Source organism: Bradyrhizobium sp. 18BD (assembly GCF_054185225.1).
Window position 1 is genome coordinate 1 of the sequence record NZ_JAVAYL010000015.1, and the last position, 56,550, is coordinate 56,550.

The window sequence follows — 56,550 nt, forward strand, 5'->3', positions numbered from 1 at the left end:
CCGGCATCGGCGGCGGCGGCTCGGCCGGACCCGGCTGGCGCGGCGCATCAAAACGCGGCGCGCGCGGCGGACGCTGGGCATCGCCACCCTGGTCATCGACATTGAAGGATGGGCGGTCGGCGCGCGGTGGCGTCGGCGCCGGACGGGTGCGCGGCGGACCGGCCGGAGCAGCCGCAGCCGGGCTGCCCTCGGCAGCACGGGTGCTGGCCCTGCGGAACGCATCGCCGCTGCCACCGCGCCCACTGCCGCCACCACCACCGGGGCGGGAGGCTTCGCGGGCGCGCTGGGCGGCCTCCGATTCAACCTTGCGGACGGCCTCTTCAAGCGACAGCCGTTCGCGGGTGATCTCGGATTCGGAGAGCGGCGGCTGAACGCTGCGGAGCTGCGCGATCAGGGCCGTGCGCGCCCGCTCATAGAGCGCGCGACGGCTTTCGCCGGGAGCATTGGGGTCCAGGGCGGCAATAGCGCGGGCGATCAGCGGATAGTAATCAGCCATTTCTACTCAACTATACGCGCGTCCCGGTAAGAGAGCGTTAAGCCTCAAACGGATTTTGAACGAGGATAGTATCTTCGCGTTCGGGGCTGGTGGAAAGCAGGGCCACCGGGCACCCCACCAATTCCTCGATCCGGCGGACATATTTGATGGCCTGGGCCGGAAGTTGCGCCCACGACCGGGCATTGGCGGTTGGCTCCTTCCAACCCTCGATGGTCTCGTAGATCGGCTCGACCCGGGCCTGGGCGCCCTCGCCGGCCGGGAAATGGTCGATCTCCTTGCCGTCCAGCTTGTAGCCGGTGCAGACCTCGATCGTGTCGAAGCCGTCGAGAATGTCGAGCTTGGTCAGCGCGAGGCCGTTGATGCCGCAGGTGCGGACCGCTTGGCGGACCAGCACGGCGTCGAACCAGCCGCAGCGGCGCGGGCGGCCGGTGTTGGTGCCGAACTCGCGGCCGCGCTCGCCGATCTTGCGGCCGATCTCGTTGTCCTGCTCGGTCGGGAACGGGCCTTGGCCGACGCGGGTCGTGTAGGCCTTGCACAGGCCGAGCACGTAGCCGACCGCACCCGGTCCGAGGCCGGCGCCGGTCGCGGCCTGCGCCGCCACCGTGTTGGACGAGGTGACGTAGGGATAGGTGCCGTGATCGACGTCGAGCAGCGCGCCCTGTGCGCCCTCGAACAGCATGCGCTTGCCGGCGCGCCGCTCGATGTCGAGCAGCCGCCACACCGTCTCGGCGTAAGGCAGCAGTTGCGGCGCCAGCGCGCTCAGTTCCTTCAGGATCTCCTTGCCGTCGAACTCCGGCAGATTGAGACCGCGGCGCAAGGCGTTGTGGTGCGCCAGCATCCGGTCGATCTTGTGCGGCAGGGTGTCGAGGTCGGCGAGGTCCATCAGGCGGATGGCGCGGCGGCCGACCTTGTCCTCATACGCGGGTCCGATGCCGCGGCGGGTGGTGCCGATCGCGGTCGCCGCATTGGAGGACTCACGCAGGGCGTCGAGCTCGCGGTGCAGGGGCAGGATCAGGGTGACGTTCTCGGCGACGCGCAGATTCTCCGGCGAGACCGCGACGCCCTGCGAGCGCAGCTTGGTGACCTCGTCGAGGAAGGCGGCGGGATCGAACACGACGCCATTGCCGATCACCGACAGCTTCTGGTCGCGCAGCACGCCGGAGGGCAGCAGCGCCAGCTTGTAGGTCGCGCCGTTGATCACCAGCGTGTGGCCGGCGTTATGGCCGCCCTGGAAGCGGACGACGATGTCCGCCTGCTCCGACAACCAGTCGACGATCTTGCCCTTCCCTTCGTCGCCCCACTGGGCGCCGACGACGACAACGTTGGCCATTCGCGGGTAATCCCTATTCAATCTGTCTCTAAGAGACATGATCCTCGCGGAAAACCGGTGCCCACTTTTCCGGGATCATGCCTGCGCCCAGCCCAATCCGCGGCCCAGGGCCGCTCGCATGCAAGGCAGCCAACCGGATAAAGGAAGCAGCCCCTCTAGGCAAGCAAGAACGGGGCTTTTTCGAGGTCATGGAGACTATTTAACCCTTTGATATCCCCGGAAAATCCAGAAACCTTCCAGGGCCGTTCGGCAGGCTTCGACCAAAGCGTGAGGCCCATCTCGGCCACTGCATGGTCGCGATGCGTCCGCCCCCCGTTGATGCAACCGCGATTTCCGTGTCTTTGGGCTACGCCGGGCTATGAGCCGGCCCGGACAGCTCCGGGCCGGGGCCTTGGCGTATACGCGGGGCCATAACAATCGCAATGTCCGCCACCGGCCAGACCACCGCCACCGACACATCCGGTCACAACTGGATCGCCAACCAGCCTTATCTGCTGCTCAGCATCACCGCGCTGTGCTGGGCCGGCAACGCCATCGTCGGGCGGCTCGCCGCCGGCCATATCCCGCCGGTCACGCTGTCGTTCCTGCGCTGGACCTTTGCCTTCCTGCTGGTGCTGCCGTTCGCCTGGAAACATCTGGTGCAGGACTGGCCCGCGATCCGTAGCAAGCTCGGCCTGATGATCACGCTCTCGATCACCGGCATCGGCGCCTTCAACACGCTGCAATATTGGGCGCTGGAGCATACCCAGGCGCTCAACACGCTGCTGCTGCAGTCGGCCGCGCCGCTGTTGGTGGCGCTGTGGTCGCTGGTGATCCTCGGCATCCGTCTCACCGCGGCGCAGGCCTTCGGCGTGCTGCTGTCGATGTGTGGCGTGCTGACCATCCTGCTGCATGGCGACTTCACCACCCTGTCCAACATCGAGTTCAACAAGGGCGACCTCATCTTCATCGTCGCGCTGTTGATCTTCGCGCTCTATTCGGTGCTGAGCCTGAAGCGGCCGCCGATCCACGGCCTGTCGTTCCTCGCCTTCACCTTCGGCGCCGGCGCCGCCTGCCTGATCCCGCTGGAAATCTGGGAATTGTCGGCGCGCCCCGTCATGAAGCTCGACGCGCCGAACCTGCTCACCCTGTTCTATGTCGCCGTGTTTCCGTCCACGCTCGCCTATCTCTGCTTCAATCGCGGCGTGCGCCTGATCGGCGCCAACCGCGCCGCGCCGTTCTTCCACGTCGTGCCGGTATTCGGCTCGATCATGGCGATGGTTTTCCTGGGCGAACACCCGCAAGCCTTCCATTTCATCGGCTTCGCACTGGTGCTGTCCGGCGTGTTCGCGGCGTCAAGGAAGCAGGCGAGCTGAAAAGCATAAAGCGCCATCTCATCCACCGCGGCGTTGCAATCCGCCGCAGGTGGACGCTCGGGTTCCTTGCAATTTGTCCGCGATCAAGGTTCAATACGCGCATTGCTACCGATCCAATTCCCCAACCTTGATTGTCAGGGAGAGACGCATGGGCGCGTTGATGGCCGAGGACGATATCTATATCGGCCCGTTGTTTGATCTATTCAATTTGAGGTTCGGTCCGGAGCAAAGAGATCTCGAGCTCACGGCCGGGGGCACGTCGGAGATCAAGGCCCTCCAGGAAGAATTCAAGATCTTCCGGAAAGGGCGGACGTTCGCCGAAAGCGCCAAACTGCTTGGCCTCGGGGGCCTGCACAACAATCGCGCCAAGAACCGGTGGTTCAGCCTGCTGAAGTGGCTGGCCAAGGTGCCGTCGGATCAGGCCGGAGAGACCGGCGACCAGCGCGTCGTGAATGCCCTGATCAAGAATTTTGCGGGCAAGTCGCCGCTGCCCTGCTTCATGAAGGCGCATGACTCCCGCGGCCCCGACGGCCTGCGGGTCATCGTCAGCGAGGACAAGCCGATCTTCTACATCGATCGCACCTACCTCACGATCTCGCTGCCGATGGCGCCCCACGTCCCGCCCGCACTCAAGGGTAAGGGCAAGAAAAAGAAGAAATAGGCGGATCGATGCGCGCCGCCGTCGCCGCAAGGGAGCTTGCTCCGCCGGGCGACGGAGGGCTGGCCGGAATCTATTCCGGTATCGCAGCCTATTATTCGGCCAAGATCGCACGCTTCGGCACGACGCCGGCCGGCGTGGACTGGACCTGCCAGGCCACGCAGGAGATGCGCTTCGTCCAGCTCCTGAAATTGTGCGATTTCTCGTCGCCCTTCTCGCTGAACGATGTCGGCTGCGGCTATGGCGCGCTGATCGCCTATCTCGACCGCCGGCATGGCGACCGCGCCGTCAACTATCTCGGCATCGACGTCTCGGCCGCGATGGTCCGGCGGGCGCGGAAGCTGTGGCGGGACCGCGACAACACGGCCTTCGCCCTTGGCCATGCCAGTCCCCGGATCGCCGACTACGCGATCGCCAGCGGCATATTCAATGTCGCGCAGGACCAGCCGCACCAGGACTGGGAGCGCTTCATCGCGGCGAACCTCGACGACCTCCATCGCACCACACGGCGCGGCTTTGCCGTCAATTTCATGAAGCGGCCGTCGGAGACGACGGCCCGCCGGGGCCTCTACACCACCGACGCCGCATCCTGGGCCCGCTATTGCGCCACCCGGTTCAACGCCATCACCGAGGTGCGTGACGGTTATGGATTGATGGAGTTCACGCTCATCGTGCGGAAGATCTAAAGCGCGATGAGATCAGGATGAAGCGTCATCGCGCTTTAGGTTATTGTTTGAGCATGATCTTTGCGGAAAACCGCCTCACACTTTTCCGGATCATGCTCTAGCTCTCACGCACCGACCGACAGCCGCCGCCGTGCTTCCTCCAGCAGGCGCCGATAGATGCCCGCTCCGGTCTGCGCGATCAGGACCTCGGCGCGGTCGACCAGGCGAGCCACCTCCTCGTATCCATGCAGATCGTTGCTTACCGCCGCATGCGCCGCGGCGAGCGTGATCGTCGCCCGGCATTCCGGCAAGCGGGCGTGGCGCTCGTGGGCGACCGCGATGGCTTCGCGCGCCTTGTCGATCGCTGCGGCATGGGCGCCCGAACGGAGATGGTAGTCGGCGATGCTCGCCAGCATCTCCGGCTCGATCTCCATGGCGACGCGCGCACCGCGCACGAATTCGACGCCTTCCATCAGCGACGGGATCGCGGCCTGGTAGTTGCAGGCAATGCCCTGCGCCGTGCCGATGCAGAACAGCGAGTAGGCGCGCAGATAGGGGCTGGCCTGGCGCGTCGCGAGCTCGATCACGCGCTGGGCGTGGGTCAAGGCCATCGTGGCATCACCGAGACACCAGGCGAGGTCGACATGACCGAGATTGGCGATGAACTGCACGGTCGGATCGATCAGCGTCGGATCGATTGCGAGGATGCGGTGGAAGCACTGCTGCGCCTCGTCGAAACGCCCGAGCCGAACCAGGATCCGGCCGCGAAGGCTCAGGATCCAGTGCTCGACATTGTAGCCGAGGAACTGCTGCTCGAAGTCGGTAATCCCGGGCACGCCCGCGACCGCCGCATCGCTGGCGGCGAGCGCCTCGCGCAAGAGGCCCGCCCAGCCATAGGCCTGGCTGAGCGAGGCATTGAGCGTCGCAGCGCGGCTGTTGAGCCGGCGCGATTCCGTCAGCGCCAGCGCCTCCTTGACGATGTCGACATAGGCATCGGCCTGCCCGCCGCTCGCACCCGCGATCCGTCCCTCGACGAACAGCAGCAGCGGGATCACGGAGTCATCGGTCTCCTGCGCCCATTCCAGCGCTTCCTGGATGAAGGGCTTCGCCTCCTCCGACGTCATGCCCTCGCGCCAGCCGAGCCAGGCGATCTGGCTGCTGGCCGCGATCCTGAGCGCATCGCCGCCGGCGCTGCGTTGCTGTCCCGCCTTGAGCGCCCGCACCTTGTGCCAGTGCCGGATCGCCTCGGCCGGATTGGTCGAGCCGATCCAACGGGCGGCGCGCGCGGCATATTCGGCGGCGGAATCAACCTCGCCGGCCTGCTCGAAATGGTGCGACAGCAGCGCTGCGAACTCCTCCAAGCGCTCCGGATAGAATTGCTCGATCGCCCGCGCAACGCGCGCATGCAGGAGGCTGCGCCGCGCGCGCAGCTGGGTCGAATAGGCGATCTCCTGGATCAGGGGATGACGGAAGCTGTAGCCCTGACCGTCCTTGCCGCTGCGGGCCTGCAGCATCTCGCTGGCGCAGAGCCGGACCAGCGTCGCGTCGAGCTCGGCCGCTGGAAGGCCGGCAACGCTGTGCAGGACCGTGAGCTGAAACTCCTTGCCGATGATCGCAGCGGTGTGCAGCAGGTCGCGATCGCCGGGCGCCAGCCGATCGATCCGCGCGCCGATCACGGCCTGCACGGTCGGCGGCAACACGTCGGACGAGCCCGAGATGCCGCGGCGATAGCCGCCCTGCTCGCCGACGAGGGCCAGGTGCTCGACCAGGGAGCGGATCAGCTCTTCGGCGAAGAACGGATTGCCGCCACTGCGCTCGGCGACGCGACGCCGCACGTCGGCAAGCTCGCCCTTCGGCCCGAGCAGCTCGTCGACCAGATCGTCGGTATCCGCCGGCGAGAGCTCGGCGAGCTCGATCTGCTGGTACTGCGGCCCGCGCATCCAGGGGGCGAAATAGGCCGGACGAAAATTCACGATCAGGACGGTCTTGGTTGAGATCACCGCGTCGACGAGCGTTGCGACGAACTCCTCGCTCGCCTGATCGAGCCAATGCAGATCCTCGATGATGATCACCGACGCCGACGCGCCACGCTGGCGAATCATGTGCCGCATGATGTCGAGCAGACGGACGTTGCGCGCGCGCGGACCGAGCCAGGACGGCGGACCCTGGCCGTGCCTGATGCCGAGGAAATCGCAGACCAGCCAGAGATCCGCCTCGAAGGTCGAGCCGAGCTCGGCGAGGCGCGTGGCGATCTGCTTCACCGCGAGGTCAGGCTCGTCATCCGGCGAGACGTTGAAATAGGTCGAGCGCAGGAACTCCAGCACCGGCTGCAACGGCGTCGCCGCGCCATAGGGTTGCGCGCGCGCCTCGAACACCGGGATGAGACGCACGCGACACCACTCCGCGAACTCGTAGCACAGCCGGCTCTTGCCGGTCCCGGGCGGCCCGACGATGCCGGTGACACGCGAGCCTCCGGTCTCCACCGCAGCCAGCGTCCGTTGCAGCAGCGTCATCTCGCGCTCGCGCCCACGGAAGGTTGCCAGAGTGACGCCGCGGAATTGCTGACTGGCAACCGCCGGCTTGAGGTTCTTCAGCAGATAAAGCTCGATCGGCTCCGGCACGCCGCGCAGGCGATGACGGCCAAGCGGGCCGACATCGCAAAAGGCGCGCACCAGACGGTAGGTCTCGTCGGTCAGGCAGATCTCGCCCGGCTCCGCCTTGGCCGGCAGTCGGCTGGCGAGATGAATGGCGAGGCCATAGGCGCCGTGCTCGGTGACGGTCTCGACCAGCGGGACATCCGCGACGATCTCGCCGGAATGCAGGCCGATGCGCACCGACATGGCGTCGTCGCGCGCGCGAAACGCATCCCGGATCGCCAGCGCCGCCTCGCACGCCAGCAGGGCGTGGCCCTCCTGCGCGCGCGGTGCGCCGAAGAAGGCCAGGATGCCGTCGCCGAGCGTTCGCACCACCGTGCCTTCGAACCGCTCCACGGCATCGCACATCGCATCGAGCGCGGGCTTGAGACGCTGCATGGCATCTTCGGCGGTGAGGCCGGCAACGATCTCGGTCGAGCTGACGAGATCGGCGAACAGCACCGTCACCTGCTTCAGCTCGCCCCGGACCGGCCTTGCGGAATGCACCGCCGGGACCGGCCTGCGCGCGGAATTCAGCGCCGTGCCGCAGGCCCCGCAAAACCCGGAGCCGGGCGGACTGAGATGATGACAGGAAGGACAGACCATCGGCAGAGCCGAGCCGCAGCCGTGACAGAAGCGATTCGCCGCCGGGTTGTCGCCGCCGCAGCTCTCACAGAGCATCTGATCCCCTAACGAAGCCATGGTCGACGCAGAGAAAACAGCACCAAACGCCTCATCCCAGCCTGCGATGGCCGACACGCGCGCACCCAAGGGCACCATCTTTGGCACCCCCACGCAACCGATTAGTTCACATTTGGCGCACATCTGCGCCCCGGCCGCACAGGAAAGGTTGCAAAATCCGGTCCAAACACGTGCCCCGGCTCGCAGGGCCGACAGGTGTCAGGCGCCGCCGAACTTGCTGTAGGCCTGCGCGGTCGCGATGATCACATGTTCGGCACAGGCGTTGCGGCGATGCGGGTCGGCTTCTTGCTCGTAGGACTGCGACGTCATCATGTCGAGAAAAGCCGCGACTGACGGGTAATGGACCAGCGCGACGAAATCCCATTCCTTGCCGTCGTGCGGGCCGAGCGCGACCGCCTTGGCCTCGCCGGTCCAGAGCAGCGTGCCGCCGCGCGCCTTGATCATCGGCACGGTGATGGCGCTGTAGCGAAGATAGGCGTCCCAGCCCGAGCCATCGCCGTCGCGCGAGCGATCGTGGAAGCGCATCAGGTTCAGCATCACCACGGGCGTGTGCCGGTCGAGCCGCTCCAGGCCTTCGATGTTCAACATATTGACCGCCAATGGCACCTCCTCAGGTCATGCCTGCATTGTAGCATTGCGGAGGCGTGACTTGTGTCACGACGGTAATCGGGCGCAAGGTCGTATTCGACGCCAATGACGATCGCTTCGCCCGCGCCACCGGCCTCGAATCCGGCCAGTTGGCTCAACAACCAGCCTTATCTGCTGCTCAGCCTCAGCTCACTGTTCTGGGCCGGCAACATCGTGCTCGCGCGCCATGTCGGCGCGCATGTGCCGCCGCTGACGGTGACCACGATCCGCTGGTTCGGCGTGTTCCTGATCCTGCTGCCGTTCTCCTGGCCGCATCTCAAGCGCGACTGGCCGGCCTTGCGCAGGAGCCTGCCGCTGATGCTGTTCCTGTCGCTGGTCGGCTTCGCCTTCAACAACGCGATCTCCTACTGGGCGCTACAATACACTGAGGCGCTGAACGCGCTGCTGATCCAGTCGGCCGGACCGCTGTTCGTGGCGCTGTGGTCGCTGGTGCTGTTCGGCGTCAGATTGACAGGTGGCCAGCTCGCCGGCATCGCAATCTCGCTGCTCGGCGTGCTCATCATCATCCTGCGCGGCGATCTCGCGGCGCTGGCAAGCATCTCGTTCAATAGGGGCGACCTCATGTTCGCCTCCTCGCTGATTGCGTTCGGGATCTACTCCGCCTTCATTCCGCGCCGGCCGAAGGTGCACCAGCTCTCCTTCCTGTCCTTCACCACCTGCTGTGGCGCCATGATGCTGCTGCCGACCGCGGTCTGGGAGGCCTGGAGCGGCAATGTCATGCAATTCGACACCGTGACGCTGCTGACGCTCGGCTACATCCTGATCTTCCCCTCGACGCTCGCCTATCTGTTCTTCAACCGCGGCGTGGCGCTGATCGGCCCGAACCGCGCCGCACCGTTCTTCCATCTGGTGCCGGTGTTCGGCTCGGCGATGGCGATCCTGCTGCTCGGCGAAAAGCTCCAGCCGTTTCATCTGGTCGGCTACGCGCTGGTGCTCGCCGGCGTCGTCATCGCCTCGCGCCAGGGCTCCGCGGTGAAGTAATTCCGCGCGGCGGACGCACTGCGGCCGCCTGCCGTCTTCCGATTTTGATGTGGGCAAGCTAGGTTCCCCGCCAACGAAAAAGAGGGAACGACCACACATGCTTTCAGCGCTGATTCGAAACCTGCGCACGATCGGCACCGCCGCGCTGTGCCTCGCCGCCGCCTCCACCGCGCAGGCCGACACCTGGCCGAGCCGCAATATCACGCTGGTACTGCCGTTCGCGGCCGGCAGCGGCACCGACACCACGACGCGGCTGATCTCGCAGCATTTGTCGCAGGCGCTCGGCGTCGGCATCGTGATCGAGAACAAGGCCGGCGCCAACGGCATGATCGCGGCGACCTATGTCGCGCGCGCCGCCCCCGACGGCTACACGCTGCTGGTGACAACCAACACCACGCATTCGGCCAATCCCTTTCTGCTCAAGAGCCTGACTTACGATCCGGTCAAGGATTTCACCCCGATCGCGCGGACTGGCGACCTGCCCTTCATGCTGGTGATTCACCCCGAAGTGCCGGCGAAATCCGTCGCGGAACTCGTCGCCTACGGCAAAGCCAATCCGGGCAAGCTGAGCTACGCCTCGGGCTCGTCCTCGGCGATCGTGTCGGGTGCGACCTTTGCGCACAATGCCGGGCTCGACCTCTTGCACGTGCCCTACAAGAGCTCGCCGCCGGCGCTCAACGACGTCATGGGCGGCCGCGTCTCGATGATGTTCGTGGACATCCTGACCGGCCTGCCGCATGTCCAGGGCAACGCGCTGCGCGCGCTCGCCGTCACCACCAAGGACCGCACGCCGCTGGTGCCGAACCTGCCCTCGATGCAGGAAGCCGGCGTGCCGGATTTCGACATCTCGTCCTGGCAGGGCTATTTCGGCCCGGCCGGCATGCCGAAGGAGATCGTGACGCGGCTCAACGCCGAGATCCGCAAGATCGTCGAGAAGCCGGAGATCAAGGCCCAGCTCGCCACGCTCGGTATGGACGCCTTCTCCGGCACGCCGGAAGAGCTCGGCAAATTCGTCAACGAGCAGCTCGTGCTGTGGGAGCGGCTGATCAAGGACGCGGGGATCGAGAAGCAGTAAACGAACTCTCCCAGTCATGGCCGGGCTTGTCCCGGCCATCCACGCGTATCCGCGCATGGGGTGTCCAAGAACGTGGATGCCCGGGACAAGCCCGGGCATGACGTCGGAGTTGATAACGACGCTTAACGCGAGAACTTAGGCCGCGCGGACCTTGGCGAGGAAGCCGTCGACCGCGCTGCGCAGCGCGCCGGACTGGCTGTCCAGCTCGCGGGCATTGGTCAGCACATCGCTGGCCGCACTGCCGGTCGCTTCCGCGGCTGAGGTGACGCTGCCGATATTGGCGTTGATCTCGCTCGAGCCGGCCGCGACCGACTGGATGTTGCGGGCGATCTCGCGCGTCGCCTCGCCCTGCTGCTCGATCGAGGCGGAAATGCCCGCGGTGATCTCGCTCATCTCGGCGATGGTCTGGGTGATGCCGCCGATCGCCGCGACCGCATCGCTGGTCGAGGTCTGCATCGCCGCGACCTGGGCGGAGATTTCCTCGGTGGCCTTGGCGGTCTGGTTGGCCAGCGCCTTGACTTCGGAGGCGACGACGGCGAAGCCGCGGCCGGAATCACCGGCGCGCGCCGCCTCGATGGTGGCGTTGAGCGCGAGCAGATTGGTCTGCGCCGCGATCGAATGAATGAGCTTGACCACCTCGCCGATCTTTTCGGCGCCGGTCGAGAGCTCCTGCACCGTGGCGTTGGTACGCTCGGCGTCGCTGACGGCGCGGCTCGCAACTTCGGTCGAGCGCGTCACCTGGCGGGAAATTTCCGCAACCGAGCTCGATAGCTCTTCGGCGGCTGCGGCGACCGTGCCGACATTGCCGGAAGCCTTCGACGAGGCCGCACCGACGGTAGCCGCACGCGACGAGGCGTCGCTCGCGGTCGCGGTCATCGACTGCGCCGTGGACTGCATGCCGGCCGCGGCCGAGGAGACCGAGCGCACGATGCCGTTGACGCTGCGTTCGAAGTCGTTGGCGATGTCTTCCATCGCGCTGCGGCGTTCCGCCGCGGCGCGCTCCTTCGCAGCCGCCTCGGTCTTTTCGAGATCGCGAATGCGGACCGCGTTGTCCTTGAAGATCTGGACGGTCGCAGCCATCGCACCGACCTCGTCGCCGCGGCCGACGCCGGGAATCTCACCCTCGAGCTTGCCGTCGGCGAGATCCTTCATGCGGGTCCCGAGCAGGGCCAGCGGACGGCTGATGCTGCGGCCGATCATCCAGGCGACGCTGCCGGCGACGATGACGATGCCGAGCATGGCAAGGCCGAGCAGCCAGTAGACCGGGCCCATCTTCTCGTCGATGTCCTCGAGATAGGCGCCGGTGCCGAGATACATGTCGAAGCCGGGAACGGCCACGGCGTAACCGATCTTGCGGATCGGCTTATCCTGGCCGGGCTTCACATACTCATAATAGAGCAGGATAGAGCCATTGGCCTTGACGCCCTCCATCAGCTCGACGGACAGCTTGCGGCCGTTGGTCACGACGTCCATGCGGTTGCTGCCGATCTGCTTCGGATCGGGCGCGAGCTGGGTGATGCCGTCATAGGAGGTGCCGAACAGATAGCCCGAGCCGTTGTCGTAGGTCATCGCGTTGCCGTAGCGGCGAAGCTCGGCCATCGCCGCGTCCTTCGTCATCTCGCCGGCATCGACGCGCTTCTTCAGCGCGGCCGCGTAGTTGCGGCCGAGGTCGACGATCGACTTGGTCTGGTCGATGCGTGCATTCACCATCTCGCGCTTCATCAGGTAACCGGCGAGAACGCCGGAAATGCACAGGCCGAACAAGGTGACGCCGACAAGGATGCCAAGCTTGGGCGCGATTTTCAGATTGCTCAACTTCACGGGATAGCTCCGGCAAAAATGGAATACGGGCACGCGAGTGAATCGATCGAAATTGAATCAACTTTTAGTGTGTGACACCTTAGCAAGTTACTTACGTGCCTCCGTAGAAGCCCGGACGATGGCGCCAAATCCGGCAATTTATCTTGGAGCCGACAACCGGGAATTGTACGCGCGCACGGCGATTTCGCGTAAAAGACGCAAAGGCCCGCCAGGAAGGCCGGGCCCGCAACAAGAACCGACAAACCAAATCGGGAGCAGGAAATGCCGAAATACAGGGTGGTGACGCCGAAGGGCGCGAGCTTCACGGTCGCTGGCAGCGATTATTCCTACGAGCGCGAGGCGCTCGATCCGATCGATGCCGAGATCGTCGAGGCACCGGCCAACGAGGCGGAGTTCATCGCCGCCGCAAAGAATGCCGATGCCATCTACGCCAAGGGCATCCCGATCACCAAAAACATCATCGACGCGCTGGAGAGCTGCAAGGTCATCACGCTCGGCTCGGTCGGCGTGGACAGCGTCGACGTGAAGGCCGCTACGGCCCGTGGAATCCCGGTGACCAACATTCCCGACACCTTCATCGAGGAGGTCGCCGACCACGCCATGATGCTGCTGCTCGCCGGCTTCCGCCGCCTGGTCGAGCAGGACCGCATGGTGCGCGACGGCCGCTGGGCCGAAGGCCGGCCGGCGCTGCTCAAGATCCCGCGGCTGATGGGCCAGACGCTCGGCTTCATCTCGTTCGGCCGCGTCGCGCGTGCGGTTGCCAAGCGCGCCGCGCCGTTCGGCCTGCGCATGATGGCCTACGATCCCTTCATCCAGGAAACGCTGATGTACGACCACGGCGTCATCCCGGCGACGCTGAACGAGGTGCTGTCGCAGTCCGATTTCGTCTCGATGCACGCCCCTGCAAGGCCCGAGGTGCATCACATGCTGACCGAGAAGCACTTTCGGCAGATGAAGAAGGGCTCGGTGTTCATCAACACCGGCCGCGGCGCCACGGTGGACGAGGAAAGCCTGATCAAGGCGCTGCAGGAGGGCTGGATCGCGCACGCCGCCCTCGACGTGCTGGAGAAGGAACCGCCCTCCCACAACAATCCCATCCTCGGCATGGAGAACGTGACCCTGACCGCCCATGTCGCCTCGGCCTCGGCACGGTTCGACGAAGCGCGCAAGCGCCGCGTGGGCTACGAATTGTCACTGGTGCTTCAGGGCATGTGGCCGGTAAGCTGCGTCAACCCGTCGGTGCTGCAAGACACCGCGCTCCGCCGCTGGCAACCCGTCAGCATGGACCGCGGCCCGAACAGCTAAGGCGGCAGGCCGCAAATCGCGCGCCGCAAGACTGGCAAGAGACTGAAACGGCCCTTCACCGGCGACCAACGCCGGGAAGGGAGACATCATAGGGAGGAACTGATGAGGAACGACATCACACGTCGTGATGCCTTGGCGCTGGGCCTGTCCGCTGCAACGATCGCTGCCACTGGTGTTGCAGCGCACGCTCAATCCGCAATCAAGGCCGCCGACGTCCCAGCTCCGAAACTGCCCATCGAAAAAGGCGCAACGCTCCGCATGCTGCGGCCGGTGCGCTTCGTCCAGGCCGACGAGGACGTGTTCCGCGCCAATGCGGCGAAATTCACCAAGGACACCGGGGTCGAGATCAAGGTCGACTTCGTCGGCTGGGAGGACATCAACCAGCAGACCGCGGTGACCGCCAATTCCGGCGCCGGCCCCGACATCATCATCGGCTTCTCTGATGCACCGCACATCTATATCGACAAGCTGATCGAGCTGACCGACGTCGCCGACTATGTCGGCAAGCGCTATGGCGGCTGGCTGCCGCTGGCGCAGCGCTACGGCAAGAAGAACAAGAGCGATGCCTGGATCGGACTGCCGTTCGGCGCCACCGCGGGTCCCCTGGTCTACCGCAAATCGATCCTGCAATCGGTCGGCTTCGACAAGGTACCCGAAGACCATGCCGGCATCGTCGACCTCTGCCAGAAGCTCCACAAGGCCGGCAAGCCGGCGGGCTTCGCGCTCGGCAACGCCAAGGGCGACGGCAACGGCTTTGCGAACTGGGCGCTGTGGTCCCACAACGCGGCCCTGCTCGACGAAGAAGGTAATGTCACCATCAACAGCAAGGAGACGATCGCTGCGCTGAACTGGGTGAAGCAGCTCTACCCGACCTTCATCGCCGGCACGACGTCGTGGAACGACGTCAGCAACAACCGCGCCTACTCTTCGCAGGAAATTTCGCTCACGGCCAACGGCGTCTCGCTGTATTTCTCGCTGAAGAACGATCCGGCGACCAAGGCAATCGCCGAGGATACCGAACATCAATTGCTGCCGAAGGGCCTGGCCAAGGTCTCGCCGATGGCGGGCCTGACGCTGAACGCCATGGTGTTCAAGCACAGCCAGTACCCCAACGCCGCAAAGGCCTTCCTGCAATACATGCTGGAGAAGGACCAGTACGAGCCGTGGCTCAATGCCAACTCCGGCTATTGGGCCCAGCCGCTGGCGGCCTATGCCGAGGCCGCGGTGTGGTCGCAGGATCCGAAGGTGAGGCTGTTCAAGGACACTATGAACAGCACCTATTACGACGGCTATGCGGGACCGATCTCGACCGCGACCGGCGCCGTCAGCGCCGACTACGTGCTGATCCAGATGTGCGCGTCCGTTGCCACCGGCGCAGCAACGCCGGAGGCTGCGGCGGCGGAAGCCGAGCAGCGCTGCAAGCGGTACTTCCGGCGGCAGAAGTAGCGGCCGGAAGACAAGGCAATCGTCATTGCGAGCGAAGCGAAGCAATCCAGTCCGTCCCTGCGGCAACAGCCTGGATTGCTTCGTCGCTTCGCTCCTCGCAATGACGAAGTGGTGACTCTTATAGACAGGACAACGCCCTGATGTCCGTGACCACCCTCTCCTCTCCCCTCCTGGCCCAGCGGCAGCCGAACTGGCTGGTACGGCTATTCGACTACAAGCCGTTCCTGATCGCGATGTGCCTCGCGCCCGCGCTCGGGCTGCTCGCGGTGTTCCTGACCTATCCGCTCGGCCTCGGCGTCTGGCTCGCCTTCACCGACACCACGATCGGCCGCAAGGGTGACTATGTCGGCCTCGAGAACTTCCAGTACCTGCTCACGGACTCGCTGTGGTGGAACGCGGTGTTCTACAGCGTGGTCTACACCGGCATCGCGACCTTCGGGAAATTCGCGCTCGGCTTCTGGCTGGCGCTGCTGCTCAACAACCATTTTCCGTTCAAGAGCCTGCTGCGCGCGATCATCCTGTTGCCCTGGATCGTGCCGACGGTGCTGTCGGCGCTGGCGTTCTGGTGGATCTACGATCCGCAGTTCTCGATCATCTCCTATCTGCTGGTGGACGTGCTGCATTGGCGCACGACCAATGTCGACTTCCTGGGCTCGCCCTGGCCGGCACGGTTCTCGCTGATCGCCGCTAACATCTGGCGCGGCATTCCCTTCGTTGCGATCTCGCTGCTGGCGGGCCTGCAGACCATCTCGCCCTCGCTCTACGAGGCCGCGATGCTCGACGGCGCCAGCGCCTGGCAGCGCTTCCGCTACATCACCTTCCCGATGATGATGCCGATCCTCGCCATCGTCATGACGTTCTCGATCATCTTCACCTTCACCGACTTCCAGCTGGTCTACGCCATCACCCGCGGCGGCCCCGGCAACTCGACGCACCTGCTGGCAACGCTCGCGTTCCAGCGCGGTATCGCCGGCGGCGAGCTCGGCGAAGGTGCGGCGATCGCGGTGTCGATGATCCCGTTCCTGGTGTTCGCGACGCTGTTTTCCTATTTCGGCCTGGCGCGCCGCAAATGGCAGCAGGGAGAAAGCAATGACTGATACCGTCGCGCAACCTGCTGCCGTCGCCGACGCAAAGGCGGCCCCCGACACCATGGCCTGGGATTCCGGGCTGCGGCGGCTGATGATGATCTATCTGCCGCTCGGCTGCTTCGTGCTGATCCTGCTGTTCCCGTTCTACTGGATGGCGATCACCTCGTTCAAGCCGAACGCGGAGCTGATGAACTACAAGGAGCACAATCCGTTCTGGATCTCCTCGCCGACGCTGGCACACATCAAGCACCTGCTGTTCAACACCGCCTATCCGCGCTGGCTGTGGACCACGATGCTGGTCGCGATCGGCTCGACCACGCTGTCGCTGATCGCGAGCACGCTTGCCGCCTACGCGATCGAGCGCCTGCGCTTCCGCGGCAGTCCTTATGTGGGCCTCGGCATCTACCTCGCCTATCTCGTGCCGCCGTCGATCCTGTTCATCCCGCTCGCGACCGTGGTGGTGCAGTTCGGCCTGTTCGACTCGCCGATGGCGCTGATCCTGGTCTACCCGACCTTCCTGGTGCCGTTCTGCACCTGGCTGCTGATCGGCTATTTCAAGTCGATCCCCTACGAGCTCGAGGAATGCGCGCTGGTGGACGGCGCAACGCGGCTGCAGATCCTGCGCCGGATCACGCTGCCGCTGGCGGTGCCCGGCCTGATCTCGGCCGGCATCTTCTCCTTCACGCTGTCCTGGAACGAGTTCATCTACGCGCTCGCCTTCATCCAGAGCGGCGCCAACAAGACCGTGCCGGTCGCGATCCTGACCGAGCTCGTTACCGGCGACGTCTACCAATGGGGCGCGCTGATGGCGGGCTCGCTGCTCGGCTCGCTGCCGGTCGCGATCTTCTACTCGCTGTTCGTGGATTACTACGTGTCCTCGCTGACCGGCGCGGTGAAGGAGTAGCGCGTCCGCGCGATCACGGCTTATCGTGCTATCGTGATAGATCGCTTGCCTTCTTTGGTGCTACCAGCCCCGCCTGCGGCTGGTTCGATCGTTGGCGCCGCCAATAAGCACCCAAGAAAGCGAGCATCGCATGGCATCGCCAAAACTCCCCTCATTGTCCCGGCGGGGCTTTTGTTTGTGCTGCGTCGGCGGCGCCTTTGCGGCCACAACGGGTTGGCTCACGCCGCGACAGGCCTTCGCCGAGGCGCGCGGCCTCGTCAGCCTGATCAAGGACAGCGCGGCGACCTCGCCCATCACGACCTACAAGCTGCGCAACAATATCAGCGTGCTCGAAGGATCCGGCGGCAACATTGCCGTTCTCACCGGGCCTGACGGCAAGCTTCTGGTCGATGCCGGCATCGGCGTCTCGCGCCCGCAGCTCAGCAAGGCGCTGGCCGAACTCGGCAAGGAGCCGGTCGCGCATCTGATCAATACGCATTGGCACTTCGACCATGCCGACGGCAATGAATGGCTGCATGCGGCAGGCGCAAAGATCCTCGCCCACGAAAACACCCGTAAGCACCTCTCTACCGTTCAGCGGGTCGAGGACTGGGACTACAATTTCCTCGCTCTGCCCGCCAGCGCCGTCCCGGCCCAGGTCTTTGCCAAGGACCATCATCTCAAGGTCAACGGCGCATCGATCGCGCTGAAATATTACGGGCCGGCGCATACCGACGGCGACATTTCGGTTATGTTCACCGAGGCCAATATCCTGCATGTCGGCGACACCTACTGGAACGGCATCTATCCGTTCATCGACTATTCGACCGGCGGCGGCATCAACGGCATGATCGCCGCGTCAGACGCCAATCTAGCGGTGGCCAGGGACGACACCATCATCATCCCCGGTCACGGCAAGCCGGTCAGCAACAAGGCCGAGCTGCAGGCATTCCGCGACATGCTGGTCGCGATCAGGGACAATGTCGGCAATCTCAAGAAACAGGGAAAGTCGCGTGACGAGACTGTTGCCGCCAAGCCCACGGCCGCATTCGACGCGAAATGGGGACAGTTCGTCATCGATCCCGGCTTCTTCACCAAGCTGGTCTATCAAGGCGTGTGAAGCCAGCCGCAGCGCGTGCGATGCGCTGCTAATTGCCCGCGCGGTAAGGGAGTAACCGGGCCCTGCGGCCTTTCGCCCGGCTTCACAAAACTGCAATACGCCGTCCGCATAAGGCGTCGTCCGCTAACAGGAGACGCACATGCGCGCGACTTTTCTCAGCACCGTCGCAACGATCATTCTCACCGCGAGTACCGCGCTCGCGCAGGGCGAAGGCGAATTCCCGGCCAAGCTCGCCGGTCACGTGGTGATGCCGGCTGCGACCTTCATCGACGCGCCGGCCGATGCGCCCGCCGATCTCAAGACCTCCGGCAAATACACCACCGGCAAGCGCGTCGACGCGCTCGGCACCGTGATGGGCAAATCCTATGAGCGCGCGACCGGCGTGTCGCTGCCGTTCAAGGGCCAGCCGCTCCAGGGCCATTCCGGCATCAAGCACATGGCCGACGGCAGCTACTGGGTGATCACCGACAACGGCATGGGCGCGCGCGCCAACTCGCCGGACTCGATGCTGTATCTCAACCGCTACAAGATGGATTGGGCGAGCGGCAAGATCGAGCGCCAGGAGACCATCTTCCTGCACGACCCCGACAAGAAGGTGCCGTTCCGCATCGTCCATGAGGACACGCAGAAGCGTTACCTCACCGGCTCCGATTTCGACACCGAGGGTTTCCAGATCATCGGCGACACCTTCTGGATCGGCGACGAGTTCGGCCCCTATATCCTGAAGGCCGACAAGACCGGCAAGATCCTCGGCGTGTTCGAGACCGTTGCTGACGGCAAGCCGGTGCGCTCGCCCGACCATTGGGCGGTGGCGACGCCGGGTGCGCCGGGCGCGACCTACACCAACGTCAATTTGCGCCGCTCCAAGGGCTTTGAGGGCTTCGCGTCCTCGAAGGACGGCAAGTTCCTCTACGGCCTGCTCGAAGGGCCGCTGTGGGACGCCGACAAAAAGGACTGGGAGAAGGTCGACGGCAAGGAAGCCTCCCGCATCCTCGAATTCGACGTCGCCGCGGAGAAGTTCACCGGCCGCTACTGGCAATATGTGTTCGAGCAGAACGGCAACGCCATCGGCGACTTCAACATGATCGACCCGTCGAGCGGCCTCATCATCGAGCGCGACAACGGCGAAGGCACCGCCGACAAGGCCTGCCCGCAAGGCACCCGCGGCGAGAACTGCTTCCCTGACGTCGCCAAGTTCAAGCGCATCTACAAGATCGAGCTGACCGACGCCAATGTCGGCAAGCCCGTGCGCAAGATCGGCTATATCGACCTCTTGAAGGTCCAGGACCCCGACAAGAAGGCGCGCAAGCCGCTCAACGACGGCGTCTACACCTTCCCGTTCTTCACCATCGAGAACGTCGATCGCGTCGACGACACCCACATCATCGTCGGCAACGACAACAACCTGCCGTTCTCGTCCAGCCGCGATCCCAACAAGGCCGACGACGACGAGTTCATGCTGCTCGAAGTCGCCGACTTCCTGAAGGCGAAGTGAGCTCCCTCCTCTCTCTCCCCGTTCTTACGGGGAGAGAGAGTTTGAACCGACAGCAGCGCTTCAGACTCCGTCATTGCGAGCGCAGCGAAGCAATCCAGAATCTTTCCGCGGAGACAGTCTGGATTGCTTCGCTGCGCTCGCAATGACGACGATAGGACTCCGTTCCCGTACGCCCGGTGAGCGCGCGGCGACAGCCCCTACCTCACCGTAAATTCCACCGGTATCGAAAAGCTCATCGAGCCGTTCTTGATCTCGTCCGGGATCGGCGGAAACGGCGAGGCCTGGCGGACCATCGACATGGCCTGGGCGTCGAAGACGGCGATGCCGGACGAGCCGCCGAGACGGCTCGATGTCACCTGCCCGCTGCGGCTGACGGTGAAGCTGAGCCTTGCGACGCCCCGCTGACCGTTGCCACCGGATGGATACGAGTGGAAGCGCATCAGATGTGCGCGAACCCGTTGATTGTAGGACGCGATCGCCGAAGCCACGGCACCGGCACTCACGGCGGAGGCCATTGGTGCCTCGCGCTCGGCGCGCGGCGGCGCGCTGGTCCGCGGCGCAGGTGTTGCATCCGATGGCCTTTTCGCTTCCCGGCGAACCACCTTCGGCTTCTCCGGTGCAGGCTTTTCGACCGGCACGATCTTCGCCGGCTCGGGCTTGGCCGGTGTCGGCTCGAGCTTCTGATCCGGCGGCGCGACCACGTCCGGTTTCTCCTGCGGCGGGGTCGGCGCGATGGTCTCCTCGACGGCCTGCTGCTGCACCGGCTCCGGCGACGAGGCATCGGCCTCCTGCATCAGCGGTCCCGGCGCGACGTTGTCCATCGTCGGCTGCGGCGCGGAGGTCACCGGCGACATGTCGACCATGATCGCCGGCAGGCTCACGCCCTGCTCGGGCTGCGACCGGAGCCAGCCCATCGCCAGCACCGCGGCGCCAATATGCAGCGCCACGATCACCGCGCCCGATACGCCCCAGCGCGCGGTCTCGCGTTCGCCAAGCGGCTCGTGCAGGGCAAAGGCGTTCGCGGCCATCAGTTGCGTCCGTCGAGGCCGACGAGCGCGACCTTGAGGTAGCCTGCGTTGCGCAAGATGTTCATCACCTCCATCAGGTCGCCGTAGCTCACGGCCTTGTCGGCGCGCAGATAGATACGCTCGTCCTTGCGGCCGTTGGTTGCCGCTGCGAGCGCGGCGGCGAGGCCATCGCGCGCCATCGTGTCCTCGCCGACGGCCACGGTGAGATCGGGCTTCACCGTCACGAAGGTCGGCTTGTCCGGGCGCGGCGCCGGCTCGGCGGCCGTGGCGGGCAATTCGACGCCGATGTCGACGGTGGCGAGCGGGGCGGCGACCATGAAGATGATCAGCAGCACCAGCATCACGTCGATGAACGGCGTGACGTTGATCTCATGGGTGACGTCGAGATCGCCGGGGTCGCCGCGCCTCAGCGGCGATCCCCCGCGTGCACCAAGCTTCGCGCCCATGGCCTACTCCGCCGCCCGCGCCAGGCGGAACTCTCTGTTGTCGCGCTGGCGGCTGACCAGCAGCATGAGCTGCGCCGAGGCGTCCCCAAGCAGCGCGCGGTAATTGGCGATGCCGCGGACGAGATGGTTGTAGATCACCACCGCCGGAATCGCCGCGACGAGACCGAGCGCGGTCGCGAGCAGCGCCTCGGCGATGCCGGGGGCGACCACCGCAAGGCTGGTGGTGTGGCTCTCGGAGATGCCGATGAAGGAATTCATGATGCCCCAGACGGTGCCGAACAGACCGACGAACGGCGCGGTGGCGCCGATGGTCGCGAGCACGCCAGTGCCGCGCGCGATCTGCCGGGACATCGCCGCCTCGACCCGTTCGAGCCGCAGCGCGATGCGCTCCTGAAGGCCGTCATCGACAACGCCGCCGGAAAGCTCCGCCTCCTTGGCGCAGGACTGGATGAGCTGGGCGACCGCATCATGCGCCTCGCTGGTCCGCTCCGCCGCCTCCGCCAGCTTCATCCTGCCTTCGAGCGCGCGCGTCCGCGCGACGGCGAGCGCACTCTTGCGGCGCAGCTCGATAGTCTTGGCGAGCCACACCGTCCACGTCACCAGCGAGGCGATGGCGAGCCCGACCATCACCGTCTTCACGATGATGTCGGCCCCAAGGAACATGCCCCATGGCGAGAGATTGCGCGGCAACACCGCCTCGTCGATCGCGAAGGCCGGCGCCGGCGCGAACGCCAGCACGATGGTTAGGATCACGTGCCGAAGCCTGGAATTGCCCTGCATCCTGATCTCCCGACAGACAGAAGGAGGTTATGCCGCGGCCTGCGCCGCGATCCGGTACGCAAGCTGCCGAAATCGCTCGAGCTGGTCCGCACGCAGCGCCCGGGTCTCGTCGCGCCCGACGAAGACCTTGAACATGATGCCGCCGTCGGCATTGACGAAGGCGATGAAGGCCGAGCTCTTGCCCATGAAGGGACGCTCGACGAAGGCAACGCCGGCACAGCGTTCATGACGGAGATGGCCGTGCAGGCCCTTGGGCTGCATCAGGTTGAAATAGCCGCGGCCGATCTCGCCTGCGGGAATGCTGCCGGTGAACTCGAAGATCGCGTCACCAGTGTGCACGATCAGCGTGACCTCGCCCCATTGTGCGATGTCCTGCATGGCGGCGGCGAAATGCTCGCCGCCTCCCATGCGCATCATCGACGACGGCAGCGCCTCGATCACCGCGCGCGGCGTGACGTTGCGCTCGCGCGCAACGTCCTCGATCACCGCGCCGGGATTGTCGGCCATATACGCCCTGAGATCGGCGAGATCGGTGCTCAGCATGTCCGGCTCCTCATCAAGCTGGCCGCAAACTCAAGCGGCCGCGTTGGTCTTGCGCTCGGTCATGATGACCTCGAACCCCTCGAACTTGGGGTGGCCGAGATAGAGGCTCTCGCCGGTCTTGTTGTCGGCGCGCGCATGCGCGCGGCGGAATTCGTCCGAGCGCGTCCAGGCCTCGAAGGCGGCCTTGTCGATCCAGACCGTGTGCGACGAGTACAGCGTGTGGTCTTCGGCGACGGGCCCCTTGAGCAGATGGAATTCAACGAAGCCGGCCATGCTGCCGAGATAGGATTCGCGGGTGCGCCAGACGGTCTCGAACGCGGTTTCCGAGCCGAGCTTCACCTGGAAGCGATTCATAGCGATGAACATAAAGTCTCTCCTTGTTATCAAGACGAAAACGCGCCGAAGCCGCGCTGGAGCATCAGCGCGGCCCGGCGGAATTGCTGGTGTTGCGAGGCCCTCGGCTACGCACCTCCAAAGTGAATCTTCAGGCCGGCCTTGTAGACCCTGCCCGGCCCCGGGCTGGTCCACAGCACGTCGTTCTGCGTGGTGCCGTCGGTCGAGCTGCCGGGAACGGCGTAGGGCCGGTAGTACTGGTTCAGGAGGTTGTCGATCGAGGCCGAGAACACGATGTCCTTGGTCGCGTTCCAGGTCAGGTACATGTTGATCAGGTCGTAGCCGGTTGACGGCACATAGCCGGCGGGAACGTCGTTGTTCGGACCGTACGAAGCCCACTGCGCCGACAGGATCAGGGTGCGATCGAGCAGGCGGACGCCGCCGGTCGTGACGACCTTGGTCGGGGTGATGGTCGCCAGGCCGATATTGGTCTGGGTGTTCTTGCCCTTGATGTAGTGACCGGCGAGGCCGACGAACCAGTTACCGGCATCGTACATCGTCTCCGCCTCAAAGCCCTCGATGCGGGCATTGGCGATGTTCTGGTACTGGTAGAACTGGCTGAACGAACCGAACCCGGTCCGGACCGGCGTCGAGGCCACGAGGTCGATGTAGTCGGAGACGTCGTTGCGGAACAGGTTGATCTTGCCGCGGAAGGAGTCCGATGCGGAGAAGATGTTGTCGTATTTCAGGTTGAAACCGACTTCCTTGTTCTTGCCGACCTCAGGACGAAGGTTCGGGTTGGGCAGGAAGCAGAACAGGCCGCTGGTGCCGTCCGGACAGACGAAGAAGGCCGGTCCGCCGCCGGTTGCATGCGCGCCGGAGATCACGGTCTCGGTGATCGAGGGCGCGCGATAGCCTTCGGCGTAGCTGACATAGGGCTGGAAGCCCGCGACCGGCGTCACGCCGAGGGTGATCTTCGGCGAGAAGCGGTCGCCGCCCGTATAGGTCTTGCCGGATTCCAGGTGATAGCGATCGTAGCGGATTGCGCTGATGGCCTCGAACCACGTGCCGTAATTCTGCTTCAGCTGCATGAAGCCGCCCGAGACCGTGCGGATGCCGCTCGGCGTCGTGATGTTGGAATTGCCGCGGCTGTCGGTCGTGATCACATCGTCCTGGAACGCATCGACGCCGTAGGTGACCGCGTTGCGCCAGTCGCCGACATTGAAGCGCGTGGTGTTGTTCGCGTCGAAGCCGAATGTATTGAGACCATAGCCGCGCTTGTCACCGACGCAGCCCGAGATGTTGTTGCCGACATTGCCGGCACCGCAATAGGCCGCGCCTGAGGTCGAATAGTGATAGATCTTGGTCTGGTCGTTGTCGGTGCGATTGCCGTAGATCGACACGTGCGAGTCGAACAGATTGTCGCTCGGCAGCGAATAATTCCAGGTCAGCGTGCCGGTGTAGTTCTTGGTATCGGAGGCATAGACCGAGGAGCCCTGATAGAGCGCGCGCTGGGCCGCGGTCGCGACCGGACCGGTGTTCATCTGGCCGATCGTGTATTGATAGTCCTGGAAGGTGGCGCCGAACTTGACCTCGTGACCGAGGGCGGGGCGGACGGTCAGCTTCAGCAGACCGGCCTCGACCTGGTTGTTGGTATTGCCGATCTCGGTGCCGTTGCCGTCCTTGTAATTGCCCTGGGTGCGGTAGACCGCGCCGCCAAAGATATCGACGTCGGGCGTGGCACGTACGCCGCCGAACACCGAGCCGAGACCGCGATTGTTGTTGGTGCCGTAGGAGCCGGAGAGATCGACGCCCCAGCGCTCGCCGGGACGCAGCACGTCGTTGATGTCCTTGGTGCGGAACGAGACGAGACCGCCGATCGCGCCCGAGCCATAGATGTTGGCGGTCGGGCCGCGCACCACATCGACGCCGCCGATCAATTCAGGATCGAGGAAGAAGGAGCCGTTGGCGTTGTGGCCCGTGCGCTGGTAGTTCTGGCGTGCGCCGTCGACGACCACGGCGACGCGGCCGAAATCCTGCAAGCCGCGGATGTTGATGACGGTCGCGGGATCATCGCCCCGCTCCTGGAACGACACGCCGGGCACGGCATAGAAGATGTCCGACAGCCGGTTGGGCTGAAGCCCCTGGATCTGCTCGAGCGAAATCGAGCTGACCGGCGCGAGCGCGTCGATCGCGCGCTCCTTGGTCTTCGTGGCGGCAACAGTAATGGTATCGAGCACCTGTACCGGCGCCGCGCTGCCAGCCTGGGCATTGGCATTCAAGGCCGCAGGCGTTGCCTGCTGCACGACTTGCGGCCTGGCGGGCTTCCGCTTGGCCTGCTTCGGCCGATCCGAGGACGCATTCTCGGCCTGCGGCGAAGCAGTCTGCGCGAGACCGCTCTCCGTCATCACCGCCGCAATTGAAACCACCGACGCGCCCAAAATCAGGGCGCGCGAATACCTAGCCCCGTCAGCCATATCAGCCCCAGCCTGCACTTCACTTTGTTTTTGGTGTCTTCTGGCTGGCGTGCGCCGCGCGAAGCGGCGACTGGCTGGCTGATTGTCTCAGGTCGCGGACCTAATGCCCGCTGCCATAATTGGTTACGTGGCAACACTCTGACGGTCAATGATTTGGGGTTGCAGTTTATATCAATTGTAAATTGCTGCCGTTGGATTGCGCCTGATGCCGCCTATACAAACAGGCAGCATCTGAAATTTCGAAGGCGCATCACACTTACTATGTCAGCAACCTCGGGAGACAACGGCGGCGACGCGGCGGGGCCGACACAAAGCCCTTCTGCGACAACGAGAACTCTCACCATGCGCGGAAGCCGGATCGACAGCCGCGAGCTGTTTGCGGCCGAGCGCGAGATCATCATCGCGCATGGCGAGGACAGCTATCGCCTTCGCCTGACCTCGCAGAATAAGCTGATCCTGACGAAGTAACCTGCAATGACATTTTGTCGCACCATCGCACATCTCCTGCTCTCCGGCACGATCGCGCTTGCGTCTTCCGCGCACGCCGCCGGCATCACGGTGCATGACGCCCGCAATCGCGATGTCACCGTTGCCGACTTTGCCCGTACGGTCTCGATCGGCGGCGCCATCACCGAGATCCTCTATGCGCTCGGGCTCGAGAGCCGGCTGGTCGGCGTCGACACCACCAGCCTTTATCCGGCGGCGGCGCTGCACGACAAACCCAATGTCGGCTACATGCGTCAGATCTCGGCCGAGGGCGTGCTCGGCCTCAACCCGACGCTGATCCTGGCGATCCAGGGATCGGGTCCACGCGAGACCATGGACCTCTTGGAGACGGCGAAGGTGCCGCTTGTGCTGGTGCCCGAGACCTTCTCCGAGGACGGCCTGCTCGAGAAGATCAAGCTGGTCGGCCACGCCATGGGTGTCGATGCGCGCGCCGAATGCCTGAGCACCGCGGTCGGCGCCGACCTCAAGCAACTCCGCGCACTGCGCGCCAGGGTGACGAAGCCGGTGCGCGTGATGTTCGTGATGTCGCTGCAGAACGGACGGGCGATGGTCGCCGGCCACAAGACCGCGGCCGACGAGATCATCCAGCTCGCCGGCGCGGCCAATGCCGTCGACGATTACGACGGCTACAAGGTCATCGGCGACGAGGCGATCGTGGCGGCGAAACCCGACGTGGTACTGTCGATCGAGCGCGGCAAGGACTCGCTGCAGGCCGATGCGGTCTATGCCCATCCCGGCTTTGCCCTGACGCCGGTCGCCGCCAACAAGAGCTTCATCACGATGGACGGGCTCTATCTGCTCGGCTTCGGACCGCGCACGGCGGCGGCGGCGCGCGATCTCTCCGTCAAGCTCTATCCGGCGCTGGCCGATGGCGGCGCGTTCACGTCGGCTCTGTCGGCGGCGAATTGCCGGCAATGAGCGTGGCGGTCGAGACCGATGCGCGGAGCCCGCGGCGCGCCGGTGCGGGACGACGGTTTGCGTCGGTTGCGATCCCCCTGCTCCTCATTGTGCTCGCAGTCACCGCGATCATCGCGCTGACGGTCGGCGCGGCCGGAATTCCTTTCTCGCGCTTACCGGCAGCGCTCGGCTTTGGCAGCACTGCCACCGCCGATGCCATGACGGCGCGCGACCAGCTCGTGCTGTGGTCGATCCGCATTCCCCGGATCGCGGCGACCGCGATGGTCGGCGGCCTGCTCGCCGCGGCCGGCGCGATCATGCAGGGCCTGTTCCGCAATCCGCTCGCCGACCCCGCGCTGGTCGGCGTCTCCAGCGGCGGCGCGCTGGCGGCCGCCAGCGCGATCGTGTTCACGGACTCGCGCTTCGGCGAGACGCTGCGCTTTCTCCAGACCGAGCTGTTGCCGCTCGCGGCCTTCGCGGGATCGCTGGCCACGACCGCGATCCTCTACGGCATCTCCAGCCGCGCCGGGCGCACCTCGATCGCGATCTTCCTGCTCGCCGGCGTCGCCATCACCGCCATCACCAATGCCGGCATCGGACTTCTGGTCTTCATCGCCGACGACCGCCAGCTCCGCGACATCACGTTCTGGATGCTGGGCTCGATGAGCGGCGCGACCTGGACCAAGGCGGCCGTGCTCGCGCCGGTCCTCGTCATCGGGCTTGCCATGTGCGCTTTCATCGCGCGCGGCCTCGATCTCCTGGTGCTTGGCGAGGCCGACGCCTTTCACGGCGGCGTCGATGTCGAGCGCCTGAAGCGGATCTCAATCGTGATGGTCTCCGCCATGACCGGGGTCGCGGTATCGATCAGCGGCGTCATCGGCTTCGTCGGCATCGTCGTGCCGCATCTGCTGCGTCTCGTCATCGGACCGGCGCATCGCCTGCTGCTGCCGGCCTCGGTGCTGCTCGGCGCGATCCTGATGGTCGGCGCCGACACGCTGGCACGCACTATCGTGGCACCGGCGGAAATGCCGATCGGCATCCTGACCGCGGCAGTCGGCGCACCGGTCTTCCTCGGCATCCTGCTGCGCCAGCGCGGGCTCGCCTCGCCATGAGCGCCGTGATCGAGGCGCAAGCCCTCAGCAAGCGCGCCGGCCGCGCGACGCTGCTCGATGGCGTCGGTCTGACGGTCAAGGCCGGCGAGATGGTCGCGATCATCGGCCCGAACGGCGCCGGCAAATCGACGCTGCTGCGGCTGCTGTCCGGCGATCTCCGCCCGAACGACGGCGAGGTACGGCTGAAGGGGCGCGACATCAGCAGCTACACGCCGCGTGAGCTCGCCGCGCGCCGCGCGATGCTGTCCCAGCATATCAACGTCACCTTCCCGTTCACGGTGGAAGAAATCGTGCTGATGGGCACGGGCGATCGCAGCGCGCGCGACGCCGGCCCGCTCGTCGACGCCGCGCTGGACGAGGTCGGCCTTTCGCATTTCCGCGAACGGCAATTGCCGACGCTGTCGGGCGGCGAGCAGCAGCGCGCCCATTTCGCCCGCGTGCTGGTGCAGCTCGCCTGCGGCGAGGCCGAGCATGGGCCGGGACTTCTGCTGCTGGACGAACCGACCTCGAGCCTCGACCTGCGCCACCAGATCGACCTCGTCGAAGCCGCACGCCGCCGCGCGGCCGGCGGCACCGCCGTGATCGCGATCCTGCACGACCTCAACCTCGCGATCCGCTTTGCCGATCGTCTCGTCGTGCTGAACAGAGGCCGGCTCGCCGCCGACGGCCCGCGCGCGGACATCGTCACGCGCGAGATCATCCGCGACATTTTTGAGATCGACGCCGTCGTCCATCAGGCCGACGGCGTGCCTTACGTGCTGCCGCAATCGATGCAGGCGGCGCCACTACGGTGAAGGTCCACTCCCTCGCCCCGCTTGCGGGGAGAGGGGGAGCCTCCGCGGGGACGGTGAGAGTTGGACTCGCGGAGAGTCCCCCCCTCACCCGGAATTCAAGCTCCGCTTGAATTCCGGGGGGCGAGGTAAGAAAGTCCCGCCAGCGGCGAGAGACTAACCCGCCGGCGCGATCACCATGCTCTTGTCCTTCGGCCAGCGGACGCGCCAGGCGAAGTTGATGTCGCGGACCTCGCCGGGCTTGGCGTCGAACGACCATTCCAGCACGCCGCGCTTGTCGCGGATGTTGCTCGCGGTCGGCTGAGTGCTCGAAGGCAGCATCTCGACGACGATGTCCTCGCTCTCGCTGACCGGCAGCTGGTCCTCGATCGCGACCTTGATCGGGAAGTCGTGGCCGTTGCGGATCGTCGTCTTGAACGAACGCTCGTCGGTCTTCGACGTCGTCACGATCAGACCGGCCGAACCTTCGTTGCGCTTGAGCACGGCGCGTTCGATCTTGACCTTGTCGTCGGCACCGAAGCCGAGGCGTATGATGTCGTCCTTCGCCGAGGCCGACAGCTTGCCGCGGCCGACGAAGACTCCGTCGCGGTAGATCGCGACCTTGCCCGGCAGCAAGGCCGTGTCGTCGGTCTGCTTGAAGCTGGCTTCGAGGAAGGCGGTCGGGTCCAGCACCGGCGCCGCGCGCACGGCGAGATCGGCCGGCACGTTCATGGAAGCGATACGCAGGCTCTTGGTACCTTCGGTGGCGCCGAGGCTGACGCGGCCGGGAATCCTGAAGGTGGCCTGGAAGTCGCCGATCTCGGCGACCGCCTGCAGCTCGTCGGCACGCTCGCGCGGTTCGGCCGCCGCCGCCATTTTCGGCACCAGTGATTGCATCTGACGCGATACGGGAGCAGGCCTTGCCAGATCCGAGGCCGCACCGAGTGCCATTGGCTTGGGCGGTTGCGGATATTGCGCCACCAGCGAGCCCAACTCCGGGGCACTGCCGCCGCGATTGATGCGGACCGTGGAGACGCCGAGCGTCACGTTCGACCAGTCTTCGCCGGTCGACTGCGTGATCTCGGCGCGGCGGACCAGCTCAAGCTGCGGCTTGCAGTCCTTGGCGCCGGTGTCGAGCCGGGCGTCGTAGAGCGGCAGCCAGCGCGCGTTGCGCACATTATAGGTGACCCGCAGCGTCGCCTTGGTCGCGGCCGTCGCGGCAATGTCCATGCGCACCTCGAGCTTGCTCGGCGGCTTGGCCTTGCGCTCGACATCGAGCTGGGCGATCTGCCGATCGATCTCGCGCATCTTGCGCGTGGCGTCGCGGCCGGCGGTATCGGCGCTGGCGATTTCCTCGCCAACCGCCGCAAAGGCCGCGCGCCATTCGGCGATCGGCCGCGCCTCGCCCTTCTCGCCGATGCCGACGGGGGCAGCTTCGGCAAAATGCTCGGCAAATTTGCGCCGCGCATTGGCCGAGTCGATTGCGCCCTGCAGATCGGCGCGCTGGTCGTTCAGGGTCTCGATGCGCTTTTCAAGCTCGGGCAGGTTGACCGGCGCCGCGCGCGGCGGTCGCACATCGATCGTGCCGATGGTGAGCCTGGCGCCGCCTTCACCCTCGACGCGGAGGGAGGACGTATCGAGCCCGAGTGGAAAATCCTTGGCGACCAGCGTCGAATCCCCGGAGGGCAGGTCGATCGTGATGATGCGGGTGACGGTGGCGCCATCGAGATAAACCGTGACAGCGTCGATCGCCGATGTGGCGTCCAGATCGGCGGCCCATGACGGCGTCGCCGTCGCCATGGTCACCAGGACCAGGCTCGTCGTTGCCAAACATCTTGCGGTGATGCGCATAAAGTCCCTCCTGCCGTATCGCCGCGCCGCCAGCCGGACGCGCGCGATCAAATGCCTCGCCAACATGGTTGGACGCGGCAGGGAAGGAACCGGTTCGATTGGGGTTTCCGTTGGGCGCCGCTGCGGCGGCAGCATGGCCGCGGAACGTGTCGTCCCGCAGCGGAGGCCGTCAGGCCTGAGTGGACGAACCCTGGCCGAAGATGCGGCGGAGCAGATCGGTCACGTTCTTGGCGCCGGCCTTTTTCAGAATGCTGGCACGGTAGCCCTCGACTGTCCGGGCGCTCAGATGAATGCGCCGGGCGATCTCCTTGTTGGTGAGGCCGGCGGCAAGGTACTCGAGCACATCGCTTTCGCGCCCCGTCAGGGGCTCGCAGCCGGACAGCCAGCGCTGCCGGTTCGCGTTCGGCTGACCGAACTCGTCGATGGCGGCATCGATCCGGCCAACGATGTCATGGGTGCGGAACGGCTTCTCGATGAAGTCGGTGGCGCCGCTCTTGATCGCGTCGACCGCCATGGCGATGCTGCCATTCGCCGAGGTCACCAGGACCGGCGCCATGCAATTCTCCTCGCGCAGCCGCTTGAGCACGTCGAGCGCGGAGCGATCCGGCGGCATCTCGAGCAGCACGCAGGCCGGCATCCGCGCCTTGGCTTCCGAGAGCAGCGAGGCTCCATCGGCGAAACAGACCACGTCATAGGCGCTCTGTTGGAGCGCGGAGAAAAGTTGTTCGCGGGAGGCGGCGTCAGTTTCAATGACGAATACCTTACCCTTGGAAAGCATGTTTCCCGGCATAATCCCGATCCAGCAATGTCTTGGTCAAATGAGACGAGACGGCCGGGGGCCCCATCGCGCCCCGCCGTCCTGAGCACGGGCATTCGCGCCGGTGCGTCGCTTTCCCCTATGTATGTTCCGTACTGTTCCGGGATTTGACGGATCGGGACAGAAACTTTACATTTCGGGACATCTGCGGGAATGGCTGGCAGGAACGGGTCGCATGACCGACCTCATTCGCAGCGCAGGTTTGAGCTATTACCCGGAAGTGGCCCGGTCGGTCGGGCTCGATCCCAAGCAGATGATGCGCAAGGTCAGGCTGCCGCTGGCCGTGCTCGACAAGCCCGATACGCCCATTGCCGTGACCAGCCTGCGCCGTCTGCTCGAATTGTCGGCAGAGGCGTCCGGTGCCGAAGATTTCGGCCTGCGGCTCGCCGAGCGCGGCGGGCTCACCAATTTCGGCGCGGTCGGCCTGATCGTGCGCGAACAGGCAACCGTCGGCGAGGCCATTGAAGCATTCTCGCGCTTCATCCACGTCCATCACGAAGGCATGAAGCTCGACGTCGTCAGAGACAAGCAGACGGTGACCATCACGCTGCATCTGCGCGGCCGGCAACCGATCGCGCCGCGGCAGTCGATCGACATGGCGCTCGGCAGCATCCATCGCATCATCCAGTCGCTGTTCGGCGCCGACTGGCGGCCGCTGGAGGTGCACCTGCATTACGCGCCGCCGCACGACCGCAAGCGCTACCGCGAGTTCTTCGGCTGCCGCGTGGTGTTCAATGCCGATGACGATGCGATCCTGCTGTCGGCGCACGACATGGAGCGGCGGATCCCGAGCGCGCATCCGCTGATCGCGAGCTATCTGCGCAAGCGGATCGAGGCGATCGAGACGCGGCCGGCAAGCTGGGAGGCAAAGGTCGACGAGGTCGTGCGCATCCTGCTCGCCGGCGGCGACTGCACGGTCGAGCGCGTGGCCGAGCACCTCGCCTGCACCCGCCGCACCATCCACCGTCGGCTCGCCACATCAGGCACCAGCTTCTCGGCGATCCTCGATGCGCGGCGCGCCGATCTCGTGATCCACCTGATCGACGATCCCGGCCGGCCGCTGGCCGATATCGCCACCCAGCTCGGCTTCTCCGCACAGAGCGCGATGGCGCGCTGGTTCCGCCGCCGATTCGGCTGCAGCATCTCCGAATGGCGCAAGGGCGAGCGGCCGCTGGCGGCAAACGCAGCCTAACTCAGCGTGCCGGAGCCGGCACGCCCATGATGGCGAGTGCGCGCCGGCGGCTGCCGGCGAGCAGCGGGCCGAACGCGACCGCAAAGCCGAGGAACGCGACGATCCAGCCGCAGGCGGCGATATGCAGCAGCACATCGCTGTGGGCCGGCAGCACCACCGCAGCGACCCGCGCCAGCGCCGCGACGATGATCGCGACGTAGATTCCCTGCGTCGCCGGCGAGGCCGTCAGCGCCTGTCCGGTATGGCCAAGGCTCGCACGCGTCATCACCGCGAGCGTCATGGTCCCGGCCGCGCCCGCCATCCAGGCATGAATGCCGGCGCTCGGCGGCAGTTCGCCGAAGGCGGCCAAAGCGTGCAGGAGGAATCCGAGCGGCACGAAGACATAACCGACATGCAGGATCAGCAGCAGCCGCTCGCGCGTGGTGCGATCGCCGGCCCACCGTGCGAGCCGCACCAGATGCAGCACGCCGACGAGCCCCATCACGACACCGGTGATCATGTTCAGCGGTGCCACGATCCACGCGATCAGCGCCAGCGCGCTCAATGCGATCACGGCTCGGTCGAAACGGCCGAACGGCACCGGCACGCGGCCGGGATTGAACTTGACCAGCCAGTTGCGGGTGAAGCTCGGGATGATGCGGCCGCCGATCAGCGAGATCAGCAGCACGACCACGCCAATACCGACACGGATGCTGACATCGGCTGCGCCCTCATAATGCGCTTCGAGATGGAAGCCGACATTGCCGGCGAGCAGCACAAGAACCAGGACCACCACCGGCAGGTTGCGCCAGTTGCCGCCCGCGATGATCTCGCGCGTTGCGGCCGCAACCACCAGCGTCAGGAACGCGGCATCGACGACAAGCGCGAAGGCCCAGCCGATATCGGCAGAGAGAGTCACGGCGGCACGCCCGGCAAGCCAGACCACCAGCAGCGCGCCCAGCGACGTGCCCTGGATCGGCAGCCGCCCGGTCCAGTTCGGGATCGCCGTGAACAGGAACCCGGTGATGACGGCCGGCAGGAAGCCGTAGAGCATCTCGTGGACGTGCCAGTCGCGCGGCGCGAAGGCGGAACTCACGGACAGCTCGCCATAGAACATCGGCAGCCAGGCCAGGATCGACAGGCCGGCCTGGATCGCAGCCAGCAGGAAAAAGGGCCGAAAGCTGTTCGCGAACAGCGGCCACCCCTGGAAATTACGGGATCGGACGCCAGCCATGGGGCAACTCCTGTGAATTCGGACTGTTGTCTGGAAAAATACTGCCGTCCGGCCGGCCCGTTTTGCGCTATCGCAAACTGCCTGGCGATTGCAGGTGCCATCACACTCCCTGATGCCAAGGAGGCAGAATGGCCAAGGTCGACACATCGCTGGTTGCGCATTTGCCGCTGTTCGCCGGCGTCAAGCCCGAGGACCTTGAGGAGATCCTGCGCGAGGCCCGCTCGGCGCGCTATCCGAAGAACACCGCCATATTCGAGCAGGGCGCGGACGCGCAATCGTTCTTCCTGCTGCTGCACGGCCATGTCCGCGCGGCCAAGACCACACCGACCGGCGAGCAGATCGTGGTGCGCTATGTCGCGCCCGGCGAGACGTTCGGGCTCGCGATGGCGATCGGTACGGCGCATTATCCGGCAACCGCGATGGCGGTCGACGACAGCGTGGTGCTGATCTGGCCGACCTCGGCCTGGCCGCGGCTGGTCGAGCGCTTTCCGGCGATCGCCGCCAACACGCTCCAGACCGTCGGCGCGCGGCTCCAGGAGAGCCACACCCGCATCCTGGAAATGTCGACCCAGCAGGTCGAGCAGCGCGTCGCGCATGCGCTGCTGCGGCTGGCAAAACAGTCCGGCAAGAAACTCGACCACGGCATCGAGATCGACTTCCCGATCAGCCGCCAGGACATCGCGCAGATGACCGGCACCACGCTGCACACGGTGAGCCGCATCCTCAGCGGCTGGGAGAGCCAGGGCCTCGTCGAGAGCGGCCGCCAGCGCATCATCCTGCGCGATCCGCACAAGATCGTGGTGCTGTCGGAGCGGACCGCGGACAGCGGGCCGACCTGAAATTAGGGGTGAGAGCGCTCCCGCTTACGGCGGAAGCCCGCCCTCACCCGGGAATCCGCGCACCACCCGCGCGAACTCCAACCCGCCTCACGCCGGCACGCATTCGCACAGCGCGGCGAGGAATTTATCCTGATCGATGCCATGCTCGCGGCAGGCATCTTCCACGGTGTGGAAGGTTGCGATCGGGCAGCCGACACAGGCCATCCTGAAGGCGAGGAACACGCGGATCGTGTGCGGCGCCGTACGCATGATGTCATCGACCAGATCGTCGGATCGAAAGGGCATGGACAACTCCGTTCCGAAACGACGATAGCGGAGCGGGGCTGGGTTTCTTTGTGGAAGCGCAAGCTGGCTTGTCATTCCGGGGCGCGCCTCTTGGCGCGAGCCCGGAATCCATCATGCAGCGGATGACGTGGACGAATGGATTCCGGGCTCGTGCTTCGCACGCCCCGGAATGACGGAGAGACTACACCGCCCGGCTGTGCAACTGCTTGCCCGGATCCAGATGTGCGTCGAATGCAGCGGCAACACTGCGCACCAGGAAGCGCGAGTCGTTCGCCACCGCAAGACGGTCGCCGTCGAGTCTGACCACGCCGTCCGAGATTAGCGGCTTCAGCCGCGAGGCCGATTGCAGCATCGCCTCGGGCTCCGCGCCATGGCGCGCGCAGATGTCGCCGAGATCGGCGCTGAACTCGCACATGATGCGCTCGATGATGTCGGCGCGCAGCCTGTCGTCGTCGGTGAGCCCATAGCCCTTCGCAGTAGCCAGGCGACCGCTCGTGATGCTTTGCGCATAGGCGCCGATCTGCACCTCGTTCTGGACATAGCCCTGCGGCGGATGGCCGATCGCGCTGGCGCCGAAGCCGAGCAGGACCTCACCCCGGTCGGTGGTGTAGCCCTGGAAATTGCGGCGCAGCGTTCGGTCTTCAAAGGCGACGGCCATGGCGTCGTCGGGACGCGCGAAATGGTCGAGCCCGATCTGCACATAGCCGGCCTCTTTCAAGGCATTGGCGATCGCGCAGGCCTGATCGTGGCGCGCAAGGCCGTCCGGCAAGGCCGCCTCGTTGATCATCCGCTGATGCTTCTTGAAAGCAGGCACGTGCGCATAGCCGAATACCGAAAAGCGGTCGGGTCCGAGCTCGAGCGAGCGCCGCACGGTGTCGAGGCAGGACGCGACGGTCTGGTGCGGCAGCCCGTAGATGAGATCGAAATTGATGCCCTTGATGCCGGCCCGCTGGAGCATGTCGACGACGGACGCCGTCTGCCCACAACTCTGTACGCGGTTGATCGCGCGCTGCACGACCGGGTCGAAACTCTGCACCCCGAGGCTGGCGCGGTTGACGCCGGAGAGGCGCATCGCCTCCACCATCTCTGATGTCAGCGTGCGCGGGTCGATCTCGACCGCGATCTCGGCCGACGGCAGCACGAAGAAGGCGTGACGCATCGCCGCCATCAACTCGGCAAAGGCTTCCGGCGCCATGATCGTCGGCGTGCCGCCACCGAAATGGATGTGCTCGACCTTGATACGGCGGCCGATGGTCTCGGCCACCTGCGCGATCTCGCTCCGCAGCGTCCGCTGATAGGCCGCAATCAACCCGTCGCGCCGGACAATCTGGGTATGGCAGCCGCAATACCAGCACATCTCGCGGCAGAACGGCACATGCAGATAGAGCGATGCGCTCGCGCCCGCGGGCAGCTCGGACAGCCACCGGGCGTAAGTGTTTGCGCCGATCGCAGCAGAGAAGTGCGGCGCGGTCGGATAGCTCGTGTAGCGCGGCAGGCGTTCTTCGCCATAGCTCGCTGCGAGATCGGTCCTCATATCTTCCCCATTCGTAAATCGATGCTGCGCGGCGGGGCGGCAGAATCCGGATGGCATTGGATTACCCGTTTTCAGACGGACGACCTTGCGCTTGCTCAAAGTCAGAGCGCCGGATTTGGCCGATGATGACGTTTAATTATCGCTTCCTGGAGATAGGCCATGGCGTCGCTCGCGCTCGATCTCGTTCTCTGGCTCACCGGCGTTCGCGGTCACATCCCTCGCTTTGACGATTTCCGTCCCGCCCCCGCCGCGCCCACCGTTGGCGTCAGCTATATCGTGCGCGTGCTGGCGATCACGGCTGTCGTTTTTGCCGCGCTGTCGCTGGCACTCTGGGGCACGGTCTGGATTGCGATCCAGCTGTTCTGATCGACAGCCATTCATTCGCGATCAAACGCATCTGAACATGCGAACGATTTGCCGCGCATGCGGCTGACGTCGCGTGATGTGTCGTCGCATTCATCGCATCGCCGATGCGACTTTCGGGCACACATCTTAAGGAGTTCACCGGAGGCGAATCCGGCAAAAACTTGTCGCAGCGCAAACACTCTTGCCAGGATAGGCGCACACTGCATCCGTCATCAAAACCCTTGCACATGAAGGATGCTTCCGATGTTCACCCGCAGAGCCGCATTGATCAGCGCCGCCGCGGTACTGCGGCCGAGCCAGCCATCGTCAGCATCGCGCCGGGCAACATCTCCTATCGCGAGGCCGGCGATTTCACGCGCGGCGGACAGCAAGCGGAAGTGCCGCTGCGTGCGATGCGCTTTTCGAAGCCGCTTCACATCATGCGCGAGCAGGTGTCCTCCGCCGACTATCAGCTCTGCGTGCAGGACGGCGGCTGCCGCGCGCTCGATCGCGGCGTCGCGATCGCGTTCGATCGCCCCGTCGTGCAGGTGAGCTGGCACGATGCCGAAGCCTATGCCACCTGGCTGTCGCACAAGACCGGCCGCACATATCGCCTGCCGAACGATGCGGAATGGGCCTTTGCGGCGGGCTCACGGTTCAAGGACGACGGTGCGCCGGTGGACGCGGAAGATCCCTCGAAGCGCTGGCTCAGCCGCTATGAACGTGAATCCGAGCGCGACCTCTCCGACACCACGGCCTATCCGTTCGGCAAGTTCGGCGCGAACGAGCACGGCATCGGTGATATCGCCGGCAATGTCTGGGAATGGACCTCGACCTGCTTCGTGCGCTCGCGGATCGACGAAACAGGCAAGGCCGGCCGTCCGACCGTCAATTGCGGCGTCCGCGTCGCCGAGGGCGCGCACCGGGCCTATGTCACCGACTTCATCCGCGACGCCCGCGCTGGCGGCTGCGCGCAAGGCGTGCCGCCCGCCAATCTCGGCTTCCGCCTGGTGCGCGAGGAAACGTCATGGGTGGCGAGCCTCTCAGGACGCCTCGGCAAGGCCTGGTCATCAAAATCGTGATGTAAAGCGCGATCCGATTTGGATGAATCGCCATCGCGCTTTTGGTTGTTGTTTGCGTATGATCATTCCGGAAAACCGCTTCGCACTTTTCCGGATCATGCTTTAGGCCGAGTCGGCTGCCTGCGCGATCCGCGTGGCGTCGAGCATGCCTTCCAGCAGCGCGACGGCCTTGCCGTGGCGCCGCCGGGCAAGGCGTTCCTCGCCCACCCTGCGTTCGTGCTCCCCGGCGATGAAAGCGTGGATGTCTGCCGTCCGGCGAATGCCGCCGCGACTACCCCACGTACCGTCTTCGACTTCGGTCGGAAACACCCAGACGCGCGAGGCCACGTCGTCGAAGCTGCCGCCTTCGGCACGAGCAACGGCGTCGGTGACGTCCCTCACGAGCGCCTTGCGCGAAGCATCCGTATACTGGCCTTCGGGAACAGAAGGCACGATTCGGTAGCGCGGCTTTTCCGACGGTACCCCCGCGACAAAGACGGCAGCCGGCCGGTGCAGGAAAACGACCGTGACGCCTTGCGCCACCCGGCTTGCCGGGTCGAATCCTTCGTGTCCGATCAGAATGTCGCCAAGCTCCTTCACCAAGCGGGCTTCCGCCTCCGCCTTCAGGGCCCCTTCGGGAATCGTCAGATCGATCATCGGCATGGTTGAACCTCCTGGCATTATTCCGCGCCGCCCGTTATTGGCGGCGCGTGAGCCGATCTAGGACGCGCTGCCCCTGCGCGGCCAGTGGCGATATCGCCATTTTCGGAGGTATTTCGGACAGGCCCTCAGGCGGCCACGGCGGCGTGCTGCCGATGATGGCGTGAAAACCGCCGCTGGTAATCTCGCGGCAACAGCCCCGTTTCCCGCTTGAAGAGGCGCCGGAACGTTGAAAGATCGCCGTAACCGACGCGCCGGCTCACGGCATCCATCGTCAAATTCTTCGTTTCCAGCAACCGCTTGGCGACTTCTATCCGCAGGCTCTGCAGATAGTGCAACGGCGTCTTGCCCAGGGCCCGTTTGAAACGCCGATTGAGAGTTCGCTCGCTGACCGCCAACTGACGCGCGAGCTCGCCAAGGCTGAAGCCGCGCTGGAGCGACTTTTGCATCCAGCGCTGGGCGCGCGCCACCAGCGGATCGGAATGCGGCTTTTCCTGCATGCTCGCATAGGAGGACTGCGCCACCCGGTTACTGTCTATCAGCATCAGCTTGCCGGTTTCCGCAGCGACCTCCGCGCTGACGAGCTTCTGGACGATTCGCAGCGCAAGATTGAGAGCGCTCGTCACCGCGGCACTGCAGATAATGTCGTCCTGCTCGGTGATGATGTCGTTGATCCGCAGATCCACATCGGGATAGCGGTGCGCGAACGTCTTACCTCGCGCCCAATGCGTCGTCGCCACTGAGCCGTCGAGCAGACCAGCTTCGGCAAGCAGGAAACTTCCCGTGCAATAGGACGCGAGCAGCACGCCGCGCTCGTGCTGCCGGCGCAAGGCGACGATCAGCGGTGTGACCAGGTCCTTCCGCTCCAGGAATCGCTCCACGTCGGGCACAAACGGGCCAGGCACGACGACAGCATCTGCCGACGAGCGCGTGGTGATTGGCCCATCTACATCGATACGTTGGCCCGAAGCTGTACGAATCTCCCGGCCATCCATGGATTCGATGCGCCAATGCAATGGCGTCGGCTTCCCCGATTGCCTGCGCTCGGCCGCAATCCAGTTGGCCGCCGTGAAAACGTCGACCATGCCGGCGACGCTCGAGGCGAGAATCCCCTCATAGACCCAGATCCTGACCAGTGGCATCGCGATGTCCGATTTTGCTTTCGACGGGGAAATACTGCCACCACCGGGCCGGCGCCAGCAAGCCGTCCGCGGGCTCGGCCGCTCAGGCGAACCACGCCGCGCGAATGCAGAGGCGGGTCTCTATCGGACTAGATCGCACGGGCGAACATGCGAAAGCCGGGCGCGCCGATGATCGCTTCGAAAGCTGGATCGCGCTTCTCCTCGGCAAGGACAAAGCCGGCCCTGGCATAGGCGCGCTCGGCAGGCTCGTTGCCGATCAGGAACGATATCGTCGCCCGGCGAAAGCCGGCCGCCCGCCCCTTCTCCAGCGCGTGGGCAATCAACGCCTGCATCAGGCCGCGGCCGCGATACGCGGGATCGGTGGCGACATGCTCGATCATCCAGTCGCCCTCGCCGCCCTGAACCCAGCAGGCGCGCGTGTAGGCGCCGCGCTGGCGGATGGCGTTCAGCTCCGACGGAGCGAGCCCCATCGCGCCACCGACCTCCTCGATCGCGCGCCATGCCGCGGGTCCCGTGTCCGCTGCAGGCACGGCGCACAGCGCGGCAACGGGCTTGCCGTCGACCTCCGCGACCAGGAATTGCGAGACGTGCCACATCGACACCGCGCGTGCGACAGCGATGCGCGCGATGAAATCGCGGCATTTCGCATCGGGCCAGCCGAGCGCAACGTCGAACCAGCCGCGCGACCGATAGCCGCGCATCGATGACAGAATAACTTTTGCGATGAACTCGGCGTCTTCGGGACGCGCAGACCGTATCGTCATGCGCGCCCCTTTGCGACGACCTTACGTGTTCTTCAGCGCGACGCGGAATTCCGCCTCGGTCTTGGCCTTGACCTCGTCGAGCGTGACGCCGTCGGCGAGCTCGATCAGGGCCATGCCGCCGTCGCCGTGCTTGTCGATGGTGAAGACGGCGAGATCGGTGACGACCATGTCGACCACGCGTTCGCCGGTCAGCGGCAGATTGCACTTCTTCAAGAGCTTCGAGCCGTCCTTGGCCGAATGCTCCATCACCACCACGACGCGCTTGACACCGGCGACGAGGTCCATCGCGCCGCCCATGCCCTTGACCATCTTGCCGGGGATCATCCAGTTGGCGAGATCGCCGTTCTGGGCCACCTGCATGGCGCCGAGGATCGACAGGTCCATGTGGCCGCCGCGGATCATGCCGAAGGAATCCGCGCTCGAGAAATAGGAGGTCGAGGGCAACTCGCTGACGGTCTGCTTGCCGGCGTTGATCAGGTCCGCGTCAACCTCGTCTTCATAGGGGAACGGGCCCATGCCGAGCATGCCGTTCTCACTCTGCAGGCTGACATCGACGCCGTCGGGGATGAAGTTCGAGACCAGCGTCGGGATGCCGATGCCGAGATTGACGTAGTAGCCGTCACGCAGTTCCTTCGCGGCGCGCGCAGCCATCTGTTCACGGGTCCAGGCCATCTTAGTCTCCTGTAGTTCTTAATTGCGCATGATCTTGTCGGAAAACCGGTATCCACTTTTCCGGATCATGCGCTCAAGCTGCCGTGCGCGGGCGGGTGTTGCGGAATTCGATGCGCTTCTTGGCCGTGCCGACCTCGACGATGCGCTTCACGAAAATGCCCGGCGTGTGGATGTGGTCGGGATTGAGTTCACCGGCCGGAACCAGATGCTCGACCTCGGCCACCGTGATCTTGGCGGCGGTCGCCATCATCGGGTTAAAGTTGCGCGCGGTCTTGCGGTAGATCAGGTTGCCGGCGGTGTCGCCCTTCCAGGCATGCACGATGGCGAGGTCGGCGAACAGGCCGCGCTCCATCAGGTACTTCTCGCCGTCGAACTCCTTCACTTCCTTGCCTTCGGCGATCAGCGTACCGACGCCGGTCTTGGTGTAGAAGGCCGGGATGCCTGCGCCGCCGGCGCGGATGCGCTCGGCCAGCGTGCCCTGCGGGTTGAATTCGAGTTCCAGCTCGCCGGCGAGGAATTGCTGGGCGAACAGCTTGTTCTCGCCGACATAGGACGAGATCATCTTCTTGATCTGGCGGGTTTCGAGCAGGCGGCTGAGGCCGATGCCGTCGACGCCGGCATTGTTGGAGACGACCGTCAGGCCCTTGACGCCGGACTCGCGGATCGCGTCCGACAGCTCCTCGGCGATGCCGCAGAGGCCGAAGCCGCCCGACATGACCATCATGTTGTCTTTGAGAATGCCGTCGAGGGCCGACTTGGCGTCGGGATAGACCTTGTTCATACAGGAAACCTTCGGCTTGCAGGCGTCGCGCCTCTATTGGCGGCGATTATTAGGCGAAATCGTCCGAAGCCGTCAATGATACGGGGTTCTCCGCCGGGCGCGCCGGTGGTAGAAGCTGCCCAGCCGGTGGGCAGAACCGTCCGCGGCCTTGAAAGCGACAAGAAAACCCATCAAGTTGCGGCACTTAACATGACAGGGCTTGGGCGCGGGGGCGCGCAGGTTTCCCGGCCCGCCCTTCCGGCTCCAACGACCAACCCGATCAGGACATGCCATTGACCATGGCCCAAGGAATGAAGCGCCTCGGGACGCCGATCGCGGCGCTGCTCGGCGTCGTGCTGATCGCCCTGATCGCGACCTCATGGCTCATCAACCGCGACGCGTTGCGCAAGGCGGTCGAAGCCCAGATCCGCGACGTCACCGGGCTCGAGCTCAACGTGGCAGGCAACATCGACATTTCGGTGCTGCCGGCGAGCTACGTCTCGTTCCATGACGTCGGGCTCAAGGGCGGCGGCACCAGCGATCCCGCGCTCCATGTCGACGTGCTGACCGCCAATCTGCGCCTGCTGCCCCTGCTGCTGCAGCGGTTCGAGATCGCCGACCTGACGCTGCTGCGGCCGCGCATCCATGTCAGCCTGAAGCCGGACGGCGAGAGCAACTGGACGCCCTTCATCCAGACCATCGCGCGCACCATGAAGCCCGGCGCCGAGAACCAGGTGTCGTTCTCCGAGATCAGGATCCAGGACGGCGTGCTCAACTACGAGGATGCCGCCACCCACGCCACCGAGAAGTTCGAGGATATCGACCTGTCGCTGGCCTGGCCGTCGATCTCGCGCTCCTTTGCGGCGACCGGGCAGTTCGACTGGCGCGGCGAGCGCGTCGACGGCTCGATCAGCTTTTCCGATTTCGTCGCCGCGCTCTCCGGCGATCGTTCCGGCCTGAAGGCGCGGATCGCCAGCCCACCGCTCAAGCTCGCCTTCGACGGCAGCGTCGCCAACCGCACCAGCCCGATGATGGAGGGCACGCTCACCATCGACAGCCCGTCGCTGCGCAATGCGCTGCGCTGGACCGGCCAGCCGCAGCCCGGCAGCGGCGGCTTCGGCCGCTTCGCGCTGAAGGCGCGCGCCAATGTCGTGGGCGCCTCGATCGCGCTCACCAACGTCAATGTCGAGCTCGACGGCAACGCCGCCGAGGGCGTCATGACCTACGCCAATAACGGCCGGCAGACGCTGCAGGCGACGCTTGCCGCCGACGCGCTCGACTTCACACCTTATATCTCCACCTTCCGCCTGCTCGCGAGCGGCGCGCGCGACTGGAACAGGCAGCTGTTCGATCTCAACGGCTTGTCGACCACCGATCTCGACATGCGCCTGTCGGCAGCCAGGCTGACGGTCGGCCCGACAAAGCTCGGCCGCACCGCGATCGGCGCCAATTTGCGTAACGGCACGCTGGCGCTCTCGGTGGGCGAAGCCCAGGTCTATGGCGGCATCGCCAAGGGCTCGTTCGGCATCGCCCGCTCCGATACCGTCGCCGACATCAAGGCGCAATTCCAGTTCACCGACGTGGACCTGCAGGCCTGCGCCACCGAGCTGTTCGGCCTCAACAAGCTATCCGGCCGCGGCAACATCAACGTCTCGCTGCTGGCCTCCGGCTCGAGCCCGTTCGGCCTCGTGCAGTCGCTCGACGGCAGCGCCACCGTGACCGGGCATGACGGCGCCATCGCAGGCTTCAACGCCGAGCAGCTCCTGAAGCGGCTGGAGCGAAGGCCGCTGTCCGGCGGCGGCAATTTCCGCAGCGGCTCGACCCCCTACAGCAACCTCATCATCGCGCTGAAATTCTCCGACGGCGTCGCCACTGCCGAGGACATCCGCATCGAAGGACCGGCTGCGAAGATCACGATGACCGGCACCGCCTCGGTGCCGGCGCGCGAATACGACATGAAGGGTGTGGCGAGCCTCAACACGACGTCCGGCTTCGAATTGCCCTTCGTGGTGCAGGGCCCCTGGGACGATCCCCTGATCCTGCCGGATTCGGACGTCCTGATCCGCCGCTCGCCCTTCGGCGCGCAGCTGCTCAAGAAGGAGGGCCAAACCGGCGACACGGTGCGCTCGGTCATCGAGAAGATCACCGGCGTCAAGCGCCCCGCGCCGGCGGATCAGCCGACGGCCGAGAACGCCAAGGAAAACGCGAAGGACAACGCCAAGTCCAACTGAGGACTGCGCTTGTCCTGCGCTGCTCGATTCCTGCGCTGCTCGATCATGTGCGAATTGATCAGGGCGAATTGATGCGGCGATTGGATTGATGCCCGCATTAAGCATCTCCTCCGGCCCGATCCCCCACGACCTAGGTCTGACAAGATGCCGCTAGATCGGCTCAGCGCCATGCGCTAGTGTTTTATGCGACCGGTTAAAAACACCGGACGTTTGAGGGAGAAAAACGTGAGATCCAAGGTTATTGGCGCAGTGTCATTTGCGGTCGCTGCGGCTGGGCTGTTCGCGGCCACTGCACCCGCTTTTGCGCAGCAGAAGACGATTACTGTCTGGTGGGGCAAGGGCTTCTACCGCTCCGAAGACGACGCGCTGCTCGAGACGATCAAGAAGTTCGAAGCCAAGACCGGCATCAAGGTCGAATTGTCGCAGTACGCGATCCAGGACATGATTCCGAAGACGGTCGCCGCGCTCGACGCCGGTACCGTGCCCGATGTCGCCTATTCCGATTCCTATGACGTCCAGGCGCAGGGCAAGTGGGCCTATGAGGGCAAGCTCGAGGACCTCTCCGACGTCATGGAGCCGATCAAGGACCGGTTCGTGCAGAACACGCTGGACGCCTCGATCCTCTATAACGACGTCACCAAGAAGAAGGCCTATTACGGCTTTCCGCTGAAGCAGCAGAGCATGCATGTCGAGATCTGGAACGACATGCTGGAGAAGGCCGGCTTCAAGCTCGCCGACATCCCGACCGACTGGGCAGGCTACTGGACCTTCTGGTGCGACAAGGTGCAGCCGGCGATCCGCAAGGCGACCGGTCAGCGCATTTACGGTGTCGGCCAGCCGATGGGCGTGGAATCGACCGACGCCTTCCAGTCGTTCTACACCTTCATGGACGCCTATCACGTCAAGCTGGTCGACGACGACGGCAAGCTGCTGGTCGACGATCCCAAGGTGCGCGAGAACCTGATCAGCGCGCTGAAGGACTACACCGACACCTACATCAAGGGCTGCACCCCGCCGTCCTCGACCACCTGGAAGGACCCGGACAACAACGTCGCCTTCCACAACAAGACCATCGTGATGACCCACAACTTCACGATCTCGATCGCGGCGAAGTGGTTCGAGGATTCGCAGAACCAGGCTCTCACGCAGGAGCAGCGCGACGCCGGCAAAAAGGCCTATGAGCAGGACATCGTCACGGCGTCCTTCCCGAAGGCGCCGGATGGTTCGACCATCCGCTACCGCTCCGACGTCAAGACCGGGCTGGTCTTCACCGCGGCCAAGAACAAGGCCGAGGCCAAGCAGTTCATCAGCTTCCTGCTCCAGGAAGACAATGTCCGCCCGTATATCGAGGGCGCGCTCGGCCGTTGGTTCCCGGTGACCAAGGAAAGCCAGGCCAGCCCGTTCTGGCAGGCCGACAAGCACCGCAAGGCCGTCTACGCCCAGTTCACTGGCGGCACCGCCGCATTCGACTTCACCAAGAACTGGAAGTTCACGATCCTCAACAACGAGAACATCTGGGCCAAGGCGATGAACCGGGTCGTCAGCGAGAAGGTCCCGGTCGACAAGGCCGTGGACGAGATGATCGTCCGCATCAAGCAGGTTGCAGGCTGACTTGTCTTTCTCCCTCTCCTCGCTGGCGCGGGGAGAGGCTAACAGCTAACACCGGCCGCCTCGTGCGGCCGGAATTCCTTTCAAAGAGTCCTTAAGAATGGCGATCACGCTCTCTGGCGATCAGGCAATGCCCGGCCCGCCCTTGTCGTCGCGGCTGACCCCGGCGCAAGTCTGGGGCATTGTTCTGCTCGCGCCTTATCTGCTCGTTTTCCTCGCCTTCGTCGTCTATCCCGTCTGTTACGGGTTGTGGCTGGCGCGGGCCCCGTCGAACTACGTCGCGCTGTTTCACGATCCGATCTTCGCGCGCGCCGCGGTCAACACGCTGATCTTCCTGGTCATCGGCATCAACATCAAGATGCTGATCGCGTTGTTCCTGTCCGGCTTCTTCGCGCAGCAGCGCACCTGGATCAAATGGCTCTCGGTGATCTTCATCCTGCCCTGGGCGGTGCCGTCGATCCCGACCATCCTGTCGGTGCGCTTCATGTTCAATCCCGAATGGGGCGTGATCAACCACCTCATCTTCTCCTTCACCGGCGATGACGGCCCGAACTGGCTGAACGACCCGACGGTCGCGCTGACCATGGCGATCGGCGTGCACATCTGGAAGTCGCTGCCGTTCTGGACGCTGATCCTGATCACCGGGCGCCTTGCGATCGCGCACGATCTGTTCGAGGCCGCCGAGGTCGACGGCGCGAGCTGGTGGCAGAAATTCCGCTTCATCACCTGGCCGTCGATGCAGACGCTCTACGTCACCTGCACGCTGCTCTCGATGATCTGGACGCTTGGCGATTTCAACAGCGTCTATTTGCTCACCGGCGGTGGCCCGGCTGACCTCACGCATGTGCTGGCGACGCTCGGTATCCGCTATCTCCGGCTCGACCAGCTCTCGCTCGCGATGGCCTCCATCGTCTGCGCGATGCCGTTCGTCCTGCCGCTCGTGTATTTCATGATGAAACGGTTGTCGCGATGAAGCTTCCCTCTCTCCGTGACGTCGCGACGGAAGCGCGGCTGCTCCTGATCGGTATCCCCGTCTTCCTGTGGACGATGATCCCGATCTACCACATGTTCCTGTTCGCGATCTCCCCGAAGGAGGACGCGTTCTCGGGCAAGCTGTGGCCGGATCACCCGACGCTGCACAACTTCGAAATCGTGTTCAAGCAGCAGCACTACTTCCTGCGCGATTTCTACGTGCAATTCTGGAATTCGACGCTGATCGCAGCCGCCGTCGGCGTGCTGACGCTGTTCATCGCCACCGCCGCGGCGTTCTCGATCTCGCGGCTGAAAGTGCCGGGCGGGCGCATGGTGCTGAACCTCGCGCTCTTCACCTATTTCATCCCCGCGGCGTTCCTCGCGGTGCCGATGTACCGCACCATGGGCAATTACGGTCTGCTCAACAATCACTGGTCGCTGATCCTGGCGATGGTGACGATCGCTTCGCCCTACGCGATCTGGGTGCTCAAGCAGGCCTCCGACAAGCTCCCGGTCGAGCTGGATGAAGCCGCGGTGATGGACGGTGCGACCACGCTGCAGATCTTCCGCCTGGTGTACCTGCCGCTGATGATGCCCTCGCTGGTCGCGATCGGCACTTATGCGGTGCTGCTCGCCTGGAACGAATATCTCTACGCGTTCCTGCTGCTCTCGAACGACCGCGAGATCACCCTCCCCGTCGCGCTCGGCAACTTCCTCGCCGCCGACGATTCGCCGTGGGAGCTGCTGATGACCACCGGCTTCATCTACGCGCTGCCGCCGGCTGCGGTCTACTACGCCTTCCGCCGCTACATGGTGGGTGGCCTCACGGCGGGCGCGGTGAAGTCCTGACACGACAGGACGCATCGCGACGCCGCAAGCAAGGTTTTTGAGCCACGCCGTGGGCAATTGAAGATTGTCCACGGCTGCTCTAACCTCCGTGTCCCAAGGCGGGGGCCCGGCATCATGCGCAACAACGACGCGATCCATCTCGGCTTGATGCTGCTGGCGTTCGCGGCGGCCTATCTGGTGCCGTTCGAACTGTTGCTGCTGGCCTATGTCGTGCTGGGCCCGGCGCATTACTTCACCGAGATCTCCTGGCTGCACGATCGCAGCTACTACCTGCCCCACCGCGGGATTGCCGTGGTCCTGGCCATCGTCGCCGCGGGCGCCGCACTGATCGACAACGCCTACTGGTTCGGCTTCGCGATGTGGGGGGCGCTGGTCGTCTGCGCCATGCTGGCGGCGACCGCATCGGCGGTCGAGAGCATGCTGCTGTTCATGGCGGCGATCGCCTTGTCGGCGATCATGTATTGGAGCGGCTCCTCGCTTGCCGTGGTCGGCATCCTGCTTCCGACCCTGGTCCACGTCTCGCTGTTCACGCTGATCTTCATGGTGCTCGGCGCGTACCGGTCCGGCAGCCGGATGCAGGCTGCGCTGGTGGTTGTCTACCTCGTCGCGGTCGCCACGATCCTGCTGCTGCCGCCGACCGCCGAGATCCGGATCGCGAGCTTCGCCCGTGTCGCTCAAGACTATTTCGGCAATGTCGGCCCTGCCCTCAGCCGGCTGTTCGGCGTGCCCGGTCTCGTGCTCGACACGAGACTGACGAGCCTGCTCGCCTTCGTCTACACCTACCATTACCTCAACTGGTTCATCAAAGCCGACGTGATCCGTTGGGCCGAGGTGCCGAAGGCGCGGCTCGCCGCCATGGCCGCTGCCAGCGCCGCGTCCACCGCGCTCTATTTCTACGATTATGCGTTGGGCTTCACCTTCCTGCTGGCGCTGAGCCTGATCCACGTCCTGCTCGAATTTCCGCTCAACAGCCTCGCGCTGCGCCAGCTTGGCGCGGCGGTCCAGGGCGGGGCCCGCACGTGGGTTGCCGAACGAACGGCTATAGCGGCGCCGCACTCTCGCCCTGCGAGCTCGTCAGCTTCGAGGCGAGCGAAGCGATCACGATGACCACCGCGATCAAGGCAATCACCAGCGTGCAAATCGCGTTGATCTCGGGCTTCACCCCCAGCCGCACCTCCGAATAGATCCGGATCGGCAAGGTCGCCGAACCGGGGCCGGTGGTAAAGCTCGCGATCACGAGGTCGTCGAGCGACAGCGTGAAGGCCAGCATCCAGCCGGCGATAATCGCGGGCGCGATCAGCGGCAGCGTCACGGCGACGAAGGCGCGAACCGGGTTGCAGCCGAGATCCATCGCCGCCTCCTCCAGCGAGCGGTCGAGCGAGCCGAGGCGCGACTGCACGACGACAGCGACGAAGCACATGGTCAGCGTGGTGTGGGCGATGGTCACCGTCCAGAAGCCGCGCTCGGCGTTCAGCGCCACGAACAGCAGCAGCAGCGACAGGCCGGTGATCACCTCCGGCATCACCAGCGGCGCATAGAGCATGCCGGAGAACAGCGTGCGGCCGCGGAACCGCTCGCCACGCGACAGCGCGACCGCCGCCAGCGTGCCGAGCAGCGTGGCGATGGTTGCCGAGAAGATCGCGACCCGCAGGCTCATCCAGGCCGCCTCGATCATGGCGCGGTCGTTGAAGAACTCGCGATACCAGCGCAGCGACCAGCCGCCCCACACCGTCACCAGCCGCGAGGCGTTGAGGGAATAGATGACGAGGATCAGGATCGGCAAATAGAGGAACGCCAGCCCCAGCGCGAGCGAGGCGATGTTGAAGCGGGACAGGCGGGAGACCTTGCGCATCGCCTCACCGCCCCTGTTCCAGCTGCCGCTTCTGCAGCCGTTCGTACAGCAGCAGCGGCACCAGCAGCAGCACCAGCAGCACGATGGCCGCGGCGGAAGCGACCGGCCAGTCCTTATTGGTGAAGAATTCGAGCCAGAGGGTCTGGCCGATCATCAGCGAATTGGAGCCGGCCAGGAGGTCCGGGATGACGAACTCGCCGACAACAGGGATGAAGCATAGCAGCACGCCGGCCCCGACGCCGGGCAGCGACAGCGGAAAGGTGACGAGCCAGAACACCTGCCAGGGCGGCGCGCCGAGATCGCTGGCCGCTTCCTCCAGCGCCGGCTCCATCTTGGCGAGCGTGGCGTAGAGCGGCAGGATCATGAACGGCAGATAGGAATAGACGATGCCGATATACATCGCGGTATCGGTGGAGAGCCACACCACCGGCTGGCTGACCAGATGCAGGGCCAGCAGGATCTGGTTGAGCAGGCCGTCGTGCTGAAGGATGTTGATCCAGGCATAGATGCGGATCAGGAACGAAGTCCAGAACGGCACGATCACCAGCACCATCGCCACCGCCTGCCAGCGCCTCGGCAATCGCGCCATGCCGTAGGCGATGGGATAGCCGATCAACAGCAGCAGCGCGGTCGCGGTGACGGCAACGGTGAGGCTGCGCACATAGGCGAACACGTAGATGTCGTCGGAGCCGAGCAGCTTGAAAGTGTCGATCGACAGCGCGGCGAAGGCGGCCTTCAGCGCGGCCCATCCCGCGCTCAGGTCAAACACCGGCTCATAAGGCGGCTGCGCGATCGCAGTCTGCGACAGGCTGATCTTGAGCACGAAGGCGAACGGCACCAGGAAGAACAGCACCATCCAGACATAGGGCGCGATCGCGGCAAAGCGCGCCGGTCGCGCAAAAATGCGGCGCCCGCTCATGACGGCAGCACCATGCAGTCATCAGGTGAAAACCAGGCGACGACATTCTGGTTCAGGCTATAGGCGTCAACGTCGAGGCGCGCGCTGTTGATGACCGAAGCCTCGATCATCCCGCCGGTATCGAGCTTCACCTTGTAGCTGGTGGTGCCGCCGAGATAGCAGATGTCGGCGATCACACCGTCGAGCCGGTTGATTGCCGTTTCATGACCGGCCGCGCTCACGGGACCGCGGCGCGACAGCTTGACCTTTTCGGGGCGGATCGCGACCGAGAATTTTCCCCCGCCGACCGGCTCGCGGGGCTCGGCCACCACCAGCGCCCCCGCGTCGCGCGTGCCGATGACCAGCCGATGACCGTCGCGCAGTTTGGACTCGCCGTCGAACAGGTTGATGTCGCCGACGAACTCCGCGATCCAGCGTGAACGCGGCGCCTCGTAGAGCTCGCGCGGAGACGCGACCTGAGCGAGCTTGCCTGATTTCATCACGCCGATTCTATCAGCCATCGTCATGGCTTCTTCCTGGTCATGGGTGACGATGATGAAGGTCATGCCGAGGCGGCGCTGCAGTTCCATCAGCTCGCCTTGCGTGTTTTCGCGCAACTTCTTGTCCAGCGCGGCGAGCGGTTCGTCGAGCAGCAGCAATTGCGGCCGGCGCGCCAGCGCACGCGCCAATGCCACACGCTGCCGCTGGCCGCCGGAGAGCTGGTCGGGCTTGCGCTTCTCCAGCCCCTCGAGCTTCACCAGCGCGACCATCTCCTTCACACGCGTGGCGATCTCGGCGCGCGCCATGCCGGCGCGCTTGAGGCCGAAGGCGATGTTGTCGCGCACGGACAGATGCGGAAACAGCGCGTAATTCTGGAACATCATGTTGATGGGGCGCTCATGCGGCAGCGCCTGCGCGATGTCCTTGCCGCCGAGCAGGATGCACCCCTCGTCCGGTGCCTCGAACCCGGCAAGCATCCGCAACAGCGTGGTCTTGCCGCAGCCGCTCGGTCCGAGCAGCGCGAAGAACTCGCCGGCCTTGATGTCGAGCGACACGCCATCCACGGCCCGGAACGTCCCAAACGTCTTGGCGACGTTCTCGATGCGCAGCAGCGGCTGCCCCGCCACCGGCAGCGCATCTCCACCGGCCGCATCCTTCGCGGTGTCTGTTCTGGGCAACTCGTCCGTCATGGTCCCTGCCAACCCCGATTCCCGCACGCTAGCGGCCGATCCGCTTTTGCTCAACCGGTTCGACGACTTACATTGCACTCCTGTAGCCCGGATGGAGCGAAGCGTAATCCGGGGCGGTGCATCGGCGTCGACACTTTCCCGGATTGCGCTTTGCTCCATCCGGGCTACGCCGGTGACTGGCTCAGATTCGCCATGAACGCCGCCAGCGCGTCGCGGTCCGCGGCCGGCATGGTCAAGCCGAGCTTGGAGCGGCGCCACAGGATGTCCTCGGGGAAGCGTGCCCATTCTTGGGTCATGAGATAGCGCACTTCGGCGGCGCTCAGCTCGGGACCGAAGGTGGGACCGAGTTCGTCGCGCGTCTTCGCCTCGCCGAGCACTGCCGATAGCCGCGAGCCATAGGCTGCGACGAGGCGCTGGGCCTCCGGCTCCGAGAGAAAGCGCCAGCGGTCGCGCGCGAGATCGACTTCGGTGTCGAAACGATCCCAGGCAAAATCTCCGCCGGGCAGCGCCGCGCCGGCGGTCCAGGGCCGCGACATCGGATAGAACGGTGTCAGCCGCGTGACCGCCCGCTCCGCGCGGAGGCGCGAGGTGGTGACGTCGCCGCCGAACATGGTGATCAGCGGCGCCTTGCGCCGGCGCGCGTGGAACAATGTCGTGCAGTCGCGTCCGCGCGCGGACGCCAGCGTCAGGTTGACGCCGGAGACCGTCCGGACCACGTCGGTCGGGGCAACGCGCTCGCGGAAATAGCGGCTGGCCGCCTCGCAGAGATAGCTGATATCGGCGCCCGGCATCGCCACGATCGCGGGATCGCCGGTAAAAGCGCGCGTGACCGTGCCGATCAGCGTGAAGTCGCGCTCGAACGGACGCGCGAAGATCAGCCGCCCGTCATCGTTCTGGAAAACGTAGACGTTCTCCGAATCGAACAGTTTTGGCACGACGATCTGGCTCATCTGCATGGCGACCATGGCCGGCTGCGGCTGCCGCAGCACAGTCTCCGCGACGATCGGCGCCCAGGCGCCGGTGGCGTTGGCGAGCGCCCGCGACGTGACCGTGCGGCGGTGGCCGCGATCGACCACCGCGAGCCGCCAGGTGTCGGTTCTGTCGGCCCGCACGCAACGCGCTCCGGTCCGGATCGCGGCACCACGTTCGGCTGCATCCAGCGCCGTGAGCACCACCAGACGCGAATCGTCGACGACGCAGTCCGAATATTCGAACGCCATGCCGAACGGACGCTTCAGCGCATTGCCGACGGGATGGTGCGTGATGTCGAGGGTCACCGATGGCGGCAGGCCGCCGCGATTCGTCAGGCCGTCATAAACATACAGGCCGGCGCGCAGCAGCCACGGCGGCCGCTCGTCGGAATGCGCGGGGATGGCGAAGCGCATCGGCCGGACCAGATGCGGCGCGATGGCGAGCCAAATCCGCCGCTCGGCCAGCGCCCGGCGCACCCGCCAGAAGCCACGGCGCTCCAGCACCGACAGATCGCCGTGGATCAGCTGCGGCGTCGCCGACGAGGCCGCGCCGCCGAGATCGCCCTGCTCGAACAGAATGACGCGCAGGCCGCGGCCGGCCGCATCGCGCGCAAGGCTGACACCGTTCAGGCCGCCGCCGATGATCGCAAGATCGTAATCCGCCATGAAACCGTCGAGAGGGAGCGAAGCGCTCACCATCCCTAGAGGCATTTCCGTTCCGATGAAATCGGAACAGGGCCCCCCGATTGTTCTTTTGACGCGTTTTCCTGACGCGAGCCGGAGGTTCTTCGCTCGAAACCGCTCTAACCGGTCTTGAGCGCCAGCTCCATGGCCTCGGCACGGCCGACGAGGCCGGCATATTTGCCGATCGGCAGCGGCTTGCCGAGCAGATAGCCCTGCACGCCGTCGCAGCCCTCCTTGGCGAGGAAGGCGAGTTGCTCGACCGTCTCGACGCCCTCGGCGATGATCGACATTTCGAGGCCGTGGCCGAGATCGATCACGGCGCGCACGATCGCTGCCGATTGCGGGTTGCGGCCGAGATTGATGATGAAGGCGCGGTCGATCTTGATCTTGTCGAACGGGAACGCCTGGAGATAGCTCAGCGAGGAATAGCCGCTGCCGAAATCGTCCATGGAGATGCGCACGCCGAGCGCCTTCAGCCGGCGCAGCAGCGCCAGGCCGCGATCAAAATCCTCGATCAGCACGCCCTCGGTGATCTCGAGCTCGAGCCGGCCTGGCGCAAGGCCCGTCTCGATCAGGATCGAATGGACCAGCCCGACCACGTCGCCGTGCATAAACTGCGCCGGCGACAGATTGACCGCCACTTGCAACGGCTTCGGCCAGGACGCCGCCTCGCGGCAGGCCTCGCGCAAGATCCACTCGCCCATCTCGACGATCAGGCCGCTCTCCTCGGCGATCGGGATGAATTCAGCCGGCGAGACCTGGCCGCGGACCGGATGCTGCCAGCGCGCCAGCGCCTCGAAGCCGATGATGTCGCTCTCGGCGACGCTGTGGCGCGCGATGCCCTGCGGCTGGAAGGCCAGCGACAGCTCGCCGTTCTTGATCGCCATCGAGAGGTCCTGGTGCAGCACGCGGCGATCGCGGATCTGCTGGTCCATCTCCGGCTGGTAGAGGCTGATCGTGCCGCGCGACTTCTGCTTGGCGCGGAACAGCGCCGCACCGGCATTGGCGAGCAGCGAGGCGCCGTCGGCGCCGTTGTGCGGGAAGATCGACATGCCGGTGGTGACGCCGGCACGAACAGGCCGGCCGTCGATCTGGAATTCCTGCGCGACGGCCTCGCCGATCTGCTGCGCCAGCGCGAGGCCGGCCTCGGGCTGCTTGCCGTCGATGATCAGGCCGAACTCGTCGCCGGACAGGCGCGCCACCACGCCGCCACGTGCGGAATCCTGCAGCCGCTGGGCCACCTCGATCAGCAGCTTGTCGCCGAGCGCATGGCCGAAGACGTCGTTGACCTCCTTGAGGCCGTCGAGATCGACGCAGAGCACCGCGAATTCCTCGCCGGTGCCCTCGCAGGCCTCGATCATCTGGGTCAGCGCCTGCAGGAAGGCGGCGCGGTTCGGCAGATCGGTCAGGCCGTCATGATAGGCCATATGCGCCATGCGCGACTCGGTCTGCCGGCGGTCGGTGACATCTTCGTGGGTCTTGATCAGATATTGCGGCTCACCGGCATCGCTCAGCACGGTGGCCCGCCGGGTCAGGAACAGCCGCAGGCCGTCCTTGGTGGAGATCGGATGCTCCTCGGTGATCATCCCGCGCTTCTTGATCGCGGCCTCGTCGCGCGCGATGATCAGCTTGGCTTCCTTGGGATTGAAGATGTCGGACGCGGTGAGGCCCGTGGCCTCCTCGCGCCGGCGGTTGAGGATCGTCTCCGCGCTCCGGTTCGCGAGCAGGTAGCGGCCATCCTTGACCTGCTCGACAATCAGCGCCACCGGGATGTTGTCGACCACCAGCTCGAGGAATTTCTTGGTGCTCTCCAGCTCCTGCGACAGCGAGCGGCGGTCGGTGATGTCCTCGAACACCAGCAGCAGGAATTCCGGCTTGTTGCTCTCGTTGCGGACCACGATGCGGATCGAGGCCACCATGCTCCGCGACCCGCCGCGCTCGACCTCGAACTCGTTGCGGTATTGTCCGTCCGCCGCCAGCAACGCGGTCCGGTCGGTCGCCTCGATGGCGGCCGCCGAGGCCCGCGCGAACAGCTCGCACGCGTTCTTGCCGACCACGTGGTCGCGCGAGAAGCCCCAGAACCGCTCATAGGCGCTGTTGGCGAAGATATAGCGGCCGTCCTCGATATTCTTGGCGGCGACGCAGGCCGGCACGTTGTCCAGCACCGTTTCCAGGAACTGCTTGGTGGAGGCGAGCTGTCGCGACAGAATGCGCTGTTCGCTGACATCGAGATGCGTCGCCACCGAACCGCCGTTCGGCAGTGTGAAATATTTAACCAGGATGGCGCGGCCGTCCGGCAGCTCGGTGATCAGGCCGTTGGTGCTCGCCGCCTTGTCGTAGAACTCGTCGTCGGAGACGCCGCCGAGGACGCCGCGCTTGCGCCTGAGCTCGAGGATGTCGTAGCCGCTCATGCCGGACCACAGGTCCGAGCGTGCCAGGCCGTAGATGTCGAGATAGCGATCGTTGCAGAAGATGATGCGCCGCTGCGCATCCGTCATCACCACGCCCTGGTTGAGATTGTTCATGGCCGAGGAGATGAAGGCGTTGCGCCGCAATTGCGACCGCCTGGTCCGGCGCAGGGCCGAATGGACCCACAACGCGACTGCCGCCAGGAACGCGCACACGACGATGCCCCCGATCAGGGCTTCCCAAATCAGGTTGGGATCGAACGCGCTCGGCGCCTCCAGGCCGTCCGACAGCGCGAAGGCACGCGCAGGCGCGACCGCGCCGGCCAGGCACACGACGGCCTGCACAGCAATCGGAAGCATGCTGCCCGCGTGCCAGTTCTTTTCAGCCATCAGCCACCCGCGATTTCAACGTCGGATTGTCTGGCCTCGCCGGTTTGGATCGGGTAAACGCCTGTACGCGCAACAGAAAAATGTGACGCCAAATACGGCAATTGCCCTGACATGATAAATGCTTCCTTAACGGAGAACGGCCCGGCGCCCGACTTCCCGGATTTGATGCCACCGGCGCTTCCAGCGGACATCCTGCACAACCATGGATAAGGTCGATTGCATCGTCATCGGAGCCGGCGTGGTCGGGCTCGCGGTGGCTCGAAAGCTCGCACAGGCCGGGCGCGAGGTGATCGTGCTCGAGGAAGCCGAGGCGATCGGCACCATCACCTCCTCGCGCAACAGCGAGGTGATCCATGCCGGCATCTACTACCGCGCCGGAAGCTGGATGGCGCGGATGTGCGTCAGCGGCAAGCACGCGCTCTATCGCTACTGCGGCGAGCGCGGCATCCCGCACAAGAATTGCGGCAAGCTGATCGTCGCGACCTCTCCGAAAGAGACCGAGAAGCTGCAGTCGATCAAGGCGCATGCCGAGGCCAATGGCGTGCTCGACATGCAGCTATTGTCAGGCGAGGCCGCACGCGCGCTGGAGCCGGCGCTGGCCTGCGACGCTGCGCTGCTCTCGCCTTCGACCGGCATCATCGACAGCCACGCCTACATGCTCTCGCTGCGCGGCGAGGCCGAGGATTCCGGCGCTGCCTTTGCGTTTCACACTCCGCTGATCCGCGCCAAGGCGGCCGGCGGCTTCATCGAGGTCGAGGCCGGCGGTGA

Annotated in this window: 50 protein-coding genes and 1 pseudogene (1 of these 51 only partly in view); 25 read left to right on the plus strand and 26 right to left on the minus strand. The window is 65.2% G+C overall.

Annotation, left to right across the window (positions count from 1 at the left end; genetic code table 11):
* Both RAD16_RS25275 and RAD16_RS25280 read right to left on the minus strand, forming a co-directional pair.
* Positions 1-496, minus strand: a pseudogene (locus tag RAD16_RS25275) (hypothetical protein); the annotation flags it as partial.
* 37 nt (positions 497-533) lie between these two features.
* Positions 534-1,826, minus strand: coding sequence for an adenylosuccinate synthase (locus RAD16_RS25280; protein ID WP_458160558.1), 1,293 nt, complete (start codon positions 1,824-1,826; stop codon positions 534-536).
* A gap of 422 nt (positions 1,827-2,248) precedes the next feature.
* On the opposite strand from RAD16_RS25280, the gene RAD16_RS25285 reads away from it, so the two are divergent.
* From RAD16_RS25285 to RAD16_RS25295, 3 genes are all read left to right on the plus strand, one after another.
* The gene (locus RAD16_RS25285) at positions 2,249-3,181 is read left to right on the plus strand and encodes a DMT family transporter (protein WP_458160559.1); all 933 of its coding nucleotides are present in this window, start codon (positions 2,249-2,251) and stop codon (positions 3,179-3,181) included.
* 148 nt (positions 3,182-3,329) lie between these two features.
* Positions 3,330-3,842 (plus strand): hypothetical protein, encoded by a 513-nt coding sequence (locus RAD16_RS25290; RefSeq protein WP_458160560.1) that lies wholly within the window; start codon positions 3,330-3,332, stop codon positions 3,840-3,842.
* 8 nt (positions 3,843-3,850) lie between these two features.
* Positions 3,851-4,525 carry a class I SAM-dependent methyltransferase gene (locus RAD16_RS25295; RefSeq protein WP_458160561.1) on the plus strand — a complete coding sequence of 225 codons (675 nt, stop codon included), beginning with the start codon at positions 3,851-3,853 and terminating at the stop codon, positions 4,523-4,525.
* Between the two features lie 104 nt (positions 4,526-4,629).
* On the opposite strand, the gene RAD16_RS25300 is transcribed toward RAD16_RS25295, so the two are convergent.
* The gene (locus RAD16_RS25300; RefSeq protein ID WP_458160743.1) at positions 4,630-7,839 is read right to left on the minus strand and encodes an adenylate/guanylate cyclase domain-containing protein; all 3,210 of its coding nucleotides are present in this window, start codon (positions 7,837-7,839) and stop codon (positions 4,630-4,632) included.
* 198 nt (positions 7,840-8,037) lie between these two features.
* Positions 8,038-8,427, minus strand: a complete 390-nt coding sequence (locus tag RAD16_RS25305) for a DUF1330 domain-containing protein (RefSeq protein WP_458160744.1) — start codon at positions 8,425-8,427, stop codon at positions 8,038-8,040.
* A 105-nt stretch (positions 8,428-8,532) separates the two neighbouring features.
* Between RAD16_RS25305 and RAD16_RS25310 the strand changes: the two genes are divergently transcribed.
* Both RAD16_RS25310 and RAD16_RS25315 read left to right on the plus strand, forming a co-directional pair.
* Positions 8,533-9,468: a DMT family transporter gene (locus tag RAD16_RS25310; RefSeq protein ID WP_458160562.1), complete on the plus strand. Its 936-nt coding sequence runs from the start codon at positions 8,533-8,535 to the stop codon at positions 9,466-9,468.
* 97 nt (positions 9,469-9,565) lie between these two features.
* Positions 9,566-10,543, plus strand: coding sequence for a Bug family tripartite tricarboxylate transporter substrate binding protein (locus RAD16_RS25315; protein WP_458160563.1), 978 nt, complete (start codon positions 9,566-9,568; stop codon positions 10,541-10,543).
* Positions 10,544-10,678: 135 nt separating this feature from the next.
* On the opposite strand, the gene RAD16_RS25320 is transcribed toward RAD16_RS25315, so the two are convergent.
* A complete protein-coding gene (locus RAD16_RS25320) occupies positions 10,679-12,364 on the minus strand; it encodes a methyl-accepting chemotaxis protein (RefSeq protein ID WP_458160564.1) in 1,686 nt (561 codons plus the stop codon).
* A 261-nt stretch (positions 12,365-12,625) separates the two neighbouring features.
* Here RAD16_RS25320 and RAD16_RS25325 point away from each other — a divergent pair, with 261 nt between their 5' ends.
* The 6 genes from RAD16_RS25325 (at position 12,626) to RAD16_RS25350 (ending at position 19,701) form a co-directional block, all read left to right on the plus strand.
* Positions 12,626-13,669: a C-terminal binding protein gene (locus RAD16_RS25325; protein WP_458160565.1), complete on the plus strand. Its 1,044-nt coding sequence runs from the start codon at positions 12,626-12,628 to the stop codon at positions 13,667-13,669.
* Between the two features lie 102 nt (positions 13,670-13,771).
* On the plus strand, positions 13,772-15,115 hold the full coding sequence (locus RAD16_RS25330) for an ABC transporter substrate-binding protein (protein ID WP_458160566.1): 1,344 nt from the start codon (positions 13,772-13,774) through the stop codon (positions 15,113-15,115).
* 140 nt (positions 15,116-15,255) lie between these two features.
* On the plus strand, positions 15,256-16,212 hold the full coding sequence (locus RAD16_RS25335; RefSeq protein WP_458160568.1) for a carbohydrate ABC transporter permease: 957 nt from the start codon (positions 15,256-15,258) through the stop codon (positions 16,210-16,212).
* The gene (locus RAD16_RS25340; protein ID WP_458160569.1) at positions 16,205-17,107 is read left to right on the plus strand and encodes a carbohydrate ABC transporter permease; all 903 of its coding nucleotides are present in this window, start codon (positions 16,205-16,207) and stop codon (positions 17,105-17,107) included. Before RAD16_RS25335 ends, RAD16_RS25340 begins: the two co-directional genes overlap by 8 nt.
* 130 nt (positions 17,108-17,237) lie before the next feature.
* Positions 17,238-18,206, plus strand: coding sequence for an MBL fold metallo-hydrolase (locus tag RAD16_RS25345; RefSeq protein WP_458160570.1), 969 nt, complete (start codon positions 17,238-17,240; stop codon positions 18,204-18,206).
* A gap of 139 nt (positions 18,207-18,345) precedes the next feature.
* On the plus strand, positions 18,346-19,701 hold the full coding sequence (locus RAD16_RS25350) for an esterase-like activity of phytase family protein (protein ID WP_458160571.1): 1,356 nt from the start codon (positions 18,346-18,348) through the stop codon (positions 19,699-19,701).
* Between the two features lie 197 nt (positions 19,702-19,898).
* On the opposite strand, the gene RAD16_RS25355 is transcribed toward RAD16_RS25350, so the two are convergent.
* From RAD16_RS25355 to RAD16_RS25380, 6 genes are all read right to left on the minus strand, one after another.
* Positions 19,899-20,729: a TonB family protein gene (locus RAD16_RS25355; protein WP_458160572.1), complete on the minus strand. Its 831-nt coding sequence runs from the start codon at positions 20,727-20,729 to the stop codon at positions 19,899-19,901.
* Positions 20,729-21,175 carry a TonB system transport protein ExbD gene (exbD, locus tag RAD16_RS25360; RefSeq protein ID WP_458160573.1) on the minus strand — a complete coding sequence of 149 codons (447 nt, stop codon included), beginning with the start codon at positions 21,173-21,175 and terminating at the stop codon, positions 20,729-20,731. Before exbD ends, RAD16_RS25355 begins: the two co-directional genes overlap by 1 nt.
* Positions 21,176-21,178: 3 nt before the next feature.
* Positions 21,179-21,955 carry a tonB-system energizer ExbB gene (gene exbB / locus RAD16_RS25365; RefSeq protein ID WP_458160574.1) on the minus strand — a complete coding sequence of 259 codons (777 nt, stop codon included), beginning with the start codon at positions 21,953-21,955 and terminating at the stop codon, positions 21,179-21,181.
* 27 nt (positions 21,956-21,982) lie between these two features.
* Positions 21,983-22,498, minus strand: coding sequence for a heme utilization cystosolic carrier protein HutX (gene hutX / locus RAD16_RS25370; RefSeq protein WP_458160575.1), 516 nt, complete (start codon positions 22,496-22,498; stop codon positions 21,983-21,985).
* A 30-nt stretch (positions 22,499-22,528) separates the two neighbouring features.
* A complete protein-coding gene (locus RAD16_RS25375) occupies positions 22,529-22,864 on the minus strand; it encodes an antibiotic biosynthesis monooxygenase family protein (protein ID WP_458160576.1) in 336 nt (111 codons plus the stop codon).
* Between the two features lie 95 nt (positions 22,865-22,959).
* Positions 22,960-25,308 (minus strand): TonB-dependent hemoglobin/transferrin/lactoferrin family receptor, encoded by a 2,349-nt coding sequence (locus RAD16_RS25380; protein WP_458160577.1) that lies wholly within the window; start codon positions 25,306-25,308, stop codon positions 22,960-22,962.
* Between the two features lie 261 nt (positions 25,309-25,569).
* On the opposite strand from RAD16_RS25380, the gene RAD16_RS25385 reads away from it, so the two are divergent.
* The 4 genes from RAD16_RS25385 to RAD16_RS25400 are packed head-to-tail and all read left to right on the plus strand — an operon-like array spanning position 25,570 to position 28,618.
* Positions 25,570-25,776, plus strand: coding sequence for a hemin uptake protein HemP (locus RAD16_RS25385; protein ID WP_458160578.1), 207 nt, complete (start codon positions 25,570-25,572; stop codon positions 25,774-25,776).
* A 6-nt stretch (positions 25,777-25,782) separates the two neighbouring features.
* The gene (locus RAD16_RS25390; RefSeq protein ID WP_458160579.1) at positions 25,783-26,733 is read left to right on the plus strand and encodes a heme/hemin ABC transporter substrate-binding protein; all 951 of its coding nucleotides are present in this window, start codon (positions 25,783-25,785) and stop codon (positions 26,731-26,733) included.
* Entirely contained in the window at positions 26,730-27,824 is a 1,095-nt protein-coding gene (locus tag RAD16_RS25395; protein WP_458160580.1) for a FecCD family ABC transporter permease, read from the plus strand. Before RAD16_RS25390 ends, RAD16_RS25395 begins: the two co-directional genes overlap by 4 nt.
* On the plus strand, positions 27,821-28,618 hold the full coding sequence (locus RAD16_RS25400) for a heme ABC transporter ATP-binding protein (protein WP_458160581.1): 798 nt from the start codon (positions 27,821-27,823) through the stop codon (positions 28,616-28,618). The genes RAD16_RS25395 and RAD16_RS25400 overlap by 4 nt, the downstream gene beginning before the upstream one ends.
* Before the next feature lie 153 nt (positions 28,619-28,771).
* Here the strand turns inward: RAD16_RS25400 and RAD16_RS25405 are convergent, their stop codons facing one another.
* Together RAD16_RS25405 and RAD16_RS25410 are read right to left on the minus strand one after the other, a co-directional pair.
* A complete protein-coding gene (locus RAD16_RS25405) occupies positions 28,772-30,445 on the minus strand; it encodes a mucoidy inhibitor MuiA family protein (protein ID WP_458160582.1) in 1,674 nt (557 codons plus the stop codon).
* Between the two features lie 169 nt (positions 30,446-30,614).
* Positions 30,615-31,235 (minus strand): response regulator transcription factor, encoded by a 621-nt coding sequence (locus RAD16_RS25410; RefSeq protein ID WP_458160583.1) that lies wholly within the window; start codon positions 31,233-31,235, stop codon positions 30,615-30,617.
* Between the two features lie 202 nt (positions 31,236-31,437).
* Between RAD16_RS25410 and RAD16_RS25415 the strand changes: the two genes are divergently transcribed.
* On the plus strand, positions 31,438-32,454 hold the full coding sequence (locus tag RAD16_RS25415) for an AraC family transcriptional regulator (protein WP_458160584.1): 1,017 nt from the start codon (positions 31,438-31,440) through the stop codon (positions 32,452-32,454).
* Position 32,455: 1 nt separating this feature from the next.
* Here RAD16_RS25415 and RAD16_RS25420 read toward each other — a convergent pair whose 3' ends face one another.
* Positions 32,456-33,667 carry an NnrS family protein gene (locus RAD16_RS25420; RefSeq protein ID WP_458160585.1) on the minus strand — a complete coding sequence of 404 codons (1,212 nt, stop codon included), beginning with the start codon at positions 33,665-33,667 and terminating at the stop codon, positions 32,456-32,458.
* A gap of 128 nt (positions 33,668-33,795) precedes the next feature.
* Between RAD16_RS25420 and RAD16_RS25425 the strand changes: the two genes are divergently transcribed.
* Positions 33,796-34,506, plus strand: a complete 711-nt coding sequence (locus RAD16_RS25425) for a Crp/Fnr family transcriptional regulator (RefSeq protein ID WP_458160586.1) — start codon at positions 33,796-33,798, stop codon at positions 34,504-34,506.
* A gap of 87 nt (positions 34,507-34,593) precedes the next feature.
* Here RAD16_RS25425 and RAD16_RS25430 read toward each other — a convergent pair whose 3' ends face one another.
* Both RAD16_RS25430 and hemN read right to left on the minus strand, forming a co-directional pair.
* Positions 34,594-34,791, minus strand: coding sequence for a DUF1858 domain-containing protein (locus tag RAD16_RS25430; protein ID WP_027561005.1), 198 nt, complete (start codon positions 34,789-34,791; stop codon positions 34,594-34,596).
* Between the two features lie 181 nt (positions 34,792-34,972).
* Positions 34,973-36,325 carry an oxygen-independent coproporphyrinogen III oxidase gene (hemN, locus tag RAD16_RS25435; protein ID WP_458160587.1) on the minus strand — a complete coding sequence of 451 codons (1,353 nt, stop codon included), beginning with the start codon at positions 36,323-36,325 and terminating at the stop codon, positions 34,973-34,975.
* 159 nt (positions 36,326-36,484) lie between these two features.
* Between hemN and RAD16_RS25440 the strand changes: the two genes are divergently transcribed.
* Both RAD16_RS25440 and RAD16_RS25445 read left to right on the plus strand, forming a co-directional pair.
* On the plus strand, positions 36,485-36,691 hold the full coding sequence (locus RAD16_RS25440; protein ID WP_458160588.1) for a hypothetical protein: 207 nt from the start codon (positions 36,485-36,487) through the stop codon (positions 36,689-36,691).
* A gap of 227 nt (positions 36,692-36,918) precedes the next feature.
* Positions 36,919-37,752: an SUMF1/EgtB/PvdO family nonheme iron enzyme gene (locus RAD16_RS25445; protein ID WP_458160589.1), complete on the plus strand. Its 834-nt coding sequence runs from the start codon at positions 36,919-36,921 to the stop codon at positions 37,750-37,752.
* A 102-nt stretch (positions 37,753-37,854) separates the two neighbouring features.
* Here the strand turns inward: RAD16_RS25445 and RAD16_RS25450 are convergent, their stop codons facing one another.
* The 5 genes from RAD16_RS25450 to RAD16_RS25470 all read right to left on the minus strand — a co-directional run bounded on the left by RAD16_RS25450 (position 37,855) and on the right by RAD16_RS25470 (position 41,750).
* The gene (locus RAD16_RS25450; RefSeq protein WP_458160590.1) at positions 37,855-38,394 is read right to left on the minus strand and encodes a tautomerase family protein; all 540 of its coding nucleotides are present in this window, start codon (positions 38,392-38,394) and stop codon (positions 37,855-37,857) included.
* Between the two features lie 125 nt (positions 38,395-38,519).
* A complete protein-coding gene (locus tag RAD16_RS25455) occupies positions 38,520-39,533 on the minus strand; it encodes a GlxA family transcriptional regulator (RefSeq protein ID WP_458160591.1) in 1,014 nt (337 codons plus the stop codon).
* Between the two features lie 128 nt (positions 39,534-39,661).
* Entirely contained in the window at positions 39,662-40,297 is a 636-nt protein-coding gene (locus tag RAD16_RS25460; protein WP_458160592.1) for a GNAT family N-acetyltransferase, read from the minus strand.
* Positions 40,298-40,318: 21 nt separating this feature from the next.
* Entirely contained in the window at positions 40,319-40,969 is a 651-nt protein-coding gene (locus RAD16_RS25465; protein WP_027545524.1) for a 3-oxoacid CoA-transferase subunit B, read from the minus strand.
* 73 nt (positions 40,970-41,042) lie between these two features.
* A complete protein-coding gene (locus RAD16_RS25470; protein WP_458160593.1) occupies positions 41,043-41,750 on the minus strand; it encodes a CoA transferase subunit A in 708 nt (235 codons plus the stop codon).
* A 278-nt stretch (positions 41,751-42,028) separates the two neighbouring features.
* Between RAD16_RS25470 and RAD16_RS25475 the strand changes: the two genes are divergently transcribed.
* From RAD16_RS25475 to RAD16_RS25495, 5 genes are all read left to right on the plus strand, one after another.
* Entirely contained in the window at positions 42,029-43,960 is a 1,932-nt protein-coding gene (locus RAD16_RS25475; protein WP_458160745.1) for an AsmA family protein, read from the plus strand.
* Positions 43,961-44,185: 225 nt separating this feature from the next.
* Positions 44,186-45,571: an ABC transporter substrate-binding protein gene (locus RAD16_RS25480; RefSeq protein WP_458160594.1), complete on the plus strand. Its 1,386-nt coding sequence runs from the start codon at positions 44,186-44,188 to the stop codon at positions 45,569-45,571.
* A gap of 97 nt (positions 45,572-45,668) precedes the next feature.
* A complete protein-coding gene (locus RAD16_RS25485; RefSeq protein WP_458160595.1) occupies positions 45,669-46,541 on the plus strand; it encodes a carbohydrate ABC transporter permease in 873 nt (290 codons plus the stop codon).
* Positions 46,538-47,389 carry a carbohydrate ABC transporter permease gene (locus RAD16_RS25490; RefSeq protein ID WP_018641536.1) on the plus strand — a complete coding sequence of 284 codons (852 nt, stop codon included), beginning with the start codon at positions 46,538-46,540 and terminating at the stop codon, positions 47,387-47,389. The genes RAD16_RS25485 and RAD16_RS25490 overlap by 4 nt, the downstream gene beginning before the upstream one ends.
* A gap of 114 nt (positions 47,390-47,503) precedes the next feature.
* Positions 47,504-48,496, plus strand: a complete 993-nt coding sequence (locus RAD16_RS25495; RefSeq protein WP_458160596.1) for a hypothetical protein — start codon at positions 47,504-47,506, stop codon at positions 48,494-48,496.
* Here the strand turns inward: RAD16_RS25495 and RAD16_RS25500 are convergent.
* The 5 genes from RAD16_RS25500 to RAD16_RS25520 all read right to left on the minus strand — a co-directional run bounded on the left by RAD16_RS25500 (position 48,429) and on the right by RAD16_RS25520 (position 55,782).
* Positions 48,429-49,241: an ABC transporter permease gene (locus RAD16_RS25500; protein WP_458160597.1), complete on the minus strand. Its 813-nt coding sequence runs from the start codon at positions 49,239-49,241 to the stop codon at positions 48,429-48,431. The two genes, RAD16_RS25495 and RAD16_RS25500, sit on opposite strands and share 68 nt — an antisense overlap.
* A 4-nt stretch (positions 49,242-49,245) precedes the next feature.
* The gene (locus RAD16_RS25505; protein ID WP_458160598.1) at positions 49,246-50,160 is read right to left on the minus strand and encodes an ABC transporter permease; all 915 of its coding nucleotides are present in this window, start codon (positions 50,158-50,160) and stop codon (positions 49,246-49,248) included.
* Positions 50,157-51,329: an ABC transporter ATP-binding protein gene (locus RAD16_RS25510; RefSeq protein ID WP_458160599.1), complete on the minus strand. Its 1,173-nt coding sequence runs from the start codon at positions 51,327-51,329 to the stop codon at positions 50,157-50,159. The genes RAD16_RS25505 and RAD16_RS25510 overlap by 4 nt, the downstream gene beginning before the upstream one ends.
* Before the next feature lie 164 nt (positions 51,330-51,493).
* Positions 51,494-52,966 (minus strand): glycerol-3-phosphate dehydrogenase, encoded by a 1,473-nt coding sequence (locus tag RAD16_RS25515; protein WP_458160600.1) that lies wholly within the window; start codon positions 52,964-52,966, stop codon positions 51,494-51,496.
* A gap of 137 nt (positions 52,967-53,103) precedes the next feature.
* A complete protein-coding gene (locus RAD16_RS25520; RefSeq protein WP_458160601.1) occupies positions 53,104-55,782 on the minus strand; it encodes a sensor domain-containing protein in 2,679 nt (892 codons plus the stop codon).
* Between the two features lie 202 nt (positions 55,783-55,984).
* Here RAD16_RS25520 and RAD16_RS25525 point away from each other — a divergent pair, with 202 nt between their 5' ends.
* Positions 55,985-56,550: the 5' portion of an NAD(P)/FAD-dependent oxidoreductase gene (locus RAD16_RS25525; RefSeq protein ID WP_458160602.1), read on the plus strand. The gene runs 538 nt beyond the window's last position; the window shows 566 of its 1,104 coding nt (coding positions 1-566); its start codon is at positions 55,985-55,987; its stop codon lies off the right edge, out of view.

What these genes read in the sequence shown, in the direction of transcription:
- RAD16_RS25340 (WP_458160569.1), top strand. Translation starts at nt 16,205, where the DNA reads ATGACTGATACCGTCGCGCAACCTGCTGCCGTCGCCGACGCAAAGGCG.
- RAD16_RS25355 (WP_458160572.1), bottom strand. Translation starts at nt 20,729, where the DNA reads ATGGCCGCGAACGCCTTTGCCCTGCACGAGCCGCTTGGCGAACGCGAG.
- RAD16_RS25450 (WP_458160590.1), bottom strand. Translation starts at nt 38,394, where the DNA reads ATGCCGATGATCGATCTGACGATTCCCGAAGGGGCCCTGAAGGCGGAG.
- RAD16_RS25415 (WP_458160584.1), top strand. Translation starts at nt 31,438, where the DNA reads ATGACCGACCTCATTCGCAGCGCAGGTTTGAGCTATTACCCGGAAGTG.
- RAD16_RS25325 (WP_458160565.1), top strand. Translation starts at nt 12,626, where the DNA reads ATGCCGAAATACAGGGTGGTGACGCCGAAGGGCGCGAGCTTCACGGTC.
- RAD16_RS25475 (WP_458160745.1), top strand. Translation starts at nt 42,029, where the DNA reads ATGGCCCAAGGAATGAAGCGCCTCGGGACGCCGATCGCGGCGCTGCTC.
- RAD16_RS25305 (WP_458160744.1), bottom strand. Translation starts at nt 8,427, where the DNA reads ATGTTGAACATCGAAGGCCTGGAGCGGCTCGACCGGCACACGCCCGTG.
- RAD16_RS25395 (WP_458160580.1), top strand. Translation starts at nt 26,730, where the DNA reads ATGAGCGTGGCGGTCGAGACCGATGCGCGGAGCCCGCGGCGCGCCGGT.
- RAD16_RS25470 (WP_458160593.1), bottom strand. Translation starts at nt 41,750, where the DNA reads ATGAACAAGGTCTATCCCGACGCCAAGTCGGCCCTCGACGGCATTCTC.
- RAD16_RS25345 (WP_458160570.1), top strand. Translation starts at nt 17,238, where the DNA reads ATGGCATCGCCAAAACTCCCCTCATTGTCCCGGCGGGGCTTTTGTTTG.
- RAD16_RS25515 (WP_458160600.1), bottom strand. Translation starts at nt 52,966, where the DNA reads ATGGCGGATTACGATCTTGCGATCATCGGCGGCGGCCTGAACGGTGTC.
- RAD16_RS25520 (WP_458160601.1), bottom strand. Translation starts at nt 55,782, where the DNA reads ATGGCTGAAAAGAACTGGCACGCGGGCAGCATGCTTCCGATTGCTGTG.
- RAD16_RS25425 (WP_458160586.1), top strand. Translation starts at nt 33,796, where the DNA reads ATGGCCAAGGTCGACACATCGCTGGTTGCGCATTTGCCGCTGTTCGCC.
- RAD16_RS25490 (WP_018641536.1), top strand. Translation starts at nt 46,538, where the DNA reads ATGAAGCTTCCCTCTCTCCGTGACGTCGCGACGGAAGCGCGGCTGCTC.
- exbD (WP_458160573.1), bottom strand. Translation starts at nt 21,175, where the DNA reads ATGGGCGCGAAGCTTGGTGCACGCGGGGGATCGCCGCTGAGGCGCGGC.
- RAD16_RS25380 (WP_458160577.1), bottom strand. Translation starts at nt 25,308, where the DNA reads ATGGCTGACGGGGCTAGGTATTCGCGCGCCCTGATTTTGGGCGCGTCG.
- RAD16_RS25505 (WP_458160598.1), bottom strand. Translation starts at nt 50,160, where the DNA reads ATGAGCGGGCGCCGCATTTTTGCGCGACCGGCGCGCTTTGCCGCGATC.
- RAD16_RS25300 (WP_458160743.1), bottom strand. Translation starts at nt 7,839, where the DNA reads ATGGCTTCGTTAGGGGATCAGATGCTCTGTGAGAGCTGCGGCGGCGAC.
- RAD16_RS25315 (WP_458160563.1), top strand. Translation starts at nt 9,566, where the DNA reads ATGCTTTCAGCGCTGATTCGAAACCTGCGCACGATCGGCACCGCCGCG.
- RAD16_RS25375 (WP_458160576.1), bottom strand. Translation starts at nt 22,864, where the DNA reads ATGTTCATCGCTATGAATCGCTTCCAGGTGAAGCTCGGCTCGGAAACC.
- RAD16_RS25420 (WP_458160585.1), bottom strand. Translation starts at nt 33,667, where the DNA reads ATGGCTGGCGTCCGATCCCGTAATTTCCAGGGGTGGCCGCTGTTCGCG.
- RAD16_RS25285 (WP_458160559.1), top strand. Translation starts at nt 2,249, where the DNA reads ATGTCCGCCACCGGCCAGACCACCGCCACCGACACATCCGGTCACAAC.
- RAD16_RS25335 (WP_458160568.1), top strand. Translation starts at nt 15,256, where the DNA reads ATGTCCGTGACCACCCTCTCCTCTCCCCTCCTGGCCCAGCGGCAGCCG.
- exbB (WP_458160574.1), bottom strand. Translation starts at nt 21,955, where the DNA reads ATGCAGGGCAATTCCAGGCTTCGGCACGTGATCCTAACCATCGTGCTG.
- RAD16_RS25455 (WP_458160591.1), bottom strand. Translation starts at nt 39,533, where the DNA reads ATGCCACTGGTCAGGATCTGGGTCTATGAGGGGATTCTCGCCTCGAGC.
- RAD16_RS25510 (WP_458160599.1), bottom strand. Translation starts at nt 51,329, where the DNA reads ATGACGGACGAGTTGCCCAGAACAGACACCGCGAAGGATGCGGCCGGT.
- RAD16_RS25410 (WP_458160583.1), bottom strand. Translation starts at nt 31,235, where the DNA reads ATGCCGGGAAACATGCTTTCCAAGGGTAAGGTATTCGTCATTGAAACT.
- RAD16_RS25295 (WP_458160561.1), top strand. Translation starts at nt 3,851, where the DNA reads ATGCGCGCCGCCGTCGCCGCAAGGGAGCTTGCTCCGCCGGGCGACGGA.
- RAD16_RS25485 (WP_458160595.1), top strand. Translation starts at nt 45,669, where the DNA reads ATGGCGATCACGCTCTCTGGCGATCAGGCAATGCCCGGCCCGCCCTTG.
- RAD16_RS25445 (WP_458160589.1), top strand. Translation starts at nt 36,919, where the DNA reads ATGAAGGATGCTTCCGATGTTCACCCGCAGAGCCGCATTGATCAGCGC.
- RAD16_RS25440 (WP_458160588.1), top strand. Translation starts at nt 36,485, where the DNA reads ATGGCGTCGCTCGCGCTCGATCTCGTTCTCTGGCTCACCGGCGTTCGC.
- RAD16_RS25500 (WP_458160597.1), bottom strand. Translation starts at nt 49,241, where the DNA reads ATGCGCAAGGTCTCCCGCCTGTCCCGCTTCAACATCGCCTCGCTCGCG.
- RAD16_RS25390 (WP_458160579.1), top strand. Translation starts at nt 25,783, where the DNA reads ATGACATTTTGTCGCACCATCGCACATCTCCTGCTCTCCGGCACGATC.
- RAD16_RS25350 (WP_458160571.1), top strand. Translation starts at nt 18,346, where the DNA reads ATGCGCGCGACTTTTCTCAGCACCGTCGCAACGATCATTCTCACCGCG.
- RAD16_RS25385 (WP_458160578.1), top strand. Translation starts at nt 25,570, where the DNA reads ATGTCAGCAACCTCGGGAGACAACGGCGGCGACGCGGCGGGGCCGACA.
- hemN (WP_458160587.1), bottom strand. Translation starts at nt 36,325, where the DNA reads ATGAGGACCGATCTCGCAGCGAGCTATGGCGAAGAACGCCTGCCGCGC.
- RAD16_RS25330 (WP_458160566.1), top strand. Translation starts at nt 13,772, where the DNA reads ATGAGGAACGACATCACACGTCGTGATGCCTTGGCGCTGGGCCTGTCC.
- hutX (WP_458160575.1), bottom strand. Translation starts at nt 22,498, where the DNA reads ATGCTGAGCACCGATCTCGCCGATCTCAGGGCGTATATGGCCGACAAT.
- RAD16_RS25460 (WP_458160592.1), bottom strand. Translation starts at nt 40,297, where the DNA reads ATGACGATACGGTCTGCGCGTCCCGAAGACGCCGAGTTCATCGCAAAA.
- RAD16_RS25495 (WP_458160596.1), top strand. Translation starts at nt 47,504, where the DNA reads ATGCGCAACAACGACGCGATCCATCTCGGCTTGATGCTGCTGGCGTTC.
- RAD16_RS25465 (WP_027545524.1), bottom strand. Translation starts at nt 40,969, where the DNA reads ATGGCCTGGACCCGTGAACAGATGGCTGCGCGCGCCGCGAAGGAACTG.
- RAD16_RS25400 (WP_458160581.1), top strand. Translation starts at nt 27,821, where the DNA reads ATGAGCGCCGTGATCGAGGCGCAAGCCCTCAGCAAGCGCGCCGGCCGC.
- RAD16_RS25310 (WP_458160562.1), top strand. Translation starts at nt 8,533, where the DNA reads ATGACGATCGCTTCGCCCGCGCCACCGGCCTCGAATCCGGCCAGTTGG.
- RAD16_RS25430 (WP_027561005.1), bottom strand. Translation starts at nt 34,791, where the DNA reads ATGCCCTTTCGATCCGACGATCTGGTCGATGACATCATGCGTACGGCG.
- RAD16_RS25280 (WP_458160558.1), bottom strand. Translation starts at nt 1,826, where the DNA reads ATGGCCAACGTTGTCGTCGTCGGCGCCCAGTGGGGCGACGAAGGGAAG.
- RAD16_RS25290 (WP_458160560.1), top strand. Translation starts at nt 3,330, where the DNA reads ATGGGCGCGTTGATGGCCGAGGACGATATCTATATCGGCCCGTTGTTT.
- RAD16_RS25405 (WP_458160582.1), bottom strand. Translation starts at nt 30,445, where the DNA reads ATGCGCATCACCGCAAGATGTTTGGCAACGACGAGCCTGGTCCTGGTG.